The 57,671-nt window shown below is 42.7% G+C and carries 55 protein-coding genes and 1 pseudogene (1 of these 56 running past the window's edge); 19 read left to right on the forward strand and 37 right to left on the reverse strand.

Annotation, left to right across the window (positions count from 1 at the left end):
• Positions 1 to 160: 160 nt before the first annotated feature.
• Positions 161 to 821, forward strand: a pseudogene (locus tag HC733_RS08685) (IS630 family transposase); the annotation flags it as partial.
• Positions 822 to 1,068: 247 nt separating this feature from the next.
• On the opposite strand, the gene rpsQ reads toward HC733_RS08685, so the two are convergent.
• From rpsQ to rpsJ, 11 genes are read right to left on the reverse strand one after another with little or no spacing between them, the layout of a single operon-like run.
• The gene (rpsQ, locus tag HC733_RS08690; RefSeq protein WP_070986407.1) at positions 1,069 to 1,326 is read right to left on the reverse strand and encodes a 30S ribosomal protein S17; all 258 of its coding nucleotides are present in this window, start codon (positions 1,324 to 1,326) and stop codon (positions 1,069 to 1,071) included.
• Positions 1,326 to 1,517 carry a 50S ribosomal protein L29 gene (gene rpmC, locus HC733_RS08695; protein ID WP_070986408.1) on the reverse strand — a complete coding sequence of 64 codons (192 nt, stop codon included), beginning with the start codon at positions 1,515 to 1,517 and terminating at the stop codon, positions 1,326 to 1,328. Before rpmC ends, rpsQ begins: the two co-directional genes overlap by 1 nt.
• Positions 1,517 to 1,930 (reverse strand): 50S ribosomal protein L16, encoded by a 414-nt coding sequence (gene rplP / locus HC733_RS08700; RefSeq protein ID WP_190364666.1) that lies wholly within the window; start codon positions 1,928 to 1,930, stop codon positions 1,517 to 1,519. The genes rpmC and rplP overlap by 1 nt, the downstream gene beginning before the upstream one ends.
• 13 nt (positions 1,931 to 1,943) lie before the next feature.
• The gene (gene rpsC / locus HC733_RS08705; RefSeq protein ID WP_070986410.1) at positions 1,944 to 2,645 is read right to left on the reverse strand and encodes a 30S ribosomal protein S3; all 702 of its coding nucleotides are present in this window, start codon (positions 2,643 to 2,645) and stop codon (positions 1,944 to 1,946) included.
• A 12-nt stretch (positions 2,646 to 2,657) separates the two neighbouring features.
• Positions 2,658 to 2,990, reverse strand: a complete 333-nt coding sequence (gene rplV / locus HC733_RS08710) for a 50S ribosomal protein L22 (protein ID WP_058031283.1) — start codon at positions 2,988 to 2,990, stop codon at positions 2,658 to 2,660.
• Positions 2,991 to 3,002: 12 nt separating this feature from the next.
• Positions 3,003 to 3,281 (reverse strand): 30S ribosomal protein S19, encoded by a 279-nt coding sequence (gene rpsS / locus HC733_RS08715; RefSeq protein ID WP_010367084.1) that lies wholly within the window; start codon positions 3,279 to 3,281, stop codon positions 3,003 to 3,005.
• Between the two features lie 16 nt (positions 3,282 to 3,297).
• Positions 3,298 to 4,122 carry a 50S ribosomal protein L2 gene (rplB, locus tag HC733_RS08720; RefSeq protein ID WP_171626149.1) on the reverse strand — a complete coding sequence of 275 codons (825 nt, stop codon included), beginning with the start codon at positions 4,120 to 4,122 and terminating at the stop codon, positions 3,298 to 3,300.
• A 17-nt stretch (positions 4,123 to 4,139) separates the two neighbouring features.
• Positions 4,140 to 4,442: a 50S ribosomal protein L23 gene (gene rplW, locus HC733_RS08725; protein WP_070991183.1), complete on the reverse strand. Its 303-nt coding sequence runs from the start codon at positions 4,440 to 4,442 to the stop codon at positions 4,140 to 4,142.
• Entirely contained in the window at positions 4,439 to 5,041 is a 603-nt protein-coding gene (gene rplD, locus HC733_RS08730; RefSeq protein WP_070986413.1) for a 50S ribosomal protein L4, read from the reverse strand. Before rplD ends, rplW begins: the two co-directional genes overlap by 4 nt.
• Before the next feature lie 17 nt (positions 5,042 to 5,058).
• The gene (gene rplC / locus HC733_RS08735) at positions 5,059 to 5,694 is read right to left on the reverse strand and encodes a 50S ribosomal protein L3 (protein WP_190364667.1); all 636 of its coding nucleotides are present in this window, start codon (positions 5,692 to 5,694) and stop codon (positions 5,059 to 5,061) included.
• 27 nt (positions 5,695 to 5,721) lie between these two features.
• Complete coding sequence (rpsJ, locus tag HC733_RS08740; protein WP_005495349.1) at positions 5,722 to 6,033, reverse strand: 30S ribosomal protein S10; 312 nt, start codon at positions 6,031 to 6,033, stop codon at positions 5,722 to 5,724.
• A 362-nt stretch (positions 6,034 to 6,395) separates the two neighbouring features.
• On the opposite strand from rpsJ, the gene plsB reads away from it, so the two are divergent.
• A complete protein-coding gene (plsB, locus tag HC733_RS08745; RefSeq protein ID WP_190364668.1) occupies positions 6,396 to 8,822 on the forward strand; it encodes a glycerol-3-phosphate 1-O-acyltransferase PlsB in 2,427 nt (808 codons plus the stop codon).
• Positions 8,823 to 8,866: 44 nt separating this feature from the next.
• On the opposite strand, the gene tesB is transcribed toward plsB, so the two are convergent.
• Positions 8,867 to 9,727, reverse strand: a complete 861-nt coding sequence (gene tesB, locus HC733_RS08750) for an acyl-CoA thioesterase II (RefSeq protein ID WP_190364669.1) — start codon at positions 9,725 to 9,727, stop codon at positions 8,867 to 8,869.
• A gap of 149 nt (positions 9,728 to 9,876) precedes the next feature.
• On the opposite strand from tesB, the gene HC733_RS08755 reads away from it, so the two are divergent.
• The gene (locus HC733_RS08755) at positions 9,877 to 10,326 is read left to right on the forward strand and encodes an EVE domain-containing protein (protein WP_190364670.1); all 450 of its coding nucleotides are present in this window, start codon (positions 9,877 to 9,879) and stop codon (positions 10,324 to 10,326) included.
• Here HC733_RS08755 and HC733_RS08760 read toward each other — a convergent pair.
• Together HC733_RS08760 and HC733_RS08765 are read right to left on the reverse strand one after the other, a co-directional pair.
• The gene (locus HC733_RS08760) at positions 10,323 to 10,541 is read right to left on the reverse strand and encodes a hypothetical protein (protein ID WP_190364671.1); all 219 of its coding nucleotides are present in this window, start codon (positions 10,539 to 10,541) and stop codon (positions 10,323 to 10,325) included. The genes HC733_RS08755 and HC733_RS08760 overlap by 4 nt on opposite strands.
• Complete coding sequence (locus HC733_RS08765) at positions 10,538 to 11,602, reverse strand: potassium channel family protein (RefSeq protein ID WP_190364672.1); 1,065 nt, start codon at positions 11,600 to 11,602, stop codon at positions 10,538 to 10,540. Before HC733_RS08765 ends, HC733_RS08760 begins: the two co-directional genes overlap by 4 nt.
• A 202-nt stretch (positions 11,603 to 11,804) precedes the next feature.
• Between HC733_RS08765 and HC733_RS08770 the strand changes: the two genes are divergently transcribed.
• The 5 genes from HC733_RS08770 to HC733_RS08790 all read left to right on the forward strand — a co-directional run bounded on the left by HC733_RS08770 (position 11,805) and on the right by HC733_RS08790 (position 19,090).
• A complete protein-coding gene (locus HC733_RS08770; RefSeq protein WP_190364673.1) occupies positions 11,805 to 12,752 on the forward strand; it encodes a chemotaxis protein CheV in 948 nt (315 codons plus the stop codon).
• A 149-nt stretch (positions 12,753 to 12,901) separates the two neighbouring features.
• Positions 12,902 to 15,067, forward strand: coding sequence for a DNA helicase II (gene uvrD, locus HC733_RS08775; RefSeq protein WP_190364674.1), 2,166 nt, complete (start codon positions 12,902 to 12,904; stop codon positions 15,065 to 15,067).
• Entirely contained in the window at positions 15,045 to 17,117 is a 2,073-nt protein-coding gene (locus HC733_RS08780) for a GNAT family N-acetyltransferase (protein WP_190364675.1), read from the forward strand. Before uvrD ends, HC733_RS08780 begins: the two co-directional genes overlap by 23 nt.
• Positions 17,092 to 18,198: an ABC transporter substrate-binding protein gene (locus HC733_RS08785; RefSeq protein WP_190364676.1), complete on the forward strand. Its 1,107-nt coding sequence runs from the start codon at positions 17,092 to 17,094 to the stop codon at positions 18,196 to 18,198. The genes HC733_RS08780 and HC733_RS08785 overlap by 26 nt, the downstream gene beginning before the upstream one ends.
• A gap of 43 nt (positions 18,199 to 18,241) precedes the next feature.
• Positions 18,242 to 19,090 carry a CZB domain-containing protein gene (locus tag HC733_RS08790; RefSeq protein WP_190364677.1) on the forward strand — a complete coding sequence of 283 codons (849 nt, stop codon included), beginning with the start codon at positions 18,242 to 18,244 and terminating at the stop codon, positions 19,088 to 19,090.
• Between the two features lie 62 nt (positions 19,091 to 19,152).
• On the opposite strand, the gene typA is transcribed toward HC733_RS08790, so the two are convergent.
• Entirely contained in the window at positions 19,153 to 20,976 is a 1,824-nt protein-coding gene (gene typA / locus HC733_RS08795) for a translational GTPase TypA (RefSeq protein ID WP_190364678.1), read from the reverse strand.
• A gap of 638 nt (positions 20,977 to 21,614) precedes the next feature.
• Between typA and glnA the strand changes: the two genes are divergently transcribed.
• The 5 genes from glnA to HC733_RS08820 all read left to right on the forward strand — a co-directional run bounded on the left by glnA (position 21,615) and on the right by HC733_RS08820 (position 26,767).
• On the forward strand, positions 21,615 to 23,021 hold the full coding sequence (gene glnA, locus HC733_RS08800; RefSeq protein ID WP_190364679.1) for a glutamate--ammonia ligase: 1,407 nt from the start codon (positions 21,615 to 21,617) through the stop codon (positions 23,019 to 23,021).
• A gap of 114 nt (positions 23,022 to 23,135) precedes the next feature.
• A complete protein-coding gene (locus tag HC733_RS08805) occupies positions 23,136 to 23,645 on the forward strand; it encodes a DUF4124 domain-containing protein (RefSeq protein WP_190364680.1) in 510 nt (169 codons plus the stop codon).
• Between the two features lie 65 nt (positions 23,646 to 23,710).
• Entirely contained in the window at positions 23,711 to 24,817 is a 1,107-nt protein-coding gene (gene glnL / locus HC733_RS08810; RefSeq protein WP_190364681.1) for a nitrogen regulation protein NR(II), read from the forward strand.
• On the forward strand, positions 24,795 to 26,189 hold the full coding sequence (ntrC, locus tag HC733_RS08815) for a nitrogen regulation protein NR(I) (RefSeq protein WP_190364682.1): 1,395 nt from the start codon (positions 24,795 to 24,797) through the stop codon (positions 26,187 to 26,189). Before glnL ends, ntrC begins: the two co-directional genes overlap by 23 nt.
• A gap of 119 nt (positions 26,190 to 26,308) precedes the next feature.
• The gene (locus tag HC733_RS08820; protein ID WP_190364683.1) at positions 26,309 to 26,767 is read left to right on the forward strand and encodes a cyclic nucleotide-binding domain-containing protein; all 459 of its coding nucleotides are present in this window, start codon (positions 26,309 to 26,311) and stop codon (positions 26,765 to 26,767) included.
• Between the two features lie 70 nt (positions 26,768 to 26,837).
• Here HC733_RS08820 and HC733_RS08825 read toward each other — a convergent pair whose 3' ends face one another.
• From HC733_RS08825 to acnB, 3 genes are all read right to left on the reverse strand, one after another.
• The gene (locus HC733_RS08825; protein ID WP_190364684.1) at positions 26,838 to 28,076 is read right to left on the reverse strand and encodes a cysteine desulfurase-like protein; all 1,239 of its coding nucleotides are present in this window, start codon (positions 28,074 to 28,076) and stop codon (positions 26,838 to 26,840) included.
• Positions 28,077 to 28,085: 9 nt separating this feature from the next.
• Positions 28,086 to 28,718 carry a 2OG-Fe dioxygenase family protein gene (locus HC733_RS08830; protein ID WP_190364685.1) on the reverse strand — a complete coding sequence of 211 codons (633 nt, stop codon included), beginning with the start codon at positions 28,716 to 28,718 and terminating at the stop codon, positions 28,086 to 28,088.
• A 220-nt stretch (positions 28,719 to 28,938) separates the two neighbouring features.
• Complete coding sequence (gene acnB, locus HC733_RS08835) at positions 28,939 to 31,536, reverse strand: bifunctional aconitate hydratase 2/2-methylisocitrate dehydratase (protein ID WP_190364686.1); 2,598 nt, start codon at positions 31,534 to 31,536, stop codon at positions 28,939 to 28,941.
• A gap of 339 nt (positions 31,537 to 31,875) precedes the next feature.
• On the opposite strand from acnB, the gene HC733_RS08840 reads away from it, so the two are divergent.
• A complete protein-coding gene (locus tag HC733_RS08840) occupies positions 31,876 to 32,022 on the forward strand; it encodes a hypothetical protein (protein ID WP_190364687.1) in 147 nt (48 codons plus the stop codon).
• A 93-nt stretch (positions 32,023 to 32,115) separates the two neighbouring features.
• Here HC733_RS08840 and HC733_RS08845 read toward each other — a convergent pair whose 3' ends face one another.
• The 11 genes from HC733_RS08845 to HC733_RS08895 form a co-directional block, all read right to left on the reverse strand.
• On the reverse strand, positions 32,116 to 32,433 hold the full coding sequence (locus HC733_RS08845) for a hypothetical protein (protein WP_190364688.1): 318 nt from the start codon (positions 32,431 to 32,433) through the stop codon (positions 32,116 to 32,118).
• Positions 32,434 to 33,069, reverse strand: coding sequence for a DUF4178 domain-containing protein (locus HC733_RS08850; RefSeq protein ID WP_190364689.1), 636 nt, complete (start codon positions 33,067 to 33,069; stop codon positions 32,434 to 32,436).
• A 55-nt stretch (positions 33,070 to 33,124) separates the two neighbouring features.
• The gene (locus HC733_RS08855) at positions 33,125 to 33,817 is read right to left on the reverse strand and encodes a PspA/IM30 family protein (protein WP_190364690.1); all 693 of its coding nucleotides are present in this window, start codon (positions 33,815 to 33,817) and stop codon (positions 33,125 to 33,127) included.
• 25 nt (positions 33,818 to 33,842) lie between these two features.
• Positions 33,843 to 34,256, reverse strand: a complete 414-nt coding sequence (locus HC733_RS08860) for a YjfI family protein (RefSeq protein WP_190364691.1) — start codon at positions 34,254 to 34,256, stop codon at positions 33,843 to 33,845.
• 76 nt (positions 34,257 to 34,332) lie between these two features.
• Positions 34,333 to 35,985, reverse strand: a complete 1,653-nt coding sequence (locus tag HC733_RS08865; protein ID WP_446727629.1) for a polyamine aminopropyltransferase — start codon at positions 35,983 to 35,985, stop codon at positions 34,333 to 34,335.
• 71 nt (positions 35,986 to 36,056) lie between these two features.
• Positions 36,057 to 36,956 carry a DUF350 domain-containing protein gene (locus tag HC733_RS08870; protein WP_190364693.1) on the reverse strand — a complete coding sequence of 300 codons (900 nt, stop codon included), beginning with the start codon at positions 36,954 to 36,956 and terminating at the stop codon, positions 36,057 to 36,059.
• Between the two features lie 36 nt (positions 36,957 to 36,992).
• The gene (locus HC733_RS08875; RefSeq protein ID WP_190364694.1) at positions 36,993 to 37,928 is read right to left on the reverse strand and encodes a CHAD domain-containing protein; all 936 of its coding nucleotides are present in this window, start codon (positions 37,926 to 37,928) and stop codon (positions 36,993 to 36,995) included.
• 305 nt (positions 37,929 to 38,233) lie between these two features.
• On the reverse strand, positions 38,234 to 38,749 hold the full coding sequence (locus HC733_RS08880; RefSeq protein ID WP_190364695.1) for a DUF2489 domain-containing protein: 516 nt from the start codon (positions 38,747 to 38,749) through the stop codon (positions 38,234 to 38,236).
• Positions 38,749 to 39,336 (reverse strand): Der GTPase-activating protein YihI, encoded by a 588-nt coding sequence (gene yihI / locus HC733_RS08885; protein WP_190364696.1) that lies wholly within the window; start codon positions 39,334 to 39,336, stop codon positions 38,749 to 38,751. Before yihI ends, HC733_RS08880 begins: the two co-directional genes overlap by 1 nt.
• Positions 39,333 to 39,974: a class I SAM-dependent methyltransferase gene (locus HC733_RS08890; protein WP_446727626.1), complete on the reverse strand. Its 642-nt coding sequence runs from the start codon at positions 39,972 to 39,974 to the stop codon at positions 39,333 to 39,335. The genes yihI and HC733_RS08890 overlap by 4 nt, the downstream gene beginning before the upstream one ends.
• A 682-nt stretch (positions 39,975 to 40,656) precedes the next feature.
• Positions 40,657 to 41,289 (reverse strand): c-type cytochrome, encoded by a 633-nt coding sequence (locus HC733_RS08895; protein ID WP_190364698.1) that lies wholly within the window; start codon positions 41,287 to 41,289, stop codon positions 40,657 to 40,659.
• A gap of 313 nt (positions 41,290 to 41,602) precedes the next feature.
• On the opposite strand from HC733_RS08895, the gene yihA reads away from it, so the two are divergent.
• Positions 41,603 to 42,256 (forward strand): ribosome biogenesis GTP-binding protein YihA/YsxC, encoded by a 654-nt coding sequence (gene yihA, locus HC733_RS08900; protein WP_190364699.1) that lies wholly within the window; start codon positions 41,603 to 41,605, stop codon positions 42,254 to 42,256.
• A gap of 9 nt (positions 42,257 to 42,265) precedes the next feature.
• On the opposite strand, the gene HC733_RS08905 is transcribed toward yihA, so the two are convergent.
• The 3 genes from HC733_RS08905 to polA all read right to left on the reverse strand — a co-directional run bounded on the left by HC733_RS08905 (position 42,266) and on the right by polA (position 46,465).
• Positions 42,266 to 42,790: a DUF1285 domain-containing protein gene (locus HC733_RS08905; RefSeq protein ID WP_190364700.1), complete on the reverse strand. Its 525-nt coding sequence runs from the start codon at positions 42,788 to 42,790 to the stop codon at positions 42,266 to 42,268.
• Positions 42,774 to 43,346 carry a YceI family protein gene (locus HC733_RS08910; RefSeq protein WP_190364701.1) on the reverse strand — a complete coding sequence of 191 codons (573 nt, stop codon included), beginning with the start codon at positions 43,344 to 43,346 and terminating at the stop codon, positions 42,774 to 42,776. The genes HC733_RS08905 and HC733_RS08910 overlap by 17 nt, the downstream gene beginning before the upstream one ends.
• Positions 43,347 to 43,699: 353 nt before the next feature.
• Positions 43,700 to 46,465: a DNA polymerase I gene (gene polA / locus HC733_RS08915; protein ID WP_190364702.1), complete on the reverse strand. Its 2,766-nt coding sequence runs from the start codon at positions 46,463 to 46,465 to the stop codon at positions 43,700 to 43,702.
• A gap of 430 nt (positions 46,466 to 46,895) precedes the next feature.
• Here polA and elbB point away from each other — a divergent pair, with 430 nt between their 5' ends.
• From elbB to HC733_RS08930, 3 genes are all read left to right on the forward strand, one after another.
• Positions 46,896 to 47,546, forward strand: coding sequence for an isoprenoid biosynthesis glyoxalase ElbB (gene elbB, locus HC733_RS08920; protein ID WP_190364703.1), 651 nt, complete (start codon positions 46,896 to 46,898; stop codon positions 47,544 to 47,546).
• Between the two features lie 163 nt (positions 47,547 to 47,709).
• Positions 47,710 to 48,102 (forward strand): c-type cytochrome, encoded by a 393-nt coding sequence (locus HC733_RS08925; protein WP_190364704.1) that lies wholly within the window; start codon positions 47,710 to 47,712, stop codon positions 48,100 to 48,102.
• Between the two features lie 159 nt (positions 48,103 to 48,261).
• Complete coding sequence (locus HC733_RS08930; protein WP_190364705.1) at positions 48,262 to 50,835, forward strand: diguanylate cyclase domain-containing protein; 2,574 nt, start codon at positions 48,262 to 48,264, stop codon at positions 50,833 to 50,835.
• On the opposite strand, the gene rep is transcribed toward HC733_RS08930, so the two are convergent.
• The gene (gene rep / locus HC733_RS08935; protein WP_190364706.1) at positions 50,824 to 52,839 is read right to left on the reverse strand and encodes a DNA helicase Rep; all 2,016 of its coding nucleotides are present in this window, start codon (positions 52,837 to 52,839) and stop codon (positions 50,824 to 50,826) included. The two genes, HC733_RS08930 and rep, sit on opposite strands and share 12 nt — an antisense overlap.
• Positions 52,840 to 52,957: 118 nt before the next feature.
• Between rep and ubiK the strand changes: the two genes are divergently transcribed.
• Positions 52,958 to 53,221, forward strand: coding sequence for a ubiquinone biosynthesis accessory factor UbiK (gene ubiK / locus HC733_RS08940; RefSeq protein ID WP_190364707.1), 264 nt, complete (start codon positions 52,958 to 52,960; stop codon positions 53,219 to 53,221).
• Between the two features lie 6 nt (positions 53,222 to 53,227).
• Here the strand turns inward: ubiK and can are convergent, their stop codons facing one another.
• The 4 genes in view from can to ilvA are tightly spaced (at most 58 nt apart) and all read right to left on the reverse strand, a layout consistent with a single transcriptional unit that may run on beyond the window.
• Positions 53,228 to 53,881, reverse strand: coding sequence for a carbonate dehydratase (gene can / locus HC733_RS08945; protein ID WP_190364708.1), 654 nt, complete (start codon positions 53,879 to 53,881; stop codon positions 53,228 to 53,230).
• Between the two features lie 10 nt (positions 53,882 to 53,891).
• Positions 53,892 to 55,070, reverse strand: coding sequence for a methyltransferase (locus HC733_RS08950; protein WP_190364709.1), 1,179 nt, complete (start codon positions 55,068 to 55,070; stop codon positions 53,892 to 53,894).
• A 33-nt stretch (positions 55,071 to 55,103) separates the two neighbouring features.
• Positions 55,104 to 56,195, reverse strand: a complete 1,092-nt coding sequence (locus HC733_RS08955; RefSeq protein WP_190364710.1) for an ABC transporter substrate-binding protein — start codon at positions 56,193 to 56,195, stop codon at positions 55,104 to 55,106.
• 58 nt (positions 56,196 to 56,253) lie between these two features.
• Positions 56,254 to 57,671, reverse strand: partial view of a threonine ammonia-lyase, biosynthetic gene (gene ilvA, locus HC733_RS08960; RefSeq protein WP_190364711.1) — the 3' portion only. Its footprint extends 124 nt past the window's final position; 1,418 of the gene's 1,542 nt are visible here — the last part of the coding sequence; its start codon lies beyond the right edge, outside the window; its stop codon occupies positions 56,254 to 56,256.

Consider the following 57,671-nt stretch of genomic DNA (forward strand, 5'->3'; position numbering starts at 1 on the left):
TTTGGCCGCTTCCTTTGCGAAAGCTTCAAGTTCTTTTTTGTTCATTTGCATCTGCCTATCATTAACTCTCAATAGAGTATGTTGTGATAGGCAGTTACACAAAATTAGTTACAGACTCTATATTTATCCAATTTTCAGTTCGTTACCACTCAGACCATAATACAAACTCCTTAAAAAGCTTGGGTTTAGCTGGATAACAAGCCGTTCAAGACACCCCAAACAATCAAGAGAATGCCTGGAAGCTTTTAAAAAACTTCCAATTGGAAACGGTCCTTCACACCCCAGGACACCTACCTCTTGAGCGAATTGATGTTTGGTTTCAAGATGAAGCTCGTTTCGGTCAAAAAAACCAAACAACACGTTTATGGGCTGCGACAGGCTCAAGACCTCGTGCAGTAAAGCAACAACAATTTGAGTATGGGTATCTATTTGGTGCTGTCTGCCCTGAAAATGGCAAGACAGAAGCATTAATAACACCTTGCGTAATTAAAGAAGCGGTGACATTACATATGGAACAAATATCGAAAGCTACCGAACTCGGAAAGCATGCAGTTGTTATTATGAATGGTGCTGGTTGGCATACATTCGATACCGTTCAGCCTTTTAATAATGTCACGCTAATCAAACTACCACCCTATTCACCTGAATTGAATCCAATAGAACAAGTTTGGAGTTGGCTACGTCGCCACTGTTTATCCAATCGTACATTTAAGGGTTATGAAGATATTGTTGAGCAAGTTTCAAAAGCATGGAACAAATTCATTTCAGTTCCTGAGAGCGTTAGAAAAATGTGCTCAAGAGATTGGATAAAATTGACTTAACCTTTATGCAGATTGGTATTAGTTTCCTTCTATGTTTGTTTTTTGAGCACCTATCGTGTTCAATTTTAAGCCGATTTTCAATTGAAGATTACTCATGATATAGGTACAGAGATCCACAATTCTAATTTAATGCACTCTATATGATGATTTGTTATGTAACTAATTAATTTCAGCCTAGAAAGCAAAAAGCCCCGACCCAAGGGCCGAGGCTTTTGAAAACAAAGTTTAATTTAGTATAAAACTAAAATTAAGCTTGCTTAGGACGTGAAACTACTTCCACTAAAGTCCATGATTTCTTTTTAGAAATCGGCGCACATTCACGAATAGTAACTGTATCGCCTGCTTTAGCAGTGTTGCTTTCGTCATGAGCGTGCAACTTAGTTGTACGCTTGATGAATTTACCGTAAATCGGGTGCTTCACCTGACGCTCGATAGCAACAACGATAGATTTGTCCATCTTGTCGCTTAGTACACGACCTTGAAGAGTACGGATCTTATCGCTCATTATGCACCTGCCTTCTGGTTGATAACCGTTTTAACACGCGCAATATTGCGACGTACTTTTTTCAGCTCGTGAGTTTGAGCTAGCTGACCAGTGCTCACTTGCATGCGCAGGTTGAACTGCTCACGTAGTAGCTCTAGAAGTTCAGCATTTAGCTCTTCTACGCTTTTGTCTTTAAGTTCGCTAGCTTTCATCACATTACCGTCCGAGTTACAAATGTTGTTTTGAAAGGTAATTTACGAGCAGCTAGGTCGAATGCTTCACGAGCAAGCTCTTCAGAAACACCTTCCATCTCGTAAAGTACTTTGCCTGGCTGGATTTCAGCAACCCAGTACTCAACAGAGCCTTTACCTTTACCCATACGAACTTCAAGCGGCTTTTCAGTGATTGGCTTATCTGGGAACACACGGATCCAGATTTTACCTTGACGCTTGACGTGACGTGTCATAGCACGACGAGCTGCTTCGATTTGACGAGCAGTCATACGACCACGAGCTGTTGCTTTCAAGCCGAAAGAACCGAAGCTTACTTTGTTACCGCTAGTTGCAAGACCACGGTTGCGGCCTTTATGCATTTTGCGGAATTTTGTACGTTTTGGCTGTAACATTAATCGCTACCTCTTACTTAGCACTTTTTTTGGCTTTCTTCGGAGCACGTTTAGCTGGCTTCTCTTGCTCTTGAACTAGTGGTAAACCACCAATCACTTCGCCTTTGAAGATCCAAACTTTAACACCGATGATACCGTAAGTGGTTAACGCTTCAGAAGTTGCATAATCGATATCAGCACGCAGAGTGTGTAGAGGTACACGACCTTCACGGTACCACTCAGAACGTGCGATTTCAGCGCCGCCTAGACGACCGCTTACTTCAACTTTGATACCTTTAGCACCAATGCGCATTGCATTTTGTACCGAACGCTTCATAGCGCGACGGAACATAACACGACGCTCAAGCTGAGATGCGATGCCATCTGCAACTAATTGTGCATCTAGCTCTGGTTTACGTACTTCAGAAATGTTGATCTGAGCAGGTACACCCGCAATCTTAGTTACAGCTTGACGAAGTTTTTCAACGTCTTCGCCTTTTTTACCGATAACAACACCAGGACGAGCTGTGTGAATTGTTACACGGATTGATTTAGCTGGACGCTCGATAACGATTTTAGACACAGAAGCTGCTTTCAATTCCTTAGTAAGGTATTGACGCACTTTGTGATCGCCAAAAAGCTGTGCAGAGAAATCTTTTGTATTCGCGTACCAGGTAGAAACCCAAGGTTTAGAGATACCTAGGCGAATACCAGTAGGATGAACTTTTTGTCCCATTACTTATATCTCCTAGCTATCCGAAACCACAACAGTGATGTGGCTTGTACGCTTAAGGATGCGGTCAGCGCGTCCTTTAGCACGTGGCATGATACGTTTCATTGTCGGACCATCGTCCACAAAAATCGTAGCTACACGTAGCTCATCAATGTCAGCACCTTCGTTGTGCTCTGCGTTCGCAATAGCAGACTCAAGTACTTTTTTAACTAATACAGCCGCTTTCTTAGGGCTGTACGCCAGGATTTCTAGAGCGCGATCTACCGGTAGTCCGCGGATCTGATCAGCTACTAGACGTGCTTTTTGCGCCGAACCAGAGGCGAATTTGTGTTTAGCTAATGCTTCCATCATACCCTCCGATTAACGTTTCTTAGCTTTCTTATCCGCAGCGTGACCGCGGTAAGTACGTGTAGGTGCAAATTCACCTAGTTTGTGACCGATCATTTCGTCTGTAACGAATACAGGTACGTGCTGACGACCATTATGGACAGCGATGGTCAATCCGATCATGTTAGGGATGATCATTGAACGACGGCTCCAAGTCTTTATAGGCTTCTTGTCACCGCTTTCCAACGCCTTCTCTACCTTCTTCAGCAAGTGTAGGTCAATGAATGGACCCTTCTTGAGAGAACGTGGCATGGCAATTCCTCAACTATTACTTAGTACGACGACGTACGATTAATTTATCAGTACGCTTGTTCTTACGTGTTTTAGCACCTTTGGTAGGCTTGCCCCATGGAGACACAGGGTGACGACCACCAGAAGTACGACCTTCACCACCACCGTGTGGGTGATCAACCGGGTTCATGGCAACACCACGAACTGTCGGACGAATACCACGCCAGCGGTTAGCACCAGCTTTACCTAGTGAACGAAGCATATGCTCAGCATTGCCTACTTCACCTAAGGTAGCGCGACAATCAGCTTCAACTTTACGAACTTCGCCTGAACGAAGACGTAGAGTCACATATTGACCTTCACGTGCTAGGATTTGAACGTATGCACCAGCAGAACGTGCGATTTGAGCACCTTTACCTGGCTTTAATTCTACGTTGTGTACAGTCGAACCTACAGGCATGTTACGCATTGGCAATGTGTTACCAGCTTTGATTGGTGCGTCAACACCAGACTGGATTTGATCGCCTGCTTTTAAACCTTTAGGTGCAATGATGTAACGACGCTCACCGTCTGCATATAATACAAGAGCGATGTTTGCGCTACGGTTTGGATCGTACTCTAAACGCTCAACAGTAGCAGGAATGCCATCTTTAGTACGTTTAAAGTCAATTACACGGTAGTGTTGCTTATGACCACCACCGATGTGACGAACCGTGATACGACCGTTGTTGTTACGACCACCTGATTTAGAGTTTTTCTCTAAAAGCGGAGCGTATGGCTTACCCTTGTGTAGATCAGGGTTAACCACTTTAACGACGTGACGACGACCCGCAGAAGTTGGTTTACACTTTTGAAGTGCCATAATTCTAACTCCCCTTATTACTCGGCGCCGCCGACAAAGTCTAGCTCGCTACCTTCTTTAAGAGTAACGTAGGCTTTCTTCCAGTCTGAACGACGACCGAAACGCATACCAGTACGCTTTGTTTTACCCTTAACATTCAAAGTACGAACACCAGTTACTTCTACTTCAAAAAGCTTCTCAACTGCCGCTTTAACTTCAGCTTTAGTTGCGTTTTTAGCTACTTTGAAAACAATCGTGTTGTTCTCTTCAGCAGCGATAGTGCTTTTTTCAGAGATGTGTGGAGCAAGAATTACTTTTAAAAGACGTTCTTCACGGATCATGCTAGCGCCTCCTCAAGTTGCTTAACAGCACCTGCAGTAATAAGTACCTTATCGAAAGCGATTAGGCTTACTGGGTCAATGCCAGCTACATCACGTGTGTCAACCTTATAAAGGTTACGTGCAGAAAGGAATAGATTCTCATCTACTTCTTCAGTCACGATAAGCACGTCTTTAAGCTCAAGCTCTTTAAGCTTAGCTACTAGCTCTTTAGTTTTAGGTGCTTCTAAACCGAAGTTTTCAACAACTACTAAACGCTCTTGACGAACAAGCTCAGACAAGATGCTCTTAATCGCACCGCGATACATCTTACGGTTAACTTTTTGGCTGTGATCTTGCGGCTTAGCTGCAAAGCTCACACCACCGCTGCGCCAGATTGGGCTGCGGATTGTACCAGCACGAGCACGGCCAGTACCTTTTTGGCTGAATGGCTTTTTGCCACCACCACGCACTTCAGAACGCGTCTTTTGGGCACGAGTACCTTGACGAGCACCTGCTGCGTATGCAACAACTACTTGGTGTACTAATGCTTCGTTAAACTCACGTCCAAAAGTAGCTTCGGAAACTTCAAGCGCGCCAGCGCCTTTAATTGCTAATTCCATCACTAAATCTCCAGGACTTATGCTTTAACAGCAGGTTTAACGATAACGTCACCGCCGATAGCGCCAGGTACTGCACCTTTAACTAAAAGCAGGTTACGCTCAGCGTCAACACGAACTAGTTCAAGGTTTTGAGTCGTTACACGCTCAGCACCCATGTGACCGGCCATTTTTTTACCTTTAAACACCTTACCAGGTGATTGGTTTTGACCGATTGAACCAGGAGCACGGTGAGACACAGAGTTACCGTGTGTAGCATCTTGCATGCTGAAGTTCCAGCGCTTGATACCACCTTGGAAACCTTTACCTTTTGAAGTACCTGTTACGTCTACTTTGCTTACTTCGTTGAATAGTTCAACAGTAAGTTCAGTACCTACTTCAAAATCGCCTTCACCACCATTTAGGCGGAATTCCCACAGGCCACGACCCGCTTCAACACCAGCTTTAGCGAAGTGACCCGCTGCTGCTTTGTTTACACGGCTTGCTTTTTTCTCGCCTGCAGTAACTTGAAGCGCTTCATAACCGTCTGTTGCTTCAGATTTGATCTGAGTAACACGGTTAGGCGTCGCTTCGATAACTGTCACAGGGATAGATACACCATCTTCAGTGAAGATACGTGTCATACCCACTTTACGACCGACTAGACCTAATGCCATTTTCCTAAAACCTCTCTAATCTTCCGATTAACCCAGGCTGATTTGAACATCAACACCAGCTGCAAGGTCTAGGCGCATTAGTGCGTCTACAGTCTTGTCAGTTGGTTCTACGATGTCGATCAGACGTTTGTGGGTGCGGATTTCATACTGATCACGCGCATCTTTGTTTACGTGCGGAGAGATCAATACAGTAAAACGTTCAAAGCGCGTTGGTAGTGGGATTGGACCACGTACTTGAGCACCAGTGCGTTTCGCAGTTTCCACGATTTCCGCCGTTGATTGGTCAATCAAACGGTGGTCAAAAGCTTTTAGGCGAATACGAATGCGTTGATTTGACATTCTTAAACCTCAATTAAAAGAGCATTTAAAAAGAGCATAAAAAAACACCCAGTTCGAATTAAAACCTAATTCGCTGGTTGCTTCCTTATTTCTACCATTGAATTCCAAATCGGAATTCCTGTTTGTTGGCTTGAAATCCAAGCCCTATGTTTCATCTTTCCTACTACACTGTAGTAAGAAAGTCCGCACATTATAATGATATTGGTGATAAATGCAACAGCGAATACTAAGTTATTTTAGATTGCCGAATAATTACACCTTAATTGCTTTTTAACCCTGTAACAGCGAACCTATACGTCTATAAATGGTCAGTCCAGTTAAAGCTTGGTATGCTATTGCAAATTTTTAAACGTGGTGTTGTCATGAGAATTGTTTCTCGAATCTTAAATCTATTTGCCCAGTGGGCTAATCTATTATTTGTAAAAACAAAATTACTGCCAGACAACCCGATAGAGCAGTTTAACTTAAACCCAAAGCTACCCACTTTTTATGTAACTCCGCTTAATTCGCGCGCTGACCTAGCGGCACTTGATGCTGTTTGTAAAAAGGTAGGCTTACCAAGAGCTACTCAGCCACAAGCATTAGCAGGTAAAGAAATAGACCGCTTTATTGCTTTGCAAAACCCCACACCTTTATTTGCCTCAGTTGCAAAACCGAGCAATGCCCTTGCAACCGGAAAAGAAATCTTCACTGCCTTGTGTGGTGATACAAGCGCTCAAGCGCAAATCGTTCCGGTCACCATTTTATGGGGTCGCAATCCAGGTAAGGAAAAGCCTGGTATAGGTACGTTATTTTCTCATTCATTGACACCGAGTTGGCTGCGTAAGTTTTTCGTGGTGCTGTTCTCAGGCCGCGATAACTTAGTACGTTTTAGCCAACCTATCGATCTTAATCAGTTAATTAACGATAAGTCGGATGTAGACGAGTTACCTCAAAAACTCGTGCGTGTCGCACGTGTTCACTTTCGTCGTCAAAAACTGGCAGCAACAGGCCCTAAGCTACCTTCAAGAGATCAACTATTTAGCTCCTTACTTGCCGCACCAGCAATCAAGAAGGCCATCGCCGATGAAGCAAAAAGCAAAGGACTAAGTTATGAAGAGGCACGCCTTAATGCACAAGAGCTGCTCGACGAGATTGCGGCAAATTACTCAGACGCCATGGTGCGCGTTGGCGATCGCATTCTAACATGGCTTTGGAACAAACTATACAATGGTATTGAAGTTAAATACGCAGAGCGCGTACATCAGTTAGCAGACAAAGGCCATGAAATAATCTATGTACCGTGCCATCGCAGTCACATGGATTATTTATTGCTGACCTATGTCATCTATCACCAAGGACTTGTGCCACCGCATATCGCCGCAGGTGTTAATCTTAATTTCTTCCCTGCTGGCGGGATTTTCCGCCGTTCAGGGGCATTCTTTATTCGCCGCTCGTTTGCTGGTAACAAGCTTTACTCAGCCGTATTCAAAGAGTATTTAAGCCAACTATTTATTAAAGGCTACTCGGTGAAGTTTTACACCGAAGGAGGCCGCAGTCGTACAGGGCGCTTGTTGCCACCGAAAACCGGTATGCTAGCAATGACAATACAGTCTATGCTGCGTGGTATCGACCGACCCATTTCTATCGTACCGGTCTATATTGGCTACGAACATGTGATGGAGATCAATACTTACCTAAAAGAATTAGCTGGCAACCACAAAAAGAACGAATCTATCTTTGCTGTATTCAAAGCCATCAAGAATCTGAAAAACTACGGCCGCGGCTATTTGAACTTTGGTGAACCGATCAACGTTAATCAGTATTTAAATGAGCACCAAAGTGATTGGCGTGACGCCATTCACCCAACTGACATTCAAAAGCCACAGTGGCTTAACACTCAAGTGGCAGAGCTTGCTGATACTATTATGACCAATATTAACAGTGCAGCAGCGCTCAATGCCATTAACTTATTAGCGACCATTTTACTTAGTAACAGCCAATTTGCACTGAGCAAGCGCAAGTTATTAGAGCAAATGTCTTTTTACCTCACGTTGCAACGCAGTGCAAAATACAATGAGCAAGTCACCATACCTGAAGACTCTGCAGAACAGCTCCTCAATCATGCATTAAAATTAAATAAGCTGGATGTATTGTCAGATGAACTAGGTGAAATTATTGCTATAAAAGAAAAGGAACGCACTTTGTTCAATTACTATCGCAATAACATCGTGCACTTATTTGCTGTACCGAGTGTCATCGCGCAACAGCTATTTAACCGCTTTAGCGTGACTGTAGAAGAATGCCAACAACTACTTGAGGTGCTTTACCCTCTGTTTGCTAAAGAATGGTTTTTAACACCCATGCGTGAGGATTATATCAGCCAAATTTTAACGTGTTTTTCGCAGCAAAACCTCATTGAATTTGATGGCAAAACAGCCAAAGTTATTAAAAGCAGCAATGAATTAGCCCAGCTGGAAATGCTAGGTAAAGTCAGTCAGTTAACGTTGGAACGTTACGCAATCACTGTTAGTTTGATACAAAAGAATCAAGGCGTAACACGTAAAACTCTTGAGTCTGAAACAGATATTATCGCCAATCGCCTAGGTACTTTGCATGGTATCAAAAGTCCTGAGTTTTTTGATAAAAAGGTGCTAGTGGCATTTATCAATAGCTTAAAAGAACATGGCTTTATAAAAGTATCTGACGAGCAATGTATCCGCGCTCAAGAGAAACTGCAAACACTGCAACATCACCTTAATGAGCTATTACCCGCCAGTATTTCTGAGTCAATTCAAGACACCCTTTAACACATTAAATGAAGCTTGCCGCCGATAACTCGGCGGCTCATTAACTAGCCTCTTTGACGCATGACACCTTCTTGAATGGTGGATGCTACAAGCTCACCTTGACGATTAAAAAATTGCCCTCGCACTAACCCGCGGCCATTAGATGCACTTGGGCTATCCACACTGTACAAGATCCACTCATCCATTCTAAAGGGCCTATGAAACCACATGGCATGATCTATGGTCGCCACTTGCATACTTGGGTGCAAAAACGACAGGCCATGCGGCTGTAGCGCCGTTGGTAAAAATTCAAAATCGGATGCATAAGCCAACAAGTAGTTATGAATTCGCCTGTCATCAGGTAAAGGCCCATTAGTTTTAAACCAGACATGGCGTTGTGGCTCAGTGATCTCGGGCTGAAATGGATTTTGAAATTCCACAGGACGCGTTTCAAGCGGCATATCGCAGGTAAACTTATTGCGTAATTGTTCAGGAATTAACGCTTTATTTTCACGATAAAAGTCAATTGAAGACTTCAACTCTTCAGGTCCAGGTACATTTGGCATGGTACTTTGATGTGACACCCCTGGCTCATCGCCTTGAAAAGACGCTGTCATATAAAATATAGGTTTACCGTATTGAATCGCCCGCACCCGTCGAGTGCTAAAACTGCGGCCATCACGGATAACTTCCACATCATACACTATCGGCTTTTTGGCATCCCCTGGACGCAAAAAATAAGAATGCAATGAGTTCACGTAGCGCCCTTCAGGCAAAGTATATTTTGCCGCTGAGAGTGCTTGCCCCATCACCTGACCACCGAAGACCTGTGGAAACCCTAAATCTTGGCTTTGCCCGCGATAAATGCCTTGCTCAATTTCTTCAAGTTTCAAAAGTGAGAGTAAATCTGTAAGAACCTGACTCATCGGGACCTCTTAATTTCGTCAGTTTAATTCAATAATCATAGTATAATAGTAACCGCTATGAGTCATCTTCACTCTTGCTATCGATACATTAAAGTAAAGGGGGTGGCTTATGGGTTATTTTAGTATTAACAACAGCTCGCAGGTAAAGCATGGCATATTGGTTATTTAAAACAGAGCCCGACACATTCTCAATTGATGATTTAAAAGCCTCGGGCAAGCAAGGTGCATTTTGGGAAGGGGTCAGAAACTACCAAGCTCGCAACTTTCTGCGTGATCAAGTCAAATTAGATGACTTAGTTTTCATTTATCATTCTAGCTGCAAAGTACCAGCAATAGTTGGCATAGCGAAAGTTATTCAACAGGCGCAGCCCGATCCTTTCCAATTCGACATGCAAAGTGATTACTTTGATGCAAAATCAACGATAGAAAATCCAAGGTGGTTCGGCGTTACGCTAGAGTATGTAAAACATTTAAGGCCAATCACTTTGTCCTCTATTAAAGCTAACCCAGATATCACTGAGCTAGCTCTAAAAAAAGCGGGAAGGCTTTCCATCTTGCCTGTGAGCGAGCGCGAGTGGCAATTACTATGTCAAAATTAACGGCGTCGCGTTCTGCTCTTTTTTTCTTTTTCTGCGTAGATACCTTCTTTGGGTATCATAGAAAAATACAACAGCAGAGTGAGCCATGAAAAAAGCAAAGTCGCTATTAACCAGCCGTTTTTTTCATGTCCTCTAGTGCGCTTACTACTGTGGACAATAGCAACGGGTGCCAAGTAGGCGGATACGCCAATGAATAATAAAATTAGTTCATTCATGATAACCTTTGCCAAGCCACTTCATCAGGCAGCACCCGCTCAGCGGCAATATAATGTAGGATATCCCCCGCGTTCACTGGATAATCCAAGGGCGGGTTCAACTCCATATTTTGCGCACTTAAATCATGGGCTACACCCAACAAAATTGCATCATGCTTTTCTTTAAAATAATGGAATAAAGCGCCGAATTGGCAAGTTTTTAGGCCAGAAGGTAGCTGCAAACTAAATTGGGTATCGCCGTGCAACGTGGACAACAGCTCTTCTTGCACTCGGCTAGAGCCTGGGTCCTGCATCGCTCTCACTAAAATTTCCGCCGACTTACTTGATGAACATTCAACATTTTTACAATGGGCACGCAGCAAACTCACTTTGCTTTCATCCACAAAATGCGCGCTGATATGAGCGCTCGTTTGTACCATGGGGCTGAGTTTCAACGCCGTTGTAAATGTTTGGTCGTCATCTTGGCCATCGATAATGATTTTATCCGCATTGGATGTGCCAATACGCGCAAGCTCTTCGTCGTCAGTAAAGCTTGATAGCCTCGCAAAGTCAACTTGAGAATAGCTCAACAACGGATGCTCAATATCATTGACTACCGCAAGTACAATACGCCTATCTTGGCGTTTCACATCCGCTAATATGTAATCAATGATCTTTTTAGTTCTGGTAGGATGCCAACCAAAAATAATGATATGGTTTCGCAGGTGGTTAAAATCTTTATCGCCCGTCATTGCTCTTCTTATCCAAAATGTCATAAATTGACCCGCTTTACCCAGCAAAACACCAAACAAAGCAAGACCAAACGGAATTTGCACCAATGCAACAACCCAGCGACCCAGCTCTGTTGTTGCGCTAAAGTCACCATATCCCACAGTAGAAGTGGTAACGATATAATAATAAATAAAAGTGTTGGGTTCTATGAGCGCCTGTTCACCAGCGTAATAAAGTAGCGCCCAGACCAATGCGAGATGGCACACGGTGACGCTACTTAGTAGCTGCCAGCTCGCTTTATCGACATGTGCACGCAACAGTACAAGTAAACGTTTGAATATGATTGGCATAGTGTAGTGCAGTTTATAATTCTATAGCGCTACCTTACTCGATCTCTACGCGCTTTAAAACCTCAACAAATCAACATGCTTACTAAAAAGCTAAGTAAAAATTGCGATACATTTATCTATCTTATTAAGCATGGTGCAAGGCTCGTATTTTATCGCAACTTCAGTATACTGATGCATAATGTTTGGTAATAGGATGATAGGTATGGCTGGCGTATTAGCTTCGGTAGATCAAAGAACGCAACTGGTTGGTGAAAACCGATTAGAGCTTTTATTGTTTCATCTACATAGCCGCCACTTCTTTGCACTTAATGTTTTTAAAGTAAAAGAAGTTGTGAAGTTGCCTCACCTGCACAGTATGCCAAACGCTCACCCTAAAGTATGTGGCGTTACCAACATTCGAGGCGAATCCATTCCGGTCATTGATTTGCGTCGCGCAATCTGTATGCCTGAGTGTGATCGTGATACCGACAGCAACCTCGTTATCACCGAATATAATCGCTCAGTACAAGCCTTTTTAGTCGGCAAGGTAGACCAAATCGTCAATACCACTTGGCAAGATATCATGCCAACGCCCAGCTCTGTTGGCAAAAACCATTACCTTACAGCGCTTACAAAAATCAAACGGGACGGTGTAGAACATATCGTTGAGATCATTGATGTTGAAAAAGTACTGGCTGAAATCGTGTCATACGATGTCGTCATCTCGGAGGATGTTCTAGATAAAAGTATCATTGATGAATTTCATGGCCGAAAAATTCTACACGCCGATGATTCACCCACAGCACGACGCCAAGTAGCGGATACGCTGGCGCAATTGGGTATTGAAATCATCCCAGCAACCGACGGCCAAGAAGCGCTAAATGTACTCAAACACTGGGCTGATGAAGGTATTGATGTGAACAAAGAGCTACTTGCCGTGATCACCGATGCTGAAATGCCTTCGATGGACGGATATCGACTCACTTACGAAATACGAAACGATAGCCGTTTAAAAGACTTATATGTGATCTTGAACACGTCACTTAGTGGCAGCTTTAATAATGCCATGGTCGAAAAAGTAGGTTGTAACGCGTTTTTATCTAAGTTTCAGCCGGATCTCTTAGTAGAAGAAATACAAAATCGACTTAAAGAAGTGCTAAAAACTGAATAACTGGTTATTTATACAGTTTCATGGCATTTTTTTGTTCATATAAATCAAGATGATAAATTTCTTATGCCTGCTTTTTAAAGCGCATAACTGGGCAACGCCCCCCTAACACGGGTATACTTTGCGTTCATTTTACTGAAATAGGCGTGGTAATGGACGTTTCTGAATTAATCGATGGCTTAAACGATAAACAACGTGAGGCAGTTGCAGCTCCACTGCAAAATATGCTGGTCCTCGCCGGTGCTGGCTCGGGTAAAACCCGTGTATTAGTGCATCGTATCGCTTGGTTAATGCAAGTAGAACACGCCTCAGCCTACAGTATATTTGCCGTAACCTTTACCAATAAAGCCGCCAAAGAAATGCGCACCCGAGTTGAAGAAACCTTGCGCTCACCAGTAGGTGGCATGTGGATAGGTACTTTCCACGGTTTATCTCATCGCATTTTACGCGCTCATCACCGCGAAGCGAACTTACCAGAGGCATTTCAGATTTTAGATACAGACGATCAAGTACGTATGATCCGTCGTCTGTTAAAAGCCATGAATATAGACGAAAAGAAATGGCCACCAAAACAAATCGCGTGGTATATCAGTGCCAAAAAAGACGAGGGCCTAAGACCCAAAGATATCCAAGCCTATGATGTTAACGAACAACTATTACTGCGTGTTTATAGCGCTTATCAAGATGCCTGCGACAGAGCAGGGTTAGTCGACTTTGCGGAAATTTTATTGCGCTGTTATGAGCTACTACAGCAACAACCAACACTGCTGCGTCATTATCAACAGCGCTTCAGATATATGCTGGTAGACGAATTTCAAGATACCAACAGCATTCAATATCGCTGGCTAAAACTCCTTGCAGGTCAAGAGAATACCATGATGATCGTTGGTGATGATGACCAGAGTATCTATGGTTGGCGTGGCGCAAAAATTGAAAATATAAAGCGCTTTTTGGAAGACTTTTCGGCCGAAACCATTCGTCTTGAACAAAACTACCGTTCCACCGCCACCATTCTAAAGGCATCGAATGCTTTGATCCAAAATAACGCAGAGCGGATGGGTAAAAGCTTATGGACCGACGGTAACCAAGGTGAGCCAATCTCCATCTATGCCGCTTTTAATGAATTAGATGAAGCGCGCTTTGTGGTGAGTAAAATTCGCACTTGGTTAAATGGCGGTAATGCACTGCAAGATTGCGCCATTTTATACAGAAACAACGCGCAGTCTCGGGTACTCGAAGAAGCCATGTTACAAGAAGGGCTAAAATATCGCATTTATGGCGGTATGCGATTCTTCGAACGTCAAGAGATTAAAGACGCCCTCGCTTATTTACGCTTGATCAGCAATCGTCAAGACGACGCCGCATTTGAGCGCGTGATCAATACCCCTGCTCGTGGTATTGGTGATAAAACCTTAAGTCATATTCGCGATTGCGCCCGCAATGAATCTATGCCGTTGTGGTACGCTGCAAAAGCGGTGATTGAGCAAAAACACTTGGCAGGTAGAGCCGCCACCGCAGTTTCGCGCTTTATTGAACTGGTAGAGCAACTGGATGACAAGATCACTGAACTGGAGTTATCTGAGCAGGCCAAAACCACCATTGAACAATCAGGGTTGATGGCCATGTATCAAGCGGAAAAAGGTGAAAAAGGTCGTGCTCGCGTGGAAAACTTAGAAGAATTGATCAGTGCTTGTGGTCAATACGAGCCACCCATAGATGAAGATTTTAGCTCACCACTGCAAGGATTCTTAGCCTATACCTCGTTGGAGTCTGGCGAAGGTCAGGCCGATGAGCACGAAGATGCAGTGCAAATGATGACATTGCACTCAGCAAAAGGCCTGGAATTTCCATTGGTATTTATGGTTGGCGTGGAAGAAGGCATGTTCCCCTCTCAGCAAAGTCATGAAGAGTCAGGTAGACTTGAAGAAGAGCGACGCCTTTGTTATGTGGGTATGACACGCGCAATGGAGAAACTCTACATCAGTCATGCTGAAAGTCGTCGTCTATATGGACAAGAGAAGCATCACAGTCCATCACGCTTTTTACGTGAACTACCAGAAGATTGCACAGAAGAAATTCGTATCAAGACTCAAGTATCAAGACCTGTAAATAGTGGACGTTTCAGCGCCTCAGTGACCCATGCAGCATTTGAAGACAGTGGCTATAATCTTGGACAACGCGTTCTGCACGCAAAATTTGGGGCTGGCACCGTACTGAACTATGAAGGCAGTGGTGCCCAGTCGCGTATTCAAGTAAATTTTGATGATGTTGGCAGCAAGTGGTTGGTAACAGCGTATGCCCGTTTACAAAGCCTCTAATTTAGAAGCCTTATTTGCCGAGTTAGCCCACAATCAACACCGTCAGCTATTTTTGCTGTGCGGTGAACACGATTGGGCTATTCAGCAAGTCAAACATCTATTTACGCTATCTCGCCACTGCCTATTACTATCAAAACACCCTGAACTGGCAAATGCATGTTGGCCCGAACATTTGCATCAGATCCTCGGCCAAGAGTTTGAACTGGCACTTTACGACGGATATGCAGGCATAGAGCCAAACAAATTGGCCGCACTCAGCGGTACGGTTAAAGCCGGAGGGTTACTCATCTTAATACTTCCTGAGCTTGATGACTTACCTTGCTGGCAAGATCCTAGCCTCGCAACATGGTGCTCTCACGGTTTTACTGCCACGCAAAGCCCCTTTTTGCAACGCTGGCAAAAGCTGTTTAAAGAACTAGATGTTTCGTTTTACTCCCAACGCCACGGTTTATCTTTGTCGCTAGAGGGGCACACTCAGCAATCACAAATAGATTTTAGCGAACAACAAAGCACCCTGACTCAAATCACCACACAGCTAAAAAGCAAAAAGCCCCAACCTATTTTGTTAAGTGCCGATCGGGGTCGTGGTAAATCTGCAGCACTTGGCATGCTAGCGGCGGCAATGAGTGAGCAAACCTTTATTATTTGCGCCTTTCAGTACCGTGCTGTGATAAGCAGCTTCAAACACTTAGCGCAGCTGGTGGGTGTCAATTATCAAGGTCACGAAAAACACATTGCAAATCTGCATTTTGTGCCACCAGATCAGCTGCTCACAATGCAGTTAACCGATCAGATAGTGCTTATTGATGAAGCCGCAGCCATTCCAGTACCTACATTAATTGCGCTTGTAAAAAAAGCTCAGCGCTGCGTATTTTCAAGCACAATCATCGGCTATGAGGGCAATGGCCGAGGTTATACATTAAGATTTAAGCGTTATCTATCAAAGCACTATCCAGATTTTTTAGCATTGAGTATGCGCCAGCCCATTCGTTATCAACAGCACGACCCACTAGAAGAGCACATAAACCAGCTGTTTGCTTTGGATTGCCAATATCCAACCACTGCAGACACCAGCAACTTAACGTATACTAGGCTCACCGCTTGCGAACTGGCGTTGGATGAGTCTTTGCTACACCAAGCATTTTCGTTGTTAGTACTTGCACATTATCAAACTACCGTAAACGACTTACGGCAACTGCTAGATAGTCCCTCGCAGGCGATTTATATAGTGCGCAATCCCCAACAACTGCTGGGGTTAAGTTTGGTTAATTTTGAAGGGCAGATAGAACATGAGCTGCACGACGATATCGCAATGGGTAAACGTCGCCCAAAAGGACATTTACTCCCTCAACAATTGTTTGCAGCGCAAGGCGACGCCCAGTTTTTAATAGCCAAAACGGCTCGCATAGTACGTATTGCCATTGCCCCAAATTTACATGGTAAAGGACTTGGCACACAGTTACTCAACTATGTCGAACAACAACTAAAGCAATCAGTGGATTATTTGGGCAGCAGCTTTGGCGCAACAGCAATACTACTGAACTTTTGGCAGAAAAACGGCTATAGAACCGTTAAATTAGGGTATAAACAAGATAAAGCCAGTGGTGAATATGCAGCAATGGTATTGAAAAGCACCACGGCATTTGAACCGTATCTTGAGCGTATTTGCCAACACTTTAGAATGAATTTCACCTATCAACTTAGTAATCTTTATCAACAATTACCTTGGCAATTAGTAAAATGCATTCTCGTTGCGTTGCCCATACAAAGCATTCCAGAGCCGCTCATCAGGCAGTTGAATTTTATGATGAGCAAACAAACCCTTCTGGAACAAGATAGCGCAACAATATGGCAAGTATTAATCTGTCAGCCAAAATTATTACTAACCTTATCTGATATTTCACAACAATTAGGTATTAGACTATTATTACAAAACAATACTAAAGAATTGCTTAAAGGTGACTTATCTCTAGGCTCCAAAAAACAGTTTTCTATAGCTTTCAATACCTTGGTAAGTGAAATTCATGAACAAGTTACCTCATTACATTAATGCGCTTGTTGTCACTTCGCTCTTGTTAGCCAGCGGCTTAGGGCTGGCTGACGAACCGCCACTAAAATTGGGTATGTCGGTTGCGTTAAGCGGGCCGGCTCAGGAGATAGGCAAACAGCTTAGTGATGGTGCAATGCTGCACTTTGAAGCCGAGAATCAAGCTGGCGGTATTTCTGGACGCGTTATTGAATTACTAGTAAGTGATGATGGTTATGAACCTAACCGCACGGTCCTCAACACAAAGCAATTCATCTACGAGGATAAGGTTGACGCACTATTTGGCTATATGGGTACGCCAACCACAGCAGCAATTCGCCCGCTACTTGAGCACAGCAAAACCCCTCTACTCATGCCATTTACAGGCGCAGATTTTTTACATCAAATCGGTAAATATCACGTTTTTAATTTAAGAGCTAGTTATCAAGACGAAGCGCAAGAACACATTAAATATCTTGTTAGCGAAAAAAATCATCAGCATATTGCACTGCTTATTCAAGCTGATGAATTCGGCATTACCGTTGAAAAGAGTTTAACTAAAGCACTTGCTTTAAAAGGCTTAAAGCCGACTACCATCGCTCGCTTCAGACGCAATACCAGTGATGTTGAGAAAGCGTATGAGCAAATCAAGCAAACCAATGCCACAGCCGTTGTTTTGATTGGCACCTACGAGCCTTTAGCAACCTTTGTAGGATTAGCAGACAGTGACAAACAGCACCTAGAATTTACCAGTGTCTCGTTTGTCTCTAGCAAAGAACTCTTTGCTCGCGTCAAACCTAATCCCCCTATTATGGTCACAGAAGTGGTCCCCAACCCACTTTTATGTAAGGCAATGTTGTGTGAAAAATTTCGCCGTATTGTGAAGCAAAAACCACATTTGCAAGTCGATCATATCCTGTTCGAAGGTTATCTTAATGCGCTTGTTTTTAGCCGAGCAGCCAAACAATGCAACACACAATATTCTGTACAATGCCTGCTCAATAAATTGCCATGGGTTTTAGAACATGATGGTGATTTAAAAATGCTTTTTGAGCTTTCAAAACAACAAAAGAAATTGCCAGTCTACCGTTCATATTCATCATAATGTTCTATTCTTTAACAATACCATTGTGCTTGTTGAGGAAAATATGGATTTAATCAATTTCCGAGTCGGACAAAAAACCATTTCATTGAAGATTTTGGATATTCTGCTCACTGAACGCTACGAAGGAAACTTAACGTCCTTGCCCAACGGTAATCCAAGCTTTTTGGGCGTCAAAGATTACATGGGTACACCCACCCCCATTTTTGACTTGGGCATTATTTTAAATAACCAATCATCTTACGAAATAAACTCTGCTTTAGTTGAGCTGTTGCGAACCAAAGAGGAAGAGCACAAGAGTTGGCTACACGCATTAGAAAAAAGCGTAATGAAAGGCCATGACTTCGATAAGGCAAGAGACGCCAAGCAATGTGCATTCGGACAGTGGCTATACAGTTTTAAAACTGAAAATGAAGATTTAAAAGCCATATTACATAGATTTGAAGAGCCCCATAACCGCCTACATTCGCTGGCAGACAAGTTGCTTTTATTGTGCGAACAGAACAAGCAACAAGAAGCCATTGTGATGCTGGAAAAAGAGCGCTCAACAACCTATGTCAAACTGATGCGGCTATTTGAGTCTGCAAGAGAACAAATCAGCTTAGATCACAAACCCATCATTGTGTTTACAACGCAGGACGGGCACAAACCTCATATTGGTTTGTTGGTTGATCAGGTTGAAGACAACATGCACTGCGAAGAAAACGAGATTAAGTCTTTGAGTGAAATTACCAATATCGGTTTTGAAATAGACCCACAAACAAAAAAAATGATGCAAGGTTTGATTAAAAGAGGCAACACACACACGGTGTTAATTGATCCGAGTGCGATATTTAGGCCAGAACATTTACAAGGCTATGAACCAGAAGAAACCGAAAGCTACGGCTTGTTTTAATTCTATTTTATGAGCAAACAAAAACGCCGCTATGACAGCGGCGTTTTTTTATTCAAAAGCAATTAGTCTTTTGCTTGACGGCTTGCGCGCTTACGCTCACTTTCCGTTAGTAACTTCTTACGAATACGAATACTCTCAGGTGTTACTTCTACTAGCTCGTCGTCATCAATGAACTCAAGCGCTTGCTCAAGTGACATTCTGATTGGTGGCACAAGTGTTTGCGCTTCATCAGTACCTGATGCACGTACGTTTGTTAACTGTTTTCCTTTCAAAGCGTTAACAGTCAAATCATTATCACGGCTGTGAATACCGATGATCATACCTTCGTATACTTCAACACCGTGACCGATGAAAAGCTTACCACGCTCTTGTAAGTTAAATAGTGCGTTAGTTAGCGCTTTACCTGTTGCGTTAGCAATCAATACACCATTTTTACGCTTACCAATGTTACCGCCTTTATGTGGGCCGTAATGATCGAACGTGTGATACATCAAACCAGAACCAGACGTTAATGTCATGAAATCTGTTTGGAAACCGATTAAGCCACGGCTAGGCATGATAAAGTCTAAACGCACACGACCTTTACCATCTGGTGCCATATCTGTCATTTCAGCTTTACGTAAGCCAAGTTGCTCCATGATAGAACCTTGGTGCTCTTCTTGTACGTCAACCGTTACTGTTTCGAATGGTTCTTCTAGTTTGCCGTCTACGTGACGTAGAATTACCTCTGGACGTGATACCGCAAGCTCGTAGCCTTCGCGACGCATGTTTTCAATTAAGATACCTAGGTGTAATTCACCACGACCTGATACACGGAAGCTATCAGGGTTATCCGTTTCTTCAACGCGTAATGCTACGTTATGTACTAACTCGTTTTGTAAACGCTCAAGAATGTTACGAGAAGTAACGAACTTACCTTCTTGACCCGCAAACGGTGACGTGTTTACCGAGAAAGTCATAGTTACTGTTGGTTCATCAACAGAAAGCGGTGGTAACGCTTCAACTGCATTCACATCACAAATTGTGTCAGAGATTTTCAACTCACCCAAACCTGTGATTGCGATGATGTCGCCAGCCTGTGCTTGTTGTGCTTCGTGACGATCAAGACCAAGATATGTTAATACCTGACCTACTTTACCGTTACGTGTTTTACCATCAGCACCGACCACAGTTACCTGTTGGTTTACTTTAACAGTACCGCGCTTGATACGACCTACACCAATAACACCAATGTATGAGTTGTAATCAAGTTGCGAAATCTGCATCTGGAAACCACCATCAGGATCAGCATCCGGTGCAGCTACTTGATCAACAATCGCTTTGAACATAGGTTGCATGTTGTCTGATGGCTCATCTAGGTCTAACGTTGCCCAACCATTGATAGCAGATGCATAGATAACTTGGAAATCTAGCTGTTCGTCAGTTGCACCTAAGTTATCAAATAAGTCGAATACTTGGTCCATAACCCAATCAGGACGCGCACCTGGCTTGTCGATTTTGTTAATTACAACGATAGGCTTAAGACCTAAAGCAAATGCCTTTTGCGTTACGAAACGCGTTTGTGGCATTGGACCTTCTTGTGCATCAACTAGTAGTAATACTGAGTCAACCATTGAAAGAACACGTTCTACTTCACCACCGAAGTCGGCGTGTCCCGGAGTATCTACGATATTAATGTGGTAGTCGTTCCACTCAATCGCGGTGTTTTTTGCTAGGATGGTGATACCGCGCTCTTTTTCGATATCGTTTGAATCCATTACACGTTCTTCGTTACCGCCGCGTGTTTCAAGTGTGCCCGATTGCTCTAGCAACTTATCAACTAGGGTTGTTTTACCGTGGTCTACGTGGGCGATAATCGCGATATTACGTAATTTTTCAATGCTCATGTTTATAACTCAGATAATTACTCGAAAGAGTGGGTTAATCCTAAATACACCTAATTGTGTAAAACAGCCTATAAATTGACCGATAGGATTCATAAAGTGGCGTATTATCCCCTAATAACGCAGTAGATGAAAGTTTATGCAGCATTATTTTTTAACTACATGACCTAATTCGCCGATTTTTAGCGTGTTATTCATTCAATCAACGATATTATCTATGCTGTTTTGAGGAATATAGTGCAATGTTATATAAGGAGAATAATTCAATAATATGTAAAAGCGATGACAGCAACATCGTATAATTTAATCTCGTAATTGCAATCTCAAATTTACGGCCAGTTGCTATCTTAGATAAAACTGCGCAGTTAAAAATACGCGAATTTGCAAACTTGTGTCATTTCACAAGCATATTACACCGCTCACATAGCATTAGAGAGTCGCTTTTCCCACACAACCAATGCACCAACGATGTGCATTTTTGGATCATTTTGGTGCAACACAATTGTTTTACAAGTATCTTCATACAAATAAACACATAAAATTCAATAATTTAAAAAACTGGCATGTATTAAGCTTACAAAATCCGCAATCGCATTAAGTTAATGCAGCAAGCATAAAAAACCCAACGAGTCGGAGGACACATGTCACAATCGGTTTTAGATTTTATCAAAGAAAATGACGTTAAATTTGTAGACTTACGTTTTACAGATACAAAAGGTAAAGAGCAGCACGTTTCTATTCCTCATCATCAAGCCGATGAAGACTTCTTCGAAGACGGTAAAATGTTTGATGGCTCTTCAATCGCCGGTTGGAAAGGTATCAACGAATCAGACATGGTACTAATGCCAGACGCTGCATCTGCAAAGCTTGACCCATTTGCCGAAGAAACCACACTAATTGTTCGTTGTGACGTTGTAGAGCCTAACACACACCAAGGCTATGAGCGTGACCCTCGTTCTGTTGCTAAGCGCGCAGAAGAGTACATGCGTTCAACTGGTATCGCTGACACAGTATTATTCGGTCCTGAGCCAGAATTCTTCCTATTTGACGATGTAAAGTACAAAACTGACATGTCAGGTTCAATGTACAAAATCGACGCACAAGAAGCAGCTTGGAACTCAGACAAAGATTACGAAGGCGGCAACACTGGCCATCGTCCAGGCGTAAAAGGTGGTTACTTCCCAGTATCTCCTGTTGATTCATCACAAGACTGGCGTTCAGCAACATGTCTAGTTCTTGAAGAAATGGGCCACGTCGTTGAAGCTCACCACCACGAAGTAGCAACCGCTGGTCAAAACGAGATCGCATGTCGTTTCAATACTATGGTATTGAAAGCGGACGAAATTCAAGAAATGAAGTACGTTATCCACAATATGGCTCACTTATATGGCAAAACAGCAACGTTCATGCCTAAGCCAATCGTAGGCGATAACGGTTCTGGTATGCACTGTCACCAATCTCTTGCTAAAGACGGCAAGAACCTATTTGCGGGTGATAAGTACGGCGGTCTTTCTGAAACTGCACTTTACTACATCGGCGGTATCATCAAACACGCTAAAGCAATCAACGCATTCACAAACCCTGCAACTAACTCATATAAGCGCTTAGTACCAGGGTTTGAAGCACCAGTTATGCTTGCATACTCTGCACGTAACCGTTCTGCATCAATCCGTATTCCAGTGGTTCCATCTGAGAAAGGTCGTCGTATCGAAGTACGTTTCCCTGACCCAGCGGCAAACCCATACCTAGCATTCGCTGCACAGCTGATGGCTGGCCTTGATGGTATCCGTAACAAGATCCACCCTGGCGATGCAATGGACAAAGACTTATATGATCTACCAGCTGAAGAAGCAGCAGAGATCCCAACAGTTGCAGCATCACTACAAGAAGCACTTTCTAGCCTAGACGCAGACCGTGAATTCTTAACTCAAGGTGGTGTATTCACTGACGACCTAATCGATGCATATATCGGTCTTAAGTCCAAAGAAGTGGAAAAACTGAACATGACAACTCACCCTGTTGAGTTTGAAATGTACTACAGCGTTTAATCGCGCAATTAAATCATATGTGTTCTCAAGCCCGCAATAGCGGGCTTTTTTATGGTAAAGCCGCGTGTTTCATACTAAAGTAAAGCTGTGTAAAATAGATAAGAGGCGCTTAAGATGAGTCGTATTCTGTTGGTATGTAGCCTAATACTAACTTTTTGCGCCAACGCGTCACAGCCGCAAGTCTACCGTTGGAAAGATGAAAATGGTAACTGGGTGTTCTCTGATGTACCCCGCCAAGGCTCAGAAAAAGTCAGCCTCAACAAACCTATCAGCATACCAACAACAGACACATCCGTGCTAACCCCAAAAAAAGAAAATAAAGCGCTAAACTACGAAGTAAAAATTTCTTCTCCAAGTCATCAGCAAACGTTAAGAGAAAATACCGGCACGGTTTACGTTACTGGACAAGTGACCCCTGTATTTAGCAGAGGGCTCACTGTGCAGTTATCTTTAGATGGTAAATTAGTCAGCGACAAACAAACCAACACCACCTTTGCACTAAGAAATATTGACCGTGGCGAGCATCAACTCATTATGTATCTTTACGACGAACACGGCGCGAGAATTGCAACCAGCACTATGAGCACATTTTACTTACACCGCGCAAACCGCATTAATCCATAGCTCACGACATATCCACGTGTTATAGTGCACCAAGTTGGTGCAAAACAATAAATAGGTGATCCATCATGGTACAAAGTACCCATCCATTTTTGAGTGCGTTGTGGCATAACTTAGCAACATGCGTGCTATTGTTGGACAACAAATTTGTTATTCAATATGCCAACAATAGCTGTAGCGAATTATTTGGTCTTGGCCTTAAACGTCTCATAGGACTCTCTATCAATGATATCTTTAGCCATCATCATATTGACTTTGAACGCTTAGCTCAGTACACGCTCAATGACGGTGTAGACTGCCAGCAGCATAGGGTTGACGTGGTTTTTGTCGATAATCGCGCAGCAACACTGAACCTTCATGCACGTAGATTAAACCATCAAAATGACACCTACATCCTGCTTGAATGTCGTCGAATAGATGACGAAGTTCGCTTTGATCAAGCATCCAACCAAATGCACCAATATCAAGCAGCCAGAACCCTGATCCGAGGGCTGGCACATGAAATTAAAAATCCATTAGGCGGTATACGCGGAGCGGCGCAATTATTGCAGTACGAGACCTTTCAGCAAGAACGAGATCAGTGTGCGCAGCTGATCATAGAGCAGGCAGACCGATTAACCGAGTTGGTTGATAAGTTACTTGGACCAAATCAGTTACCGAATAAAGCATCATGTAATATTCACCAGACGCTCGAGTCGGTCCTAAAGCTCAGTATGTTAGATAATGCCAGCCGTATATCGCTGTCGAAAGATTACGACCCTAGCATACCCGACATAGTGATCGACCAGGCAAAAATTCAGCAAGTAGTATTAAACATTGTTAGAAATGCTCAACAAGCATTAGAAAAAAAAGCCGATGGTTGTATAACGTTAACAACGCGCATTAAACATCGCATGCGCCGAGGTGAACGACTGATGAAAAAGGCGTTACTGATCCAAATTACTGACAATGGTCCTGGTATCGCTGAGGAGCTAAAAGATACCTTGTTCTATCCAATGATCACCAATAAAGACGGTGGTTCTGGTCTTGGTTTATCGATTGCGCAAACCATTGTGGAGCAGCATGGTGGCTTGATTGATTGTGACAGCTGGCCTGGACATACCGAATTTAATATTTACTTGCCGTTTGACAACAACGGCACGGGAGCAAGTAATGAAAACAGTTTGGCTCGTTGATGATGATGCCTCGATACGGTTTGTATTAGACAAAGCGCTGTCACGCGCTGGTTTCTCTACAGAAAGCTTTGCCAATGGGCAGGATGTACTAACGGCTTTGTCATATAGTCAGCCCGCAGTGCTGATTTCTGACGTGCGCATGCCTGGTATGGATGGTATGGCGCTACTTGAAGAGATATCTACGCAGTATCCAAATCTACCTGTGATCATTATGACGGCGCATTCAGACTTAGACTCTGCCGTTAATGCCTTTCAAAAAGGCGCTTTTGAATATCTGGCTAAGCCATTTGATCTCAATGACGCGACTTCTTTGGTTGAAAGAGCTTACCAAGCTAGTCAGCAAACTCGCAAAACAAAACGTCAGGTTCAAGAACAAAATCATCCAGATATCATTGGTGAAGCACCTGCAATGCAAGAGGTATTTCGCGCCATTGGTAAGCTTTCGGCCTCAAGTATGAGTGTACTCATAAACGGTGAATCTGGCACAGGCAAAGAACTCGTCGCAGGCGCATTACATAACCACAGCCCCAGAAAAGACAAAGAATTTATCGCACTCAATATGGCTGCCATTCCCAAAGATTTAGTGGAGTCTGAACTTTTTGGTCATGAGAAAGGCGCTTTTACTGGTGCTGATAGTATGCGCCGAGGACGCTTTGAACAAGCGAACGGTGGCACCTTATTTTTAGATGAAATTGGTGATATGCCATTGGATGTGCAAACACGCTTGTTACGCGTGCTTGCTGATGGAGAGTTCTATCGTGTGGGCGGACATCAAAGTGTTAAAGTGGATGTGCGTATTATTGCTGCCACACACCAAGATTTAGAAGCGCTAGTAAAAAAAGGACAGTTTCGAGAAGACTTGTTTCATCGCTTAAACGTCGTTAGACTGAAGCTTCCTGCGTTGAGAGAACGCACCGAGGATATCCCCAAATTAGCGCAACATTTTCTTGCTCGTAGCGCTAAAGAACTACAAACGGACTCGAAAATTCTCAGTGATGAAGCCATTGACAAGATGCGCCTATACCACTGGCCAGGTAATGTACGCCAGCTAGAAAACACCTGCCGCTGGTTAACGGTTATGGCACCGGGCGATCTCATTGGTGCACATGATTTACCTGAAGAGCTAACAGCACATACACCAAACGAAGAGGCGCAAGGTGATTGGCTCGATGCTTTCCAGCAATGGCTAAATCAAGAACTAAAGCAAGGCAAAGAAAATATTTGGCCAGCAGTGCAAGCGCAACTTGAGGTACGTTTAATTAAAACGGCACTTAGCGCCTGTCATGGCCATAAACAAGATGCAGCATTGAGAATTGGTTGGGGCCGCAATACTCTCACACGCAAATTAAAAGAGAGAAATATTCAAGATTAACGCATTCGTTGGCTGCATAACCAGTTGTGGCCAACTATCTGTGCGACATAAAAATCTCATTGACCACATTGGCAAAAATAGCCACTATCTTAAGCACCAAAATACAACTCGGTTGTCTTATGAAATTACTTGAAAATGTACCTCTTATTAAACAGCTCGAAATTATCAACCGTCTAAACTTTTTTGCTGATTTTAGCCTTGCTGAAAGACAAGTATTATTGGAGTCTTTTAGCCGTCTTTATTTAGTCAATAGTGGTCGCCATGCCTTTAAACGCTTTGAATTAGACAATCGACTTTTTATTGTTTTGAGCGGAGAGTTTGTCATTTTCAAAAGCAACGAATTACAAGAGTTAGGACGTATTTTACCTGGGGAATTTATCGGCGAAGGTGCATTTATTTGTCACCGAGAGCACTCAACTAGCGCCAAAGCTATCAAAGACAGCATACTACTGGCCATTACACCTGATGCCATGACACGCCTACCCAATGTGATCAGAGAAAAAGTCAAAGACAAAATCATTGAAGGCATGAGTTTGCGGATCAATAAACTCAGTAGTTTTATAGAAGATAGTATATAAATTATTGAGGTCTTAGAATCATAATAAATAATGCAAAGGCCCACCTTGATAGGCCTTTGCACTTGAACGATTAAACTGAAAGTAACTGCTCAAAAGCGTTAAATAGTTTATCTAGTTCTTCAATGGTGTTGTAATGCATACAACCGATACGCACTACACCACCCTTATCCATTACTCCTAGCTGTTCACACAAACCTTGCGCATAGAAGTTACCATCCCATACACACATGTGCTTTTTACCCAAAAACTCTGACACTTCGCGTGGCGTAAAGCCATCAAACGTTAAGGCAAATGTTGGTGTACGCTCAGCTAAACGCGCTCTATCTGCGATACCAAATAGCGAGATCTGCGGAAGCTGCTCAAGGCGAGTTAGGAAATAGTCACTGAGAGCCATTTCATGCTGTTTGGTTTTAGCAAATGCTATGGCTAAACGCTCACGACGCGGTGTATCTTCGCTCATGCCACTAAGTGAGGCGATGTAATCAATTGCAGCGATAACACCGGCTAACCCTTCAAAGCTTTGCGTGCCCGTTTCCCAGCGACTAGGAATAACATCTTTAGCTGGCTCAACTTTATAAGGTGTAAACCCTTCTAAGTGCTCGCGCTTACCGTAAACTATGCCAACATGTGGACCAAAAAACTTATAAGCAGAGCATGCCAAGAAGTCGCAATCAAGGGCTTGCACATCAACCAGTTCATGTGGCGCATAGTGCACCGCATCCACATACACTAATGCACCAACTTGGTGCGCAAGTTCAACTATCTGTTTGATATCGTTAATAGAGCCCGTGGTGTTGGACGCATAGGTCACCGCAACTAGCTTAGTGTTGTTGTTCAGCAAGCTTTTATAATGCGCTAAATCAAGTGTGCAATCATCTTCGCTAATGCGAACGGCTTGAACTTTTGCACCTTTGTCTTCCGCCGCTAGTTGCCAAGATGACACGTTCGAGTAATGATCTGCATTGGTCACAATGACTTCATCACCCGCTTGCCAATGACGAGAAATAGCACGGCTAAAGCTAAATGTAAGGCTAGTCATGTTGGCACCAAACACGATTTGCTCTTTGCTGGGCGCATTCAACAAATCAGCTACAGCTTGGCGAGCATCATTCATCAAGTTCACAGTTTTTTCACTTGAGAAGAATGCACCACCCAAGTTTGAATTGTAATAGCCCAAATAAGCAGACATGGCGCTCAGCACAGACTGTGGTACTTGTGCCCCGCCTGGTCCATCAAGAAAAATAGGTGATTGACCATTCACTTGCTGCATCAATGCCGGAAATTGGCGTCTTAATTGTGTCAGTTCCATAGGTTGCTCTTAAGCTGTAAATACAAAACAATCTAGGTAGCCTACTTTATCGGCATCTAATTTGTTCATTGGTGTGGCGTTGTGCCAAACCTGACGGTCATTGATCAAAGCAAACAAACCGTCTTTGATCTCCATTTTAAAGCAAGGCTCAGACTCTTTGTTTTCGTATACAAGCAACTCGCCACCGGCGATATTTTCATGAGACACCCCACACACGCACACATGATCAAAACCATCTTGGTGAATGCCTTCAGGTGCCGGTGGTGTATCTGACTCAATGGCTAGCATACGGAACTGATGCACTTCAATGTCGCGTTCATCACTGATACCAGTCATTTGCTTAAATTCGTTAAGCAAGTGCTTAAAGCCATCGCTATTGACCAAGTCGGCTTCTAAATTTTCGTATACGCGCTCAACGTTACCTTGGAAGGTATTTATTGAATCATCCTGAACAAATGCTTTGCTTGGCTGCACTGAAACTGTGTTGTCAGCAAACTTTAAAACTGAGTAACGGCGTTTACGGAATGCACCATCTGCGTATGGGTTGTCGGGAAGTTGATTAAATGAGGGCTTAACTGCTTCGATATGCGCTTGCTGGATAAAACGCAGTTGAAGCAGATTCTGGTTGTTTACTGCTGTCATCTTGCTGCCGCCTATTAATGTGAAATTAGCGACAATTCTAATTAAATAAAAAATAAATTCTGTTTAATTTACCTATCATCTAGCCTTAATTTTAGATTAAAGCTCTAAACTAACGAGAAATAAAGGTTATTCAATCCAAAAATACCAGAGCATTTTTTAACCGCATTAAAGGTACAAAAAAGCCGGTGAATTCACCGGCTTTTTTAGCAAAGCTAAGTTATTAAACTGCTTGCTGAATAATCACACCGTCAGCCTTTTTAGTGTACTGAGGCATCTTGTGGAAGTTCAAGTAACGGTACGTATCTGCTGCCGTTGCGTTGATCTTCGCCGCGTATTCTTGGTACTCAGCTGGCGTAGGTAGTTTACCTAAAATTGCAGCTACCGCGGCAAGCTCTGCTGACGCTAGGAATACGTTTGCGCCTGTACCTAAACGGTTAGGGAAGTTACGCGTAGAAGTAGACACAACGGTTGCTTTATCAGCAACGCGCGCTTGGTTACCCATACACAGAGAACATCCTGGAGTTTCGATACGCGCACCCACACGACCAAAGATACCATAGTAACCTTCGTCTGTTAGCTGATCTTTATCCATCTTAGTAGGTGGTGCAACCCAAAGCTGAGTTGGGATACGGCCAGAGTAACCATCAAGTAGTTTACCTGCCGCACGGAAGTGACCAATGTTAGTCATACAAGAACCGATGAATACTTCATCAATCTTCTCGCCCGTTACGTCAGATAATAGACGTGCATCATCTGGGTCGTTTGGCGCACAAAGAATAGGCTCTTTGATGTCAGCTAGGTCGATTTCTAGTACGTGCTTATACTCAGCATCTTTATCCGCTTCCATCAGCTCAGGGTTTGCCAACCACTCTTGCATCGCTGTGATACGACGCTCAATAGTTCGCACATCCCCGTAACCTTCAGAGATCATCCACTTAAGCATCACGATGTTTGACTCTAGGTACTCAGAGATAGACTCTTTAGATAGCTTAACTGTACAACCCGCAGCTGAACGCTCTGCTGATGCATCTGATAATTCGAACGCTTGCTCAACTGTTAAGTGCTCAACACCTTCGATTTCAAGGATGCGGCCTGAGAACTCATTGATCTTACCTTTCTTCTCAACAGTTAGTAGACCTTCTTTGATACCGTAGTAAGGGATAGCGTGTACTAGGTCACGTAATGTGATACCCGGCTGCATTTCACCTTTAAAACGAACCAAAATTGATTCAGGCATATCTAGAGGCATTACACCTGTTGCCGCTGCAAATGCAACTGCACCAGAACCCGCTGGGAATGAAATACCTAATGGGAAACGCGTATGAGAGTCACCACCAGTACCTACTGTATCTGGTAACAACATGCGGTTTAACCATGAGTGGATTACACCATCACCAGGACGAAGCGATACACCGCCACGGTTCATGATGAAATCAGGTAATGTATGGTGCGTGTTCACGTCGATAGGCTTAGGATATGCTGACGTGTGACAGAATGACTGCATGGTTAAATCTGCAGAGAAACCTAGACATGCTAAGTCTTTTAGCTCGTCACGAGTCATAGGACCTGTAGTATCTTGCGAACCAACCGTCGTCATCTTAGGCTCACAGTATTGACCTGGGCGAACACCCGGCATGTTACAGGCTTTACCAACCATCTTCTGTGCAAGGGTGAAACCTTTGCCAGAATCAGTTACAAGCGCAGGCTTAAGGAAAATATCTTCAGCGCCTAAGCCTAGAGATTTACGCGCTTTGTCAGTTAAACCACGACCGATGATAAGAGGGATACGACCACCTGCACGCACTTCATCAAGAATTACCTCTGACTTAAGCGAGAAAGTAGAAATAACTTCATCAGTGCCGTGACGCTTAACAACGCCTTCGTAAGGATAGATGTCAATTTGGTCACCCATGTTGAACTCATCAACATTTAGCTCGATTGGCAATGCGCCCGAATCTTCCATGGTGTTGAAGAAGATAGGTGCAATTTTACCGCCTAAACACACACCGCCAACACGCTTGTTAGGTACGAATGGAATGTCATCACCCATAAACCAAAGTACTGAGTTAGTTGCCGATTTACGAGAAGAACCAGTACCTACAACATCACCTACATAAGCCAGTGGTAAACCTTTTGTTTTTAGTTCTTCTAACTGTGAAATTGGACCAATTTCGCCGTCTTTATCAGGAGTGATACCATCACGTGCGTTTTTAAGCATTGCTAAAGCGTGCAGAGGAATATCAGGACGTGACCAAGCATCAGGTGCAGGAGACAAATCATCAGTGTTAGTTTCACCTGTCACTTTAAATACAGTCACAGAGATTTTTTCAGCTACAGCAGGCTTGTTAAGGAACCACTCAGCATTAGCCCATGATTCGATAACTTGCTTAGCAAATTCGTTGCCTGCTTTGGCTTTTTCTTCTACGTCATAAAACGCATCAAACATCAATAATGTGTTTGAAAGGCCCTTAACAACGATTGGTGCAAGTGCTGCATCGTCAAGTAAATCAATCATAGGTGCGATATTGTAACCACCTAGCATAGTACCTAGCAGTTCAGCTGCGTACTCTTTGCTTACTAGTGGAGACTCAGCTTCACCCTTAGCAACCGCTGCTAAAAAGCCAGCTTTAATGTATGCTGCATCGTCCACACCTGGTGGTACACGGTTAACTAAAAGGTCTAAGATAAATTCTTCTTCACCTGCTACAGGTGATTTTACTAATTCGATAAGATCTGCAGTTTGTTGTGCGTCTAACGGCTTAGGTACGATCCCTTGCTGTGCGCGCTCTTCTACATGTTTACGATATTCTTGAAGCACAATTTTGCCCTCTTGGTGACGTGAATCGGACTGCTTATGTTTTTCACTACAAAGCAACAACCGATAAATTCCGGTGACTAATTATAAAGCCTTTGAGTATAGATGAAAATCTCGCAACTGAAACGACTCTAAATAGTCACTATAAATACTATGAATGACCAAGTGCAAACAAGTATATTTTCATGAATATTTAGTAACTAGGAATCATTCGCAATAAATAGAGTATGTCAGCAGAGATTTGCTTTTTATCACTCATTATTTATTTTTTCATTTTTTTCTACGTTAGGATTGATTTAGGTACAAATGGCACTGTATTTAACAACACAAAAGGAAGTAACAATGAAACTAAAAAAGACGCAACTTAAATCACTAACACAACAACAATCTGCATTAGTTAAAGGCGCTTGTAACGCTAGCACAGGTCAAGTAGTACCGCCCCCTTATGCACAGAACATTATTACTGAACCACCGCATCAATCGCGCTAGCAATTTACTTTCATTTTTAAATAAAAAGACAGTTAAGTAGCCACTTATACTGTCTTTTAGCTATTAGCAGAATTTGTTTATCCTGCACCGAGTTTAATTAGGCTTAGCCTGCTCAATTAATAACTCGGCAACACGCTGTTTAACAGCTCGTTTATCACTCGTCGGCACACCAAACCTCGCAGCTAACAGTTCAATTTCCTCATTACTCAAATTAAACGATAAGCGTTGGCGGGTCTTTTTAGATTTAACTTCTAAGCCAAGAATTTTTCGGATCATATCTGATGGTGTTAATTCTTGATCAATGGCTTGTTTTTTGATTGATTTTTGCACTTCGCTACTGAGATCAAACGCCATTTGCGTCGCCCTAACAGCTTGCTCCTGACGTAGCCATTTCGCTTTTGCATCACTCACTTAGTCGCTCCCAGGAAACAATTCCACAATATCAGATACGGGCCTAGTTAATGTTAATGATACATCCGTATGACCACCATCCCAAATTTCGATATTTAGTCCATGGTTTCCATCATTCGACTCCAGACAGAGCATTTCGCAAGGTTCTCCCCCCTCTTGCTCATATCGTGGCAGTGCTTGCCCTCGATAATCGTGCTCATGAAAATAGCTCACAAACGGCGCTTCAGTCTGCTTGTAACTGGTCGCTAAAAACTGGCTAAACTGTTCTGGTTTATTTGCTACGGTAATTTCAGTTAATGAGTCTTCATCAAAAATCCTCGCAAACTCATCTAATGTAAATATCTCATCTACATCATCACGTTGAATTTTTATTGAAAAATTAGCCCACTGCTCACCATCTTCTTGCTCAATTTGCAAAAATACAACTTGCCCCGAGTTATTCTCAAGTACCATTTCGTATTCAGCACTGTGCTGATATTGGTAAGTATTTACAGCTACAACTCTAAGCGTTTGTCCTTTAAGCCACTGAGGGTAAGCAAATGAGTCTATCAAGGTGAGCATATCACCCGCTTTTAACTGCGTAGGATCACTTAATTGACGTGTTGGCTGTGTCTTTTTTTTAAATAGATTAAACATACTTTCACCTATAAAAAGTAAAGGGGTAAATTAATTACCCCTTCTTCGCGACCAATTAATTGCCTTTTTTGGCTTTTATACGCGCTAAGATATCCGCACTACTTGAATTGGTGCTGCCAATTCCAGCTTCAGCCATCTTCGCTTTTAAGCCGTCGCCATTTGTTTCAGCTTCAAGCGCTTTTGCGGCACCTAATTGATCTTGACGATCTTGTTGGCGCTGTTTAATTCGCTCCAAAGAAGCTTTTGCTGAAGTCATCGCTGAACTATTGGTGTTTAATGTGCTATTCACCGCCATAGTTGCCTGTTGAACACTTTCAGTGGTCTTTACCATGCTCAATTGACGCTGATTTTCTTTGATAGACTTTTCAGCCTCTTTAATCTGTTGTTTTAGCACTATAATATGCTGACTAAAACCACTTAATACTTCTTCATGTTCCGCTTTTTCCGTTTCGAAATCACCAATCTTCTCAGCAATCTCTAACGCCAGAGCTTCGTTACCTTTTTCGAGCGCTTGACCTGCATAGTTTTCATGCTCAGCAATCGAGTCGTTCAGCGCACCGATCTTACGAGTCGTTTGCATTTCTTTAGCCATAACCTCAGTTAGACTACGCTTTGCTTTTTGAAGTGCGTTTTTTGCATCAGCAATTTCTTGTTCAAAAATACGAATACCATTGGCATCAACGATAGCTTCACCCACTTCACGTGCGCCGCCACGAACTGCTGTAAATAATTTTTTTAAAATGCTCATAATCTTAACTCCTAAAAATACCTATTTAGTCATTTAAATAAGGTGTAACTGCGTCAAGTGCTTCAATCGCATTATCGGCAAGGGTGACTAACTCATGGGTAATGTCATCGAATGAAGAGTTAACAGATAACGCACCAAAAATCGCGTAACGATTATCTACTTTCGCAAACGCACTTAATGGAATAGGTACATTTAAGCGTAATAATGTCTCGTTTAACTCATTTTTAAGATCTTCTTTCACTTCTTCATCTGCGAACAAGTAACTAATGCACAGCAATTGCTCTTCCGTCTGCGTCACAAAAATAGGCAATTCATCATTACCATCAACAATCACCTGCAATACATCCTGTTCACCAGGGTTAGCTATCAAAAAAGACTCAAAGCCTACTCCTTCAGTTTCAAAGGAAGCTAATTTTATTGAAAGTTCATTTAATTCCATTTTATCACCTTGTTAAGTTGACATATTATGTCGTAGTTAAGATTTGCACGGTTGACATAATATGTCAACCATAAAACTAGTTTTTATACAATTCGCTTTCTAACTGCCACGCTTGACGGTAGTAATCATACAATCTACCTGAACCTAATTGATTGACTTCAATTGTGTTTTCAAGTTCAAAAAATAGATTGGGAAAAATAAATGCCGCCAGTAAATAATCGCGGCTAGCCCAGCGAGATGAGACGGGAAGTTGCGTTTTTTGTGCAATGCGCGTACTCGCTGAAGCACCAGCCTTCGTTGCTATTGTCCAGCCCCACTGCCCAAATGAAGGAACGTTTTGCTGATACTGCTCTACAAAGCTAAAGCCTGCTACTTTCACTGTTTTTGCGATACTAATAAACGCTTTTTTCGCATGGTATGGCGATGTAGATTGCACGACCATCGCCCCATCTGCCGCAAGCAGTTGACGCAAGTGATTATAAAAATAATCACTGTACATCTTGTTTAAATCTGGGTGATTAGGGTCTGGCAAGTCGACTATGATGGTATCAAACATCTCACCTGCTGCTAGCAAACGCTCGACTTCTAAAAATGCATCTGCAACTTTGATTTTGGCTCTTGGGTCTTCCATTGCATGCATATTTAACTTGGTCAACCGTTCAACAATCTGCTTGGGAGGATGGTAGCGTGAATCTTGATGACCAAATAGGTTTAATAATTGGGCGTCTAAGTCGACCAAGGTAACATGCTTGACGGGCCATTTCAGCACATCACGCAACGCTAAACCATCACCACCACCAATGATCAAAACCTTGTCGTGACGGTTTGAAGCAAGCATAGCGGGATACACTAGCATGGTGTGATATATTTGCTCATCTACACTTGAAAATTGCAAGCGACCATTCAGATACAGATCAGTAATTGGCTCATTTTGGTTTCTGCTTAAGCGCTCAGTCAACACCACATGTTGATATTTCGTGGCTTGTGAATAAATCACCTTATCCTTATACAACACATTACTTAGCTCTTTCATCCAACCGCTGCCAAAGAGCAATACAAACGCGAATAGCACCAGCAATAATACATGACAAAGTAGTAACAGACGGGCAAAACGAACATATTGATGATAGCGCCAAAGAAACACTAACCCTGCAACTATATTGAACAGTGCGGTCCACGCTGCGGCTTGCATAATGGGCATAGCCAGCATAATGCTAACCCAAATTGCGGCGCCTATACCTGCACCAATATAATCAGCGCCATAAATTGTGCCTGCATTGTTTTCCAAAAACCGACCATAAACCTGCTGACGAATACGGGCTATCAGTGGAATTTCCATGCCTATTAACATGCCCAGCAATAGGCCAAATACGTAGGGTAAAAAGCGTGAAATTTCTTGGAGTTTCACAAATACATAGCCATCTAATACGATATCAGGCGGAAGATTGAAAATCTCAGAGAACATATGAGGTAACGAGTAGCTAACAGCAATGACGCTGGCGATTGCCAGAATACAGCCCATTCCTACAAGAGCGATGAGGCTTTCAAGCCATGCAAAAGCAGTAAATGCATCTTTAAACCAACGTGCCAAAAACGCCCCGATCCCCATCGCTACGATCATGGTGCCAATCATGGCATAGATAGCGCTTTCCACTGAACCGAGTACACGTCCAGCGTAGTGAGAAAGTAAATATTCATAAATAAGGCCACACCCGGCAAGTATGGCCATAACAGAAATAAGTAAAATATCATGCCCAAACAAGCCGCGCTTGCTTGGACTAAGAACTGAATCAGACAAAATTAGGCACCTAGCAATGTGGCCATGGTAATTCCTATTGCGAACGAAATAGCCGCAGAGATCGCAGCAACACCTACATTTTTCTGTCGATTTACTTCATCTGAAATATCACAGCCAGACAAAATGATCTTTATCGTGACTAAGTGCAATACAATAAATGCCAGGATACTAATTAGCGCGCACATTGCCCAATACCCCAAGCTCGCAACTAGGTTATCAGCTGCATAAGGCGCCAAACCCGACGCAGCTGTGAGTGCTAAGGCACTGCCGATCAAAAAGCCCGCATAGCGAATGCCAACAGCCAAATTGTCATCAAGTATCGCTTGTTGTAAACAATCACCATTGCGATTAGTACGTTTAAATAATTGCACTCGGTATTGGCTAACTAGCAGCAACACAAAATTAGCGATAATGAACGATACAATAACAATAGGCAGACCATGCCAGCCTTCCGTTGCAACCCAAAATAGGGCCGAGCGGATCACAATCGCCACACTTACAACATGCCCAAAGTCAATCAAGGAAGCGGTGGCATTGCCTTTTACAATTTCATCATGCAAACTCACTTTACGCAGCGCGACTCTATCTTGAAAAAAATGCCCCAACTTTATCAGCGCAATCGCCAGTAAGCCATAACCGCCCATTTGCAGCGCTTCTTGCTGCAATGAAGGGGCAAAAGCCCCACTGCTGATACCAGTTAATACGATTGCTAAAGCAACTAAACCACCCGCAAAGCTGATCCCAAAGGCAAAGTTATCACGCTCGGTTATTTCATCATTAGCGTGCAAATTAGATACCCAGCCTTTGATAAATTTTAGGCTCACAAATAGCGCGATAATAATCGCAAAGTCTATGGCCAAAGCTTGTAAAGACCACATCGTTATTCCATTAAATTCATACATTTTTTAAACTCCAATAGTTGTTCTTTACACTCAACATTACTTGCCACGACTCACACCGCGAGAGGTCCGGCTGCTGCTATTACGTACCGAGCCCGCACTGCGCTTACTGTACGAACTATTTTTCGCATAACTACTTGGGGCACTGGTGGGTGTGTAACTACTTCGACTCAAACCTGATGCACCGCTTCGTTGTTTAGCATACGGACTGGTAAACTGCTTCCCTTGGCGTTCATAAGACTGACGAGTACGCGTTTCCAACGTGGTTTGTGATTTGATTTGTTTGGGACTTGAATAGCGATAACGGCCGTAATCATTGTAATAGCTATATTTACGGCGTTTACTCCAACTACCATACTCAACCGCGCCAATAACATCACCCAGCATTCGATACATGCCGTACCATTGCCAGAAACTAATACCGTTGCTATTTGTTTGCCATTGACCATAATTTGGGTTGCCTACAAGCTGGTTGCCCTCGCCAGGACCCTCTGCACTTTGGCTGACAGCCCCCACTCTGGCTAAGGTGCCATTTGACATATCAGCAAGCATGTTAATTGGGTCGGTTAGTGCATCACCAAATAAACTTGGCTTCATCGCTTCACGCAACACCTCTAAACGTTGCAGCGTTTGTTCACCTGCAGCAGAAGCGGGTAGGCTTTTTATTTCCTCAAGACGTTTAGCTAAGCCTTGAAAAAGTGGTCCATTGTTTGTTGCATCTTGGGCGATAACTTCGCTGATTTGCGCGAGTTCTGGCCGTTGCTTTTGCAATACCTTACTGTACTCTTTCAGTAGGTTTGCATTACGGATCTGGCCCTGTTCGAGCTCATTCTTGAGTTGCTGGAGTTCTTGTTCCGCGTTTTGGGTAGCTTGTGTAATAGACTGTTGCAACTGCTCTTCTTTCGAAGAGCAGCCGTTTAAAAAGCAAACTACGCAAAACAAGCAGATAAGTTCCCATGTTTTGATTTTCGACATTCATGTCACCGTTTGATTAACTAATCATGTTAATAGAATTCCCGATGTTAGTGTCACATAGGTTATGTCCGATGCCAAGCAGGAAATAGCAATAAAATGAGCATGATGGAGACCTATCTACACTCGCTTTCAAAGGGCGTTATATTAAAAAGAGATAAACTAGCTCAGTGTTTGATAAACGAATTTGACTAAAAAGTTTACAAGCATTCCTTCTTTCAAAATGCTTGCCCAAACCTGGGGCTAAGTTTTCAAATAAGTCTTATAAAAAAAGCGACATAAAAGTCGCTTTTCCCAACCCGCTAAGGTTATTGAAATACTATGTTTTCACTGCCAGGTAAAGGTTGAAACTCTGCGGCTAAACGCTCACAGTCTTTGAGAATTTCCTGCTCTAAACGTTGTTCTGCACGCCAACGTTCGCTATCCATTTTGAATACTTCCTTTTTGGAGTATTTTTTTCGCGCGTCATGAGTCGGCATATCTTTTACAACTTCATACATTTGATGAACGCCGGGATATGCTGTATGTAACTCAATTTCCTCAGAAAAACTGTATTGAGAAATCAATACCCAGACTCTTAAACAGCCTTCGGAATACTCACATTGCTTTTCTTTCATAGCCCTTGCTAGCAAATTAATGCTATCAGCGAGCTTGGCATTTCTTTGCTGACGGGCCTTAACCAGCTGCTCACTATGCTCTGCTTGGCGCTTGGCAATGAGTTCCTTTTGTGCTTTGAGCTGCCAAAGCAGTTTACCTGCATAAAACGATAACCCCGCGATGATCAGTGCACCTATAATAATTGCCATCACCAACCACATAGACATTACTTCTCCTCATCCTCATCATCAGCTAACCATTCATTAGCAAGGTCATTACTCATAAAAGCAGCAAGCGGATCATCTTCGATGATATCTTGTTCTTCAAACTCATCCTCTTCTAAGCCCAATAGTTCACATAACTCTTGGTGACGCGCCACACTGCGATTAAAGTATTTAGCATCTTTACCAGTTAACAACTCACCGCGCTCATGGCGTTCAAGTAACTCCATTAAGCGCTCGTCGTTTTCAAGTTGTTCCAGCTCCTGTTCTGGAGAAAGCACTGGTTTCACTTTTTTAAGCTCAACTTGAGGCTGTAAATGGCGTTGTAGCACAGGTTGATGCTGCTCTTGAGTTTGCTCTGTTGCAACCAATGGAATTGGCTTTTTGCTACCTACGCGGCTGTCTTTGTTGCCCTTAGCTGTGACCGTTTCTTGATTCACCTTCGCTTCTTGTGCGTTCCGCGAGCCAGGCTTGGCACCTTTATATTTCTTCGTACGCTGCTCTTTTATCGCCCTGAGTTCTTGCAATTTTTCTTTGCTGAGTCTTGGCGTGCCATTACTGGCAACTTTACGGGTTTTCTTCTTTCTGGTCATAATGTGTCTTCACTTGGTGCAGTTCGCACCTCAGGTTTTGTTAAGATAATGACATCGTTGCCGATGAACTCGACCTCGCTATCATAAATTCGTGCCACATAGGCGAACGTCTTGCGACTAAAAAACGCTATGTGAGTTAAGTCATTCTTATAGTGCCAAGTACTAAAACGCGCCTTATCAAGCACCAATTTTGTCATCAATACTAATGGCGCACCTGGTTTCAATAAGTTAAACAATCGTGTTAGGACTTTCTCTGGCTGTGCAATATGCTCTATTACTTCGGTACATGTAATAAAGTCATATTGTCCCGTTAATACCTCTGGTTGATTGGCATAGTATAGGTCATAAAGCGCCACTTGATGGCCCGCTTCTGTAAGCATTTTCGCAAGCAGTGGCCCTGGCCCACATCCAAAATCAAGTCCATAACTTGGTTTTTTAAGGCGAGCCAACAAAGGCTCACTCACCCTTGACAAAAAACGTCGATAGCCTAAGTCAGACAAATCATTTTCATGGCTATCATAAATCGCTTTTTCTTGTTGTGCTGTTAATTGCTCACTTGCATCAACAAAAACCAGACCACACTGGTTACATTGCCAGTAATGTCTGAATTTATCTTGATGATAGTGGATAATCTCCACACTAGCGCATAAACCACAAGGTGAACTCGGTTTCACAACAATCTTATCGGATATTTAATAAGGGGCGTATTGTAGCAGGTCTATTAGTAGGCATAAATAAAAAGACGGTAGAGATTACTCCCTACCGTCTACTAATCTGAGCGTCTCAAACTGGACACTTCTCCCTTCGACTTTTAAGTCTTTATTATTTTTATTATGCTGTCTTCCATTTTGTTTTTAGTTTTACTTCCCTGAGCCTTTCCATATTGTTTTTATTATTAAACTTCCATGGGGCTTTTATTATTCTCGGTCAATCCTGACACTTTATTGTTATTTCCATAATGATGAGTACCAGACTTAGTACTAAATTTGCCACCTACGCTTCCATCGCGAATTATCCATGTTGTTTTGTTGTCTTGGCGACACCAGTTAATCTACGCCTTAATGAAATAGTTACAACTGGTTAATAGTAATTTTCCTAAAATTTCTTTCATGAAAATATTGTAAGTTTCTAGATTACAAATACTTACAATTCAAAAAAAAACAAAAATAAGAATATTCTTACAAATCTATATGGCAAATGTCTCACAAAGGTAAGAGAGAATATCTCACTCCAAAGACGAGATCAAAAAAGGCAGCTTTCGCTGCCTTTTTATGCGATTAGTACAGTCTATAGCCAAGCTCATAGACTGACTATCAGACTTTAGTGTAATCCACCTAGGTACTTAGATAGTATCTCAATGTCTTTATCTGTCAGCTTTTTCGCAATATCTTGCATCATACCGTTGAGGTCATTTGCACGTGTGCCGTCTCTGAATTTTAGCAATTGAGACTTGATATACTCTGGATGCTGGAATGAGATTTTAGGGAACTTAGCTAAAGATGTACCATTACCTCTAGGACCATGACAAGCAGCACATGAAGGAATACCACGCTCTGCGTCACCAGCCTTAAATAACTTTGCGCCTGCATCAACAACATCTTCAGGAGTAGTGCCTGCACTCATATTTAGTGAAGAAAAATAAGCCGCCAAATCTTTCATATCCTGATCAGATAACGGCATAGCCATACCACTCATCACAGGGTCCATGCGACCTTCACTACCACCAGATGTCATGCCTAGTTTGAATTCAGTCAATTGCTTATAGATGTAATCAGCATGCTGACCAGCAATTTTTGGGTACATAGTCACAGGAGCATTGCCATCTGGGCCGTGACATGCTGCACATGTTGCAGACTTTGCTTTACCCGCTTCTGCGTCGCCATCAAATGCTGTTGCGTTGCTTGCTGACAACGTACCAAGCAACATTGTTAAAGTTAATGCTATTTTTTTCATGGTAAATTCTCTGTTTCGACCCTGTAATGTTTCCATCTCACTTCACGATAACATGTATTTTTCAGCGTAACGTGAGAAGACAATCTATCTATTTACGTTGCAATTTTTACATTCTACACGATATTAAATTTTCTGGCACGTTTTCTGCCCACATTAAGCTTATAAATTATGGGGTTTTGACATAGATTAAGTTCTAGCAAGGTGGAAAATCAACTTTTCGAGCATGCAGATGCAATAATGCCTGCTTTTGCAATGCTACTAAGTGTTATAAACTACGTTTGTTTTACCTTTTATCTTATTGTTAGGAGAGCCTGTGCTCAAATCTCGAATCAAATACCACACTGCAAGTTTTATCACCAGTGCCCCTGATATTTCTAAATTACCTGCTGATGAAGGTATAGAAGTTGCGTTTGCTGGTCGCTCCAATGCTGGTAAATCGAGCGCCTTGAACGCCCTAACAGATCAAAAGCTTGCGCGCACCAGTAAAACGCCAGGTCGTACTCAGTTAATCAATACATTTGAACTTGATGCAGAAAAGCGACTTATAGACCTACCAGGTTATGGCTTTGCCAAAGTGCCTATCGAAATGAAGAAAAAGTGGCAACGTTCATTGGGAGAATATTTACAAAAGCGTAAAAGCCTTAAAGGTTTAGTGATACTCATGGACATTCGCCATCCCCTAAAAGATCTAGACATGGACCTTATCAACTGGGCAGTAGATAGTGAAATACCTATCCTTGCACTGCTAACAAAAGCCGACAAACTCAAACAAGGCAAACGTAAAGCGGAAGTATTGCAAGTACGTAAAGCATTGGCTGAACTCGATGCTGATATAACAGTTCATGCTTTTTCATCATTAAAAGGCATTGGCTTAAATGAGCTTGCTTGGAAACTTGATGATTGGTACTTGGGTCCATTCGTAAAGCCTGATACGGACCAAGATGCTAACGAAGTCGATGCTGATTAAGCGATATCGTTATTGAGTTAAATAATATTTTTGCCCCGCTGAGCAGATATAAACACCTTGTTTGTCTTGCTCAGCAAGCTCTTCTACCCATTGATAATACGAATTTCTCGATACCCGTGCCTGTAACCCGCGACCTAATTGTAAGTATGGAAGATCTTGCTGATGAAAACGCCGCAGCAGCAAAGGAAACTGCTCACAGATAGGCCATTTTCGACCAAGATTATCAACCGCCACTAACACTTCTCCATCGTCCGATGATTGCCTGTACCAACTGCTAATTAAAAACGCTACATCAGCAACTTGCACCTCACACCTTTCGACAGGGGTAGTTAACCACTGACGCTGCTGTTCACAACTCAACACACTGGCGAATAGTTTCAGTAATCCTAAGCGCTTAATCTCGCCTCCTTGATGAAACCAACGCCCCTGCTCGTCTATCGACATATCGAGCATACCGCAAGTTTGCCCCGACCATTGCTCTGTCGGGGCATGAGGCGTTACCAGTTCAGCAATTAAATCACTTAGACTGCTCATTGAATACCAAACTAAACGTTACTGGAACCATAGTTGCGATACTATCTAGCCCTGCAATTTTTCGCAGTGCTTCGATACCCGCAGCCAAATCAAAATCGTTGGCATTGACTAAAACAGCTCGCAGTGGCGTCACATGTAGCTGACTATCTTGCATATTGACAACTAAATCTAGTTTTAACTCTTTGCGTCTACCATGCATTAGCAACTCAACAGGTACCGACTTTATAATTTGTACGCCAGTGGTAAGTGTTTTTAGATGAGATGACAGATCAGCGCTCACTTGTGCTTGAGGAAAATTAGCAACATCAAATAGCAATGATTGCATACGTTGATTTCTAATTGGGATCAACGTTTCGATACTGCTTAGCTCAATCGAGAAGGTGAGCTTGCCTTCATCAGATAAAGCACCACTGAGCTGCTTAAAATGATGATTTTCAGCAATGCTGTTTTTCTTAATTGAAGTGATACTAAGATCGCTATTTGAATTATCTAATTGCCATGCAGCAAATGCTGAAGATGACAGTAAGCTCGCACAAAGTAATAAGGGCTTAAGCATAAAGAGATCCTTTTAAAGACTTAGAGCTCTAATACTAACATGCATTTGTTGTAGATACATATGAGAGAAGAAAAACACGGCTCACTAAAATAGGTGAGCCGTTATAGCAATCTGGGGAGAAGCTATCAATACGTTGTATCCTCTTGCGAGAGATACATCATCAACAGGATGTCCTACAGGATGAGGACGCGCGCACTGTAGCAAAACCCAAACTAGAAATAAATGCCTCTTAGCAAAAATGGGGCCAATTTGATGTTTTTTAAACATTCTATTGTTCCTATTTACGCTTTCTTTACTCGTAGGCTTATAAAAAAGGGCGCTGAGCGCCCTTTTATAAAAATATTAATTTTTGACTAATGTGCCTGATCCCAGTTTTCACCATAATCAGCCTCTACCAACAAAGGAACATCTAAAGTGGCTGCTTCACTCATCAATTGACAAATTATCGCACTAAATTGAACGACTTTATCCTTAGCTACTTCAAATACGAGTTCATCGTGTACTTGCATCAATAACTTAATATCATCGCTCGATTGGGTATGCAGCCAGTCACTCACCTTCAGCATAGCCTTTTTAATAATATCAGCAGCAGTACCTTGCATCGGTGCATTGATAGCGGCTCGTTCCGCTGCTTTTCTACGCGCACCATTACGCGCTTTGATATCGGGCAAATGCAGTCGGCGTCCAAACAACGTTTCTACATAGCCTTTCTCGGCTGCCTCTTCACGAGTTCGCTCCATATACTCAAGTACCCCAGGGAAGCGCTCGAAGTATTTATCCATATAGTGCTGCGCTTCATGGCGAGGAATATCTAACTGACGAGATAAACCAAATGCACTCATGCCGTAGATTAGACCAAAGTTTACCGCTTTGGCTTTACGACGCATATCGGAGGTGACTTCTTCTAAAGGAACTGAAAATACTTCTGATGCGGTGGCACTGTGTACATCTTTGCCATGAGCGAAGGCACTCAGTAAGCCCTTATCTTGAGACAAATGTGCCATAATACGTAGTTCAATTTGGCTGTAGTCTGCTGCCAAAATTTGTTTTCCTGCATCAGCAATAAATGCCTGACGAATACGACGACCCGCTTCGTTACGGATCGGAATATTTTGCAAGTTAGGATCACTTGAACTAAGCCTCCCTGTTGCTGTCACCGCTTGATGATAAGAGGTATGCACACGTCCAGTTTCTGGGTTAACCAATTTCGGTAACTTATCGGTGTAAGTCGACTTAAGCTTAGCTAAACCACGATGCTCAATGATGAGCTTTGGTAATGGATAATCATGCGCTAACTCTTGCAGCACCTCTTCAGCAGTTGATGGTGCACCTTTTGGCGTTTTCTTAATAACAGGTAAACCCTGCTTATCGAATAAGATGGCCTGTAGTTGCTTAGGTGAGCTCAAGTTAAACTCCTCTCCTGCCAACTCAAACGCCTCTTTTTCAATTTCTTCTAATCTCTTAGCTAACTCAACACTTTGTTTAGCAAGCATGTCAGAGTCAATTTTAACACCGGTACGCTCTATGTCCGATAGGACAGACAGTAACGGTAATTCAATGTCGTTAAAAACAGGCAGTAATTCTTTGTGCTGTTCTAAAAGCGGCCATAAGTGTTGATGCAAACGCAACGTAATATCTGCATCTTCAGCAGCGTAAGGCGCCGCTTTTTCTAGTTCTATTTGATTAAAGGTGAGCTGACTCTTTCCCTTACCAGCAATATCTTCAAAACTGATATTTTTGTGGCCTAAAAACTTAAGAGCCAAAGAGTCCATATCATGACGTGTGCCAACACTATTAAATACATAAGACTCAAGCATGGTATCAAACGCAATGCCGTTTAATTCCAAGCCAGCTCGTGCTAACACGCTTTTGTCATATTTGAGGTTTTGTCCAACTTTCTTAATTGCTGGGTCCGCTAGCAAAGGCCCTACTTTTTCAAAAACCAAACTTTTTGATAACTGCTCCGGCGCGCCAACATAATCATGAGCTATCGGCAAATAAGCAGCTTCGCCAGGCGCTACAGCAAAACTCATCCCAACCAAGTCTGCCTGCATATAATCTAAGCTTGTCGTTTCTGTATCAAACGCCATCAGCTCAGCTGCACGTAACTTAGCAAGCCAAGTATCTAATTGCTCCTCAGTCAAAATCGTCTCATAGTGTGCTTCAATTTGCTTTAACGCAGGCGCGCTGCTTTGCCCTTCTACATCAGTAATATCCGCTTTACTGTTACCTGCAGTGCCATCTAGTAGTTCACTTAGCCAACGTTTAAACTCGCACTGAGCATACAGTTCTATCAACAGATCTTTATTCACTTCACCAATAGCAAATTGGCTTAGATCCTGTTCAACATCTACATCCAACTTAATTGTCGCTAACTCATAAGACAATACTAATTGCTCTTTATGTTCTTCGAGCTTTTTAGCCATTGTTTTTGAGCCTCGAAAACCTAGACCAGCTATATCATCAAGACGTTCGTACAATGTATCTATTGACCCGATACCTTGTAACATGGCAAGCGCCGTTTTTTCACCAACGCCCGGCACGCCTGGAATATTATCAACCTTGTCACCCATAAGCGCTAAGTAATCAATGATAAGCTCAGGGCCAATACCAAATTTGTCAACGACACCTTGAGGGTCAAGCACAGTGTTGGTCATGGTGTTGATCAAAGTCACATGTTCATTAACCAACTGCGCCATGTCTTTATCACCGGTACTTATCAATACATGGCGTTGTTGTTCCGATGCAATTCGCGCAAAGGTGCCAATAACATCATCAGCTTCGACACCACTGATACTAACAAGAGGTAAACCCATTGCTTTTATAATATCGTGGATCGGCTGGATCTGTGTGCGCAGATCATCTGGCATAGGCGGGCGATGCGCTTTGTACTCGCTGTACATTTCATTTCTAAAAGTCGGCCCTTTTGCATCAAACACTACTACCATGTGGCTAGGTTGATACTGCTTCAACAGACTTTTAAGCATGTTTACCACGCCATATATTGCACCTGTCGCTTCGCCTTTAGAGTTAGTCAGGTGAGGTGGCGCATGATAGGCGCGAAAAAGATAAGAAGAACCATCAACCAAAATCAACGGATTTTCGGGGATCGAAGACATAATAAAGGGGATCCTAAATGAGCTTTAAAAAAACAGCATAAGCATGCCATAAGGACACCGATAAAACGAGGGATAAAAATAAGTCTTATAAAACTTATAGAGCCTAACAAACTGTGGATAACTTTGTAGATAAACACGGTTTATCTCAGCGGGCATGTAAAAAAATGCTCACTGTAACATTTAAACCATTGAAAGTTATAAAGAAAAAGCAATCTATTATTCTTGTTATTTCTACGTCAAATGTGGAAAAACATTTTGCCGCCCACAAAGATTAGAACACTTTGTTCAAAAATCAAGCGCTCATATCTAAGCGGACGGGTATACTAACATACTTGATCAAAGATCAAATAAGATCCTTTATAATATTTTTCTTCTTGGCTAATGACGATAAAGCATAAGCCAGTTAAAACAGATACTAGAGGGAGTCAAAATGAAAAAAATCGCAATAATATTGAGTGGCTGTGGCGTCTTTGATGGTGCAGAAATCCATGAGTCTGTGCTAACAATGTTGCATTTAGAACAACTAGGTGCCAGCTATCAATGCTTCGCACCCGATATCCAACAGCACCATGTTATCAATCATTTAACTGGTGAAGAACAAGCGCAAACACGCAACGTTTTAGAAGAATCAGCCCGCATTGCAAGAGGCGACATAAAAGATCTAGCGCAGTTAAATGCCAATGATTTTGACTCTTTAGTGCTTCCAGGTGGTTTTGGGGTCGCCAAAAACCTTAGCAACTTTGCTTTCGATGGTGCCCAATCGAATATTTACGAGCCTCTAAAAAAATTCTGTCAAATGTTTGCACAGCAGCGAAAACCAATTGCCTACTTATGTATTGCGCCAGCTTTAATTGGGCACATTCACCCAACAGGCACGCTTGCCACGATTGGTAACGATGAGCAAACAGCCAAAGCTGTCAACCAGCTTGGCGCAAAGCATGTCGCATGTACTGTTGATGACATCATCATTGATAATGAACAAAAAGTAATTAGTACACCAGCATACATGCTAGCAGAATCTATTAGCGATGCATCGAAAGGGATCTACAAAGCAATGCAAGCGTTGATTGAAATGGCTTAAAGAGAAAATGTCCAATAAAAATTTGCGCCAAAGCAATAAATTGGGCATTTTTATCTTAATATGTACAAGATTGGTTTTATAAATTAATTGGTGGCGTTATAATCGCTAGAAATTCCGTCATCTTATCGTGATTGATCACGTCCAAATGAAGTGAGCAAGACAAATGAAAAAACTTTCGGCAGCACTTTTATTGCTATCAACGGCCGCTATTGCGCAGCCTTATGACAACGCTTTAACTGAAGAAGCAATCCAAAAACGCCTAGCCCCTATTGGCGAAGTGTATTTAGCTGGCGCAGACAGCGCAGCCGAAGCGGCTCCAACAGGACCACGCTCGGGTGAACAAGTATATCAAGCTGCATGTTTTGCATGTCACGGTACAGGCGCGTTAGGTGCACCAAAAAGCGCTGACGATTGGGTGCCTCGCCTTGCTAAAGGTAAAGATGTATTACTTGATCATGCAATTAATGGCTTCAATGCAATGCCTCCTCGTGGTACTTGTATGAACTGTTCGGATGACGAAATTGCCGCAGCAATTGACTTTATGACAGCGAAGTAATTCTAATAAACCGAAGGGAACATTTTATTCTCTTCGGTTTATTCCAGAGTATTAAAAAACCTCAACTGCGGCCTTTCATATTGCACTTGACCCTAATCGATAAAAGTGAAAATATACGAATAATAATTGAGCAAATAATAATAACTATGGGTTGAATCATTGGAAGATCCCGCTACTTTGCTTCGTAAGCTTGAGCGCAATAATAAAAGACTCAAGTTTCTACTAAAAAAGTACAAGCAAAACAACCACTTACACCACGCACTGATCTTACTATCAGAGCGCGCAAGTACGGTTGCGGAACTGACTTTGCTTTATCCTGCCATTCACGACATCTTAGTACAATATCTTCCTAGCCGTAGCTTTTACGTTGTCTTACAAAACCAATACACTCAAGCACTAGAACTTTCTTATTTTGTAGACGAAAAAGATGGCATCGCAGTACCTCTCAATGAAAAAAGCCATTTCTCTGAAGGCGTGACGGGTTATGTCTTTCGCACAGGTAGAACCGTTTACCTGACCAAAGAAACAATGCTTGAACAGACCAAAAATGGGGTTTTTAAAGCACTAGGTAGTCAGGCAGAGCATTGGGTTGGCGTACCTATATATCGAGATAATAAAATCATTGGTGTCATGGTTTCGCAAAGCTATCAAGCCCAGCAAAGTTATAGCGAACAGCAAATCGAACTGCTGGAAGTTATGTCTCTGTATCTAGCGACAGCAATAGAGAGAGTGAAAAAGCGTGAGTTACTTGAGTCGGAAGTAAAAATACGTACACGCGCTTTAATGCAAAGTAATGAAGCACTCAATAAAGAAATTGAACATCGTAAAAGAGCGCTAGAGCGCCAACAGATACTGTTTAAAATTTCTGAACTGGCAACTCAGTTCAATAATATTGATGATGTCTACAAGCAAGTTCACCACATAATACGTTCAATTACTTTTGCCGATAATTTGTATATTGCCTTATATGACAAACATGCCGGTTGGTTAAGCTTTCCTTATAGTGTCGATGAGGTAACGCAATATAAACCCCGACCTTTTGCTAAAGGTTATAGTGAGTTAGTGATACGCACCGAACAAAGCCAATTAATAGATACCGAACGTGCTAAAGCGCTCATTGCAGATGGCACAGTTGAACGGGCAAAAGATTATAGCAAAATTCAATTAGCGACCAGCTGGATGGGTGCGCCGCTAAAAACAGCCAATGGTGTGATTGGGCTAATAGCCTGCCAAGCCTATGACCATAAATATGAGTTTGATTATGATGATGTAGAGCTTATTTCATTTGTGTCCAACCAAATTGCATCGGTTTTGCAAACTCATCTAGCCAATCAAGCGCTAAAAACCAGTCACCAAGAGCTTGAACATCGCGTTGCAGAAAAAACCAAAGCGCTTCAGCAGACCAATTTACACTTACAAATGCAAATAGAAGAGCGTAAGAAAATTGAACAACAGCTGTATCATGACGCTCATCATGACCCTTTAACGAGCTTACCAAATCGAAGCTTGTTCCTTACTCAATTAGAAAAAACATTACACAAGTATCAGCGACATCCTGAACATCATTTTGCGGTGTTGTTTATCGATTTGGATAAATTCAAAACGATTAATGATGAATTAGGGCACCAAGCAGGGGATCAATTCTTAATTTGGGTCAGCAAAGCCTTCTCGGACTGCATACGAGATCATGACCTATTAGCACGCTTAGCTGGTGATGAATTTGTTATTTTGCTTGATCACTTGAGTGATAAGCAGCAAGCGGAAGACGTAGCTAAACGCATTATCCGTGTAATGCAACAGCCCTTTTGCATGAAAGGAACCTGTGTGCAAAGTGGCGCAAGTATTGGCATTACTTACAGCAATAAACGCTACAACAATATAGATGAGATTATTCGTGATGCTGATGCAGCAATGTACTACGCTAAGAACGCAGGTAGAGGTCGCTATGAGTTTTATCACCCCTTACTAACTGCGGGTACAGGCAGTAACAAGCATATAGAACATCACCACTTAGGCGCTTTACCCACCCATTTCAGACGTACTGAAGTGATATCTATGGCAGATAAACCAAGCAATATCAGTTTACTAGATGCTTTTGGTGAACATCCTGTGTTAGGTAGCACCAGTTTTGATATTCTGAAAAAATTTGCCGCCGAAAGAGCTGAGCAACTAGAAATCGAACTTCAACTCATACAGCAAGTTATTCAAATTGGTAATACACAATCTCAAGATTTATTATTTTGCTGTTCACTCAGCGTGCTTGACCATCAAGCATTCTTACCACTTTGCCAACTGCTGAAAAGTGCCAAACACCAATTATGCTTGTTATTTGATGAAAACGAATTACGCCATGCATCCAGCCAACAGCTGGAAAACTTGAAAAGCCTCAGCAGTATGGGAGAATTAATTGGGCTTAATGATTTTGCTAAAGACCGTTGCGACTTAGCTTTGTTAACACAGTTTGATTTTAGATATGTGCTGTTAAGTTCAACATTTAGTAAACGCGTATTACAACAGCAAAGTTATGACTTACAGTTACAAGGCATACTGGCGGTCACCAAGCTCAAGCGCACCCAAGTCATTGCAAAAGGGCCAGCTATTTTGAACTTTAGAGGACTGTTGGAAAACCACGGTCTTAAATTGTTTTTTGGCAAACAACATACCATTGGTCATGAGCCCGAGCTTTCCTCCAGAAAGCTGCAGGGCATCAATCAAGAAACATTATCGTTTTAGCATGGCGCGTAAGTTAGCTACCCTAGCTTGACCTTTTTCCATTCGTTCCGATTGTGACGCAATGGTCTTTTTCTGACCCTCGTAGCTTAGATCATCTTGTGGTAGCTCTTGTACAAAACGGCTTATTTCAGGGGTTGCCACTTCACCAAACTGGCGGCGATTTTTAGCATGCGTTAAGGTCAGCGTTTGCTGAGCACGAGTAATGCCTACATAGGCAAGACGTCGCTCTTCTTCAACGTTATCCTCATCGATACTAGTTTGATGTGGCAGAAACCCTTCTTCCATGCCCACCATAAATACATGTGGATACTCAAGGCCTTTCGATGCATGCAAAGTTAACAACTGCACCGCGTCAGAGTCATCCTCTTCTTCATTGCGCTCGAGCATATCTCTGAGTGTTAACTTGCTCACCACTTCAGGCAAGGTCATAGCAGGGTGATCCGCATCTCCGGTAAGCATATCCGTTATCCAACGATATAGCTCAGAGACATTTTTCATACGCATTTCAGCGGCTTTTGCACTTGGCGACGACTCATATAGATAGGCTTCATAATGCGTTTCGCGCACCATATCTTTTACCGCCTCTAATGTATCACCACGCGAGGCTCTATCCGACAGTTCAACAACCCAACGAGCAAAACCCATGAGTGCATTTAACCCACGACCTGCTAAGCGTTCAGCCAATTGCGGATCAAAACACGCTGCAAATAAGCTGATATGCTTTTCATTGGCCAAACTACCCAGCTTCTCAAGTGTGACTGGGCCTATCTCGCGTCTTGGGGTGTTCACAATACGTAAAAATGCATTGTCATCATCTTGGTTTACCAATAGTCGCAGATACGCCATGATATCTTTGATTTCACTGCGGGAGAAAAATGACATACCACCACTGATCTTATAGGGAATACGGTTACTCATCAGTGATTTTTCAAACACTCTGGCTTGGTGATTACCACGATATAAAATTGCGTAGTCGCGATAACTGGTGCGTTTCATAAATTTATGAGAGATGATCTCAGCCACCACGCGTTCGGCTTCATGCTCTTCGTCACGGGTTGCGATCACACGGATCGGTTCACCGTTTTCCAGCTCACTAAATAGCTGTTTATCAAACTCATGTGGGTTATTCGCGATGAGAATGTTCGCGGCTTTTAGAATGCGCCTACAGCTGCGATAATTTTGTTCTAGTTTGATCAGGCGCAGCCCAGGAAAGTCTTTAGACAGTAAAACCAAGTTTTGTGGCTTAGCACCACGCCAAGAATAAATCGATTGGTCATCATCACCAACTACAGTGAAACGCGCCCGCTCGCCAACCAGTAATTTAACCAACTGGTACTGACTGGTGTTGGTATCTTGATACTCATCCACCAGCAAATAACGAAAACGCGCTTGCCAACGCTCTCTGACTTCTGCGCTTTGAGATAAGAGCAACGTGGGAACCATGATCAAATCATCAAAATCAAAGGCATTATAGGCTCTAAGCTGCGTTTGATAACGCGCATATAGTTGCGCAAATAAGGCTTTTTGTGGCTCTCGGGCTTGTGCTATGGCTTGCTGAGGTAGAATTAGTTCATTCTTCCAGTTACCGATCTGCATCTTCAGCAGGTTAAGTAAGTCTTTATCTTTTTCCAACTCTTTTTCGGTTAACTCACTGAGCAATTGATTCGTATCTTGGTCGTCTAATAACGAAAAGTTGGCTTTATAGCCGAGTGTTTTGAGCTCTTTTTTGATAATTTCGAGACCCAAAGTATGAAATGTCGAGACCCACAACCCTTTAGACTCTTGCTTACCCAATGTCTGTGATACACGTTCGCGCATTTCCTTTGCCGCTTTATTGGTAAACGTCACCGCAGCAATATTCTTAGCTTGGTACTCACATTTTTGTACTAGATAGGCAATTTTATTAGTAATTACACGTGTTTTGCCCGAACCTGCACCCGCGAGGACTAAACATGGACCACTAATATATTTAACTGCTTCGTCTTGTTTGGGGTTGAGTTTCATTCATTACGCCAGTTGAATTACCAAACCACTATTTTACCGCAAAGCTCTGTGTGCGCCTAGGCGCTAGACAAAGCATTTGCTAATATGATGACAAGCACATTCAAATAAGGGATCTGAAATGATTAACCCAGCAAAAATTGAAGAAATCGCCAAGCAAATATCGAATAATATGCCGCAAGGCGTGAAAAATTTAGCAGATACATTTGAAGCAAAGACCAAGCAAGTAATTCAAAACAAACTGTCTGAAATGGACTTTGTGAGCCGTGAAGAGTTTGATATTCAAAGTAAAGTACTTATTCGAACCCGTGAAAAGCTAACCGAATTAGAAGCAAAAGTTGCAGCTCTAGAAGCTAAACTAGAGCAAACAGACGATACTGAATAAGCTTTACTATAAGTAACGTTTTGCTACTTGTTCAACTGCTTGAGTGTATCCAGCATTGATATGCTCGGGCAGTGACATTTGCGCCTGCACTTCATGTAGCAAGCCATCTTCTAGTCCATACACCCAACCGTGAATAGTCAGCTCTTGATTGCGCTCCCAAGCATCTTGAACTACGTTGGTTAGGCAAACATTACGCACCTGATCAATAACATTCAACTCACACAAAGCTGCATAACGTTTACGCTGCTCTATCGCCGTTAGTAGCGCTTGATGCTTTTCTTTCACATCAGCCACATGGCGCAGCCAATTATCGATTAAACCGAATCGTGCTTCATCCAACACAGCTTGCACCCCACCACAGCCGTAATGGCCAACGACCATGATGTGCTCCACTTTGAGCACTTCTACAGCGTACTGCATTACAGACAAGCAATTATGATCTGTATGCACGACCACGTTAGCCACATTGCGATGCACAAATAGCTCACCAGGCATGAGGTCTACTATTTCATTGGCAGGAACACGAGAATCCGAGCAGCCAATCCATAAATAGTCAGGGTTTTGTTGACCTGATAACTTCTTAAAAAATTCCGGGTCTCTTTGTCGGGTGCGCTTTGCCCATTGTTGGTTATTACTTAAAAGATGATCTAGCGAGCACATCTGTCTTCCTCTATTTGGCCTTCGCTTGGATCAGTATGTTCCTCGGCGTTAGCTGTTTATCACAAAATTCCCTAAGAACAACATCATACCCAGATGCTTGCAAATATAAAGCCCTATCGAGGACCAACCAGATCTCAATTGCCCGTCTAAACGCATGACGCACCAGCTCTATTCTATCTGTTACTTTCTTACGAACCTGTCCTTGGACTAAGTACATATCATAATCACATTTGGCAGGGAGTTCGATCCCTTTTTGCTCAGCGGCCCAGCGGCAAAATTGCTCAAAAGACTCCGAGAAAATAGCTTTATTTACCGAAGGTACACTGACATAACTATTTACCCCTGTCACATCTCGACGCAAGGCATCAAACCCTAAACGCCAAGTCACTTCCTTTTGACGCACTAAAGCGACTCTTCCTGGGGCTGTTACCGTTTCTTGTAGCGCCAGCTTCATATCACTGTGGGTTAAAGCCAGCTTACTATGCCGAGCCGCATCACTCATGGCTTGATAGTTATTATCTGTAAATAAGTGATAACAACATGGAGATAGCGTTATTTTTTCACAACCTGCTTGCACCGCTTGTGCCATAAATACCTGATGTAATCGACCACATGCGTGTAGTGCAACCGCATGCTGTTTTGCTGCGAAGTAATTGTAAGTGTCATCTTTGAGTACATCGGCACAACTAAAGCGCATTGCTAAGCCTTGCTGTTTTGCACTGTGTTGACCTTGCTCGCACAGTGATTGCTGTAACTCGATACTATGCACATGTGGCGCACCATGAAAGGCAAGAATGCGCCCCAAATGCCCTTTGCCAGCACACCACTCAAGTACTGGCAGCTGACGCTCATCAACATGATTAACAAAATCTTGTAGCTGTAGTAGTTTACGGCCTTTAATACCGTTACTTAACCAAAATGGCAAAGACTCGTTGTCTTGTTTTTGATAAGGCAATGCCAGTAAAGTGTTGAGATCACTAAGCTGTGGGATGAACTGACTTAATGCATGTTGCAGCTGGTGCTGATCGTTGTCCAATTGCGTAACTTGTTCGTCACTGAGTGACATCAGCCATTCGCTTAACTGACTATCCCATGGCAGCGCTCTCTTTTCAAAAGCAACTAACTGCCAAAACGCTTTAGTTTCATAGAGTAAATTGTCGAGATGGTTGAATCTGGTCAGTAACTGCATGGTTAAGGGTATACAACAAACAAAATCAAAGCATCATTCTACTCCTTTTTTATCACCTTGTGTTGCGTGCGTGATGCGATACTTCAAATGGCGAGAAAAAATCAAATGTAGGTATAGAGGAATACATAAAAAAGTTAAAAGAGACGCTGCAACTAACATCCACGACCATTGGTAAGACTCTTTGACATTTTGTGGATGATAAACAAAGTTGTCGAGCTGGTTTTGTTGTGTATCTTGCGCATAACCATAAAGTTGAGCTATCCAACGCCAACGAGTTTCCGACATGTTACCAATAGAGATCCCTGCTTGTGTAACAAATGGTCGTAAGGTATCGGCTTCATATGCGAGCTGCTCTTTACTCTTGTCAGGATTATATTTTGTTCTGATCACATCAATGCTTTCATTCATATTTAGCATTGCGTAACGCCATCCTTTAAGGCTCGCTTGGCGAAATTTCTCAACCATCAGCGGTTTTTGCTCTATGAGATTTTCACTGGTAAATAAAATGTCCCCATACACATTCACACCATATTGTTTAGGGCATATTTGCCGTGTTGCTACACCAGCTTGGCGCATTTCGAACGGTTCATTGGTTACATACACCTGCAGTGCATCGAACAAGCCTTTTTTAAAATCATCTATCGGATATAAACCTGAATAAAGCGGCAATTGTGTTATATCCACCCCTGCTTGCTTTAGCATCACCATCAGCTCAGCATTTTCAGCCTTGCCCAAATAACTGATGCGTTTACCTTTAAAGTCTTGAGGTGCATATATTTGCGAGTTTTCTTTGACCATCCAGCAATATGGTGAGGACTGAAGAATTGCCGCTAGTGCAACTAACGGCTTTCCTTGCATACGAGATTGTAAAATCGCTGAATGTGTAACCCCAAAATGGGCTTGTCCTGCAAGGACTTTGAATTGGGTATCTGGGCTACTTGGATCAGCGGGCAAAATAGTAACATTCAACCCAGCTTGCTCGTAAAAACCTTTTTCTTTGGCCATGTAATAGCCCGCGAACTGAAACTGATGAAGCCATTTCAGTTGCAGTACGACATTTTCTTGAGCACTGCTATAGCAGCTAATTAACAGTACCACGATATACGCTAAACCGCGCATACTCATCCTTGCCTTGTTATGAGAGCCTAGTCATAACTATAGAAAAGCAGGTATTAAATGCAAACTAACCTGCTTTTCTTTGCTGTGTTATCGATTTTTGTAAGTACTGAGCAAAACAAGGGTTATATGTTTCTTCAGTAAAGTTATAGCCTAATTTAGATAAGTGACTATCAAATAGCGCGTGATCATGGCTTGGTACATCAAATGCGGCCAATACATTACCCTCGGCAGCCCCATGATTACGATAATGAAATAAGGTAATATTCCACTCACTACCGAGCGTATCTAAAAACCTTGCCAATGCCCCTGGGTACTCAGGGAATTCAAAGCGGAATAACCGCTCTTGAATCGCAACAGGTGGCTTGCCACCTACCATGTAACGCAAGTGCAATTTGGCCAATTCATTATCTGAAAAATCTTCAAATGCATAGCCATTCTTATATAGTTGACTCTTAAGCTCATCTAGCTCAATTTGCCCACCACGAAGCCCTACACCAACAAAAATTTGTGCGTCGCCTTCACCTGCATAGCGGTAATTAAATTCGGTAATAGCTCGGCCACCGAGTGATTGGCAAAAGCGCTTAAAGCTGCCTTTTTCTTCCTCAATTGTGACCCCAAATAAGGCTTCATTTTTTGCGCCCAGTGCTGTGCGTTCAGCGATATAACGAAGCCTATCAAAATTAAGATTGGCGCCAGATAACACTGCGGCTAAATGAAGACCGGCACGTTTACCCTGCTGGCTCCATTTTTTTAAACCAGCTAATGACAAAGCACCTGAGGGTTCTGCGATAGCTCGTGTCTCAACAAATATATCCTGCACAGCCGCACAGATCTCGTCACTACTTACCGTAACTACTTGATCGCAGAATTTCTGCGCCAGTCGAAAGGTTTCACTGCCAATAATTTTTACGGCAACGCCGTCAGCAAAGCCACCGACTTGCGCCAGTTCAACAGGCTCACCGGCTTCCATCGCTGCTTTTAAACAGGCGCTTTCTTGTGCTTCAACACCTATGATTTGAATATCGGGTCTAAGTGATTTGATATACACCGCCATGCCCGCTAATAACCCACCGCCTCCCACTGGGATAAACACCGCATCTAAATCATGCAATTGCTGCATTAGTTCTCGCGCTACAGTGCCTTGCCCAATGATGACATCTTTATCATCAAATGGCGGGACGAACACCGCACCGTACTGCTCTGTCAACTCAAATGCATGTGCCTTAGCGGCATCAAAGTTGTGACCATGCAATACCACTTCACCACCTAAATTACGCACCGAGCTTACTTTAATTTCCGGCGTTGTTACTGGCATCACGATGATGGCTCGATGCCCTAGGTGAGCTGCGCTCAGCGCAACACCTTGAGCATGATTACCTGCAGAAGCCGTGATCACTAAACTGCCTTCTGGTAGCTGTCGCAACTTATTATAAGCACCACGTAATTTGAATGAATATACGGGCTGCTGATCTTCGCGCTTAA

The organism is Pseudoalteromonas sp. S16_S37 (genome assembly GCF_014694405.1).
GTDB lineage: Bacteria > Pseudomonadota > Gammaproteobacteria > Enterobacterales > Alteromonadaceae > Pseudoalteromonas.

Bases quoted from the DNA above. Each gene is read 5' to 3' on its own strand.
- rpsQ (WP_070986407.1), bottom strand. From the start codon at position 1,326: ATGAGCGATAAGATCCGTACTCTTCAAGGTCGTGTACTAAGCGACAAG.
- rpmC (WP_070986408.1), bottom strand. From the start codon at position 1,517: ATGAAAGCTAGCGAACTTAAAGACAAAAGCGTAGAAGAGCTAAATGCT.
- rplP (WP_190364666.1), bottom strand. From the start codon at position 1,930: ATGTTACAGCCAAAACGTACAAAATTCCGCAAAATGCATAAAGGCCGC.
- rpsC (WP_070986410.1), bottom strand. From the start codon at position 2,645: ATGGGACAAAAAGTTCATCCTACTGGTATTCGCCTAGGTATCTCTAAA.
- rplV (WP_058031283.1), bottom strand. From the start codon at position 2,990: ATGGAAGCATTAGCTAAACACAAATTCGCCTCTGGTTCGGCGCAAAAA.
- rpsS (WP_010367084.1), bottom strand. From the start codon at position 3,281: ATGCCACGTTCTCTCAAGAAGGGTCCATTCATTGACCTACACTTGCTG.
- rplB (WP_171626149.1), bottom strand. From the start codon at position 4,122: ATGGCACTTCAAAAGTGTAAACCAACTTCTGCGGGTCGTCGTCACGTC.
- rplW (WP_070991183.1), bottom strand. From the start codon at position 4,442: ATGATCCGTGAAGAACGTCTTTTAAAAGTAATTCTTGCTCCACACATC.
- rplD (WP_070986413.1), bottom strand. From the start codon at position 5,041: ATGGAATTAGCAATTAAAGGCGCTGGCGCGCTTGAAGTTTCCGAAGCT.
- rplC (WP_190364667.1), bottom strand. From the start codon at position 5,694: ATGGCATTAGGTCTAGTCGGTCGTAAAGTGGGTATGACACGTATCTTC.
- rpsJ (WP_005495349.1), bottom strand. From the start codon at position 6,033: ATGTCAAATCAACGCATTCGTATTCGCCTAAAAGCTTTTGACCACCGT.
- plsB (WP_190364668.1), top strand. From the start codon at position 6,396: ATGAGAATTGTTTCTCGAATCTTAAATCTATTTGCCCAGTGGGCTAAT.
- tesB (WP_190364669.1), bottom strand. From the start codon at position 9,727: ATGAGTCAGGTTCTTACAGATTTACTCTCACTTTTGAAACTTGAAGAA.
- HC733_RS08755 (WP_190364670.1), top strand. From the start codon at position 9,877: ATGGCATATTGGTTATTTAAAACAGAGCCCGACACATTCTCAATTGAT.
- HC733_RS08760 (WP_190364671.1), bottom strand. From the start codon at position 10,541: ATGAATGAACTAATTTTATTATTCATTGGCGTATCCGCCTACTTGGCA.
- HC733_RS08765 (WP_190364672.1), bottom strand. From the start codon at position 11,602: ATGCCAATCATATTCAAACGTTTACTTGTACTGTTGCGTGCACATGTC.
- HC733_RS08770 (WP_190364673.1), top strand. From the start codon at position 11,805: ATGGCTGGCGTATTAGCTTCGGTAGATCAAAGAACGCAACTGGTTGGT.
- uvrD (WP_190364674.1), top strand. From the start codon at position 12,902: ATGGACGTTTCTGAATTAATCGATGGCTTAAACGATAAACAACGTGAG.
- HC733_RS08780 (WP_190364675.1), top strand. From the start codon at position 15,045: ATGCCCGTTTACAAAGCCTCTAATTTAGAAGCCTTATTTGCCGAGTTA.
- HC733_RS08785 (WP_190364676.1), top strand. From the start codon at position 17,092: ATGAACAAGTTACCTCATTACATTAATGCGCTTGTTGTCACTTCGCTC.
- HC733_RS08790 (WP_190364677.1), top strand. From the start codon at position 18,242: ATGGATTTAATCAATTTCCGAGTCGGACAAAAAACCATTTCATTGAAG.
- typA (WP_190364678.1), bottom strand. From the start codon at position 20,976: ATGAGCATTGAAAAATTACGTAATATCGCGATTATCGCCCACGTAGAC.
- glnA (WP_190364679.1), top strand. From the start codon at position 21,615: ATGTCACAATCGGTTTTAGATTTTATCAAAGAAAATGACGTTAAATTT.
- HC733_RS08805 (WP_190364680.1), top strand. From the start codon at position 23,136: ATGAGTCGTATTCTGTTGGTATGTAGCCTAATACTAACTTTTTGCGCC.
- glnL (WP_190364681.1), top strand. From the start codon at position 23,711: ATGGTACAAAGTACCCATCCATTTTTGAGTGCGTTGTGGCATAACTTA.
- ntrC (WP_190364682.1), top strand. From the start codon at position 24,795: ATGAAAACAGTTTGGCTCGTTGATGATGATGCCTCGATACGGTTTGTA.
- HC733_RS08820 (WP_190364683.1), top strand. From the start codon at position 26,309: ATGAAATTACTTGAAAATGTACCTCTTATTAAACAGCTCGAAATTATC.
- HC733_RS08825 (WP_190364684.1), bottom strand. From the start codon at position 28,076: ATGGAACTGACACAATTAAGACGCCAATTTCCGGCATTGATGCAGCAA.
- HC733_RS08830 (WP_190364685.1), bottom strand. From the start codon at position 28,718: ATGACAGCAGTAAACAACCAGAATCTGCTTCAACTGCGTTTTATCCAG.
- HC733_RS08840 (WP_190364687.1), top strand. From the start codon at position 31,876: ATGAAACTAAAAAAGACGCAACTTAAATCACTAACACAACAACAATCT.
- HC733_RS08850 (WP_190364689.1), bottom strand. From the start codon at position 33,069: ATGTTTAATCTATTTAAAAAAAAGACACAGCCAACACGTCAATTAAGT.
- HC733_RS08855 (WP_190364690.1), bottom strand. From the start codon at position 33,817: ATGAGCATTTTAAAAAAATTATTTACAGCAGTTCGTGGCGGCGCACGT.
- HC733_RS08860 (WP_190364691.1), bottom strand. From the start codon at position 34,256: ATGGAATTAAATGAACTTTCAATAAAATTAGCTTCCTTTGAAACTGAA.
- HC733_RS08865 (WP_446727629.1), bottom strand. From the start codon at position 35,985: ATGGCCATACTTGCCGGGTGTGGCCTTATTTATGAATATTTACTTTCT.
- HC733_RS08870 (WP_190364693.1), bottom strand. From the start codon at position 36,956: ATGTATGAATTTAATGGAATAACGATGTGGTCTTTACAAGCTTTGGCC.
- HC733_RS08875 (WP_190364694.1), bottom strand. From the start codon at position 37,928: ATGTCGAAAATCAAAACATGGGAACTTATCTGCTTGTTTTGCGTAGTT.
- HC733_RS08880 (WP_190364695.1), bottom strand. From the start codon at position 38,749: ATGTCTATGTGGTTGGTGATGGCAATTATTATAGGTGCACTGATCATC.
- yihI (WP_190364696.1), bottom strand. From the start codon at position 39,336: ATGACCAGAAAGAAGAAAACCCGTAAAGTTGCCAGTAATGGCACGCCA.
- HC733_RS08895 (WP_190364698.1), bottom strand. From the start codon at position 41,289: ATGAAAAAAATAGCATTAACTTTAACAATGTTGCTTGGTACGTTGTCA.
- HC733_RS08905 (WP_190364700.1), bottom strand. From the start codon at position 42,790: ATGAGCAGTCTAAGTGATTTAATTGCTGAACTGGTAACGCCTCATGCC.
- HC733_RS08910 (WP_190364701.1), bottom strand. From the start codon at position 43,346: ATGCTTAAGCCCTTATTACTTTGTGCGAGCTTACTGTCATCTTCAGCA.
- polA (WP_190364702.1), bottom strand. From the start codon at position 46,465: ATGTCTTCGATCCCCGAAAATCCGTTGATTTTGGTTGATGGTTCTTCT.
- elbB (WP_190364703.1), top strand. From the start codon at position 46,896: ATGAAAAAAATCGCAATAATATTGAGTGGCTGTGGCGTCTTTGATGGT.
- HC733_RS08925 (WP_190364704.1), top strand. From the start codon at position 47,710: ATGAAAAAACTTTCGGCAGCACTTTTATTGCTATCAACGGCCGCTATT.
- rep (WP_190364706.1), bottom strand. From the start codon at position 52,839: ATGAAACTCAACCCCAAACAAGACGAAGCAGTTAAATATATTAGTGGT.
- ubiK (WP_190364707.1), top strand. From the start codon at position 52,958: ATGATTAACCCAGCAAAAATTGAAGAAATCGCCAAGCAAATATCGAAT.
- can (WP_190364708.1), bottom strand. From the start codon at position 53,881: ATGTGCTCGCTAGATCATCTTTTAAGTAATAACCAACAATGGGCAAAG.
- HC733_RS08950 (WP_190364709.1), bottom strand. From the start codon at position 55,070: ATGCAGTTACTGACCAGATTCAACCATCTCGACAATTTACTCTATGAA.
- HC733_RS08955 (WP_190364710.1), bottom strand. From the start codon at position 56,195: ATGAGTATGCGCGGTTTAGCGTATATCGTGGTACTGTTAATTAGCTGC.